Origin of the sequence: Vibrio hyugaensis, from assembly GCF_002906655.1 — a bacterium.
GTDB lineage: Bacteria > Pseudomonadota > Gammaproteobacteria > Enterobacterales > Vibrionaceae > Vibrio > Vibrio hyugaensis.
On sequence record NZ_CP025794.1, the window covers coordinates 2,360,887 to 2,418,557 of the forward strand.

A 57,671-nucleotide genomic window follows, 5' to 3' on the forward strand; every position below is an offset into this window, starting at 1 on the left:
TGAGCTTGAATTTGGTCAAGTTGAAAAACTTGATTAAAAAAACACCTTTTTAAGGGTTGTCTAAGGCGCGAATTATGACTATAATTTCGCGCCTTTTTACTTCTCATGAAGTAAAGAGTTTTTACGTAAACGGGGAGCTGGTCAGCAGACTAGCGTTAGAACCCAAACTTTAGGAAATATCATGGCTAAGAAAGTTGAAGCTTACATCAAGCTACAAGTTGCTGCTGGCGCTGCGAACCCAAGTCCACCAGTTGGTCCTGCTCTAGGTCAACACGGTGTGAACATCATGGAATTCTGTAAAGCGTTCAACGCAAAAACAGAATCTATTGAGAAAGGTCTACCAACTCCAGTAGTTATCACAGTATACAGCGACCGTTCTTTCACGTTCGTAACTAAGACTCCACCTGCTGCTGTTCTTCTTAAGAAAGCTGCTGGCGTTAAGTCTGGTTCTGGTCGTCCAAACACTGAAAAAGTGGGCACTGTAACTGACGCTCAAATCCAAGAAATCGCAGAAACTAAAGCTGCTGATATGACTGGTGCTGACATCGAAGCGATGAAGCGTTCTATCGCTGGTACTGCTCGTTCAATGGGCCTAGTGGTAGAGGGTTAATAAGATGGCAAAACTAACTAAGCGCATGCGCGTAATCCGCGAAAAAGTTGACGTAACTAAAGAATACGAAATCAACGAAGCTGTTGCTCTTCTTCAAGAACTAGCTACTGCTAAATTCGTTGAGTCTGTAGACGTTGCTGTTAACCTAGGCATCGATGCTCGTAAATCTGACCAGAACGTACGTGGTGCAACTGTACTACCTCACGGTACTGGCCGCGACATCCGCGTAGCAGTGTTCACTCAAGGTGCAAACGCTGAAGCAGCTAAAGAAGCTGGCGCAGACATCGTAGGTATGGAAGATCTAGCTGAGCTAGTGAAGAAAGGCGAAATGAACTTTGACGTAGTTGTTGCTTCTCCAGATGCAATGCGCGTTGTAGGTCAACTAGGTACTATCCTAGGTCCTCGCGGTCTTATGCCAAACCCTAAAGTTGGTACTGTAACTCCTAACGTTGCTGAAGCAGTTAAAAACGCTAAAGCTGGTCAGGTTCGTTACCGTAACGACAAAAACGGCATCATCCACACTACTATCGGTAAAGCAAACTTCTCTGCTGAGCAGATCAAAGAGAACCTAGAGTCACTTCTAGTTGCTCTGAAGAAAGCTAAGCCATCTTCAGCGAAAGGTACTTTCCTGAAGAAAGTAAGCATCTCTACTACGATGGGTGCTGGTGTTGCAGTTGATCAGGCTAGCCTGAACACTCAAGCATAATTTATTTGCTTAGGCGCAAAATTTGTGTATAATTTTGCGCCTAATATTTGTGGTTGGGGCTGAACTTTGGTTCTTTGAACTGTCTCCTAGTTCGAAATGAATTAAGACCCAGTCTCCGTCCAAGACCGTAGGTGTTTGTGTCAAAACAAGCTTAATTATCCTACGTAGATGGTGCCCGAACTGACAGAAAGCTCTATGTAAATAGTTAACTTTCTTCTGGGAAGCACCTAAATAGCTCTCACTGTCGTGATGATAGTGAGTGGTGTAACGACAACCAGGAGTAAATCCAAGATGGCTTTAAACCTTCAAGACAAAAAAGCAATTGTTGCTGAAGTCAACGAAGCTGCCAGTGGTGCACTTTCTGCAGTTGTAGCTGATTCTCGTGGCGTTCAAGTTGGCGCGATGACTTCTCTACGTAAACAAGCTCGCGAAGCTGGCGTTTACATGAGAGTTGTTCGTAACACTCTTGCTCGTCGTGCGGTAGAAGGTACTGAGTACGAGTGTCTAACTGACACTTTCACTGGTCCTACGCTAATCGCATTCTCTAATGAGCACCCAGGTGCTGCAGCGCGTCTTTTCAAAGACTTCGCTAAAGAGAACAAAGACTTCGAGATCAAAGCTGCTGCATTTGAAGGCGCTTTAACTGACGCTGAAGTACTAGCAACACTACCAACTTACGACGAAGCAATCGCACGCCTAATGATGTGCATGAAAGAAGCTTCTGCTGGCAAGCTGGTACGTACTATCGCTGCTATCCGCGATCAAAAAGAAGAAGCAGCGGCTTAAGCCTTGCTTTTTACTGGTTGCAAAATAAACTTATTGTTGACTTAAAAGAGAATTGTTATGTCTATTACTAACGAGCAAATCCTAGACGCAGTTGCAGAAATGTCTGTAATGCAAGTTGTTGAACTAATCGAAGCTATGGAAGAAAAATTCGGTGTAACTGCTGCTGCTGCAGTAGTTGCAGGTGGCGCAGCAGGCGGCGAAGCTGCAGCTGAGCAAACTGAATTTGACGTAATCCTAACTGCAGCTGGCGGCAACAAAGTTGCTGTTATCAAAGCAGTACGTGGCGCAACTGGCCTAGGTCTTAAAGAAGCTAAAGCTCTTGTAGACGGCGCTCCAGCACCTCTAAAAGAAGGCGTTGAGAAAGCTGAAGCTGAAGCTCTTAAAGCTCAGCTAGAAGAAGCAGGCGCTTCTGTTGAAGTTAAGTAATTATTACTTAATTTCATAGCCTAACGGCTAATGGCTGGTGGTTTTTTAACCACCGGCCTTTTTGCGCTGTAGGGCATGAGCGAATTTTCCCGCTGTTTAAGCGTCTCATGTCTATGCAAAAAACATTTCATTCCTACGCAATGAAATGTCACTACAGTAAACAGCTATTTAGTCACTGTCCCTTACCCCCCTTAAGTAACTAGGTGCGGGCGGACGGTTTGGGTCACTTATCAGCGAGCTGAGGAACCCCATGGTTTACTCTTATACCGAGAAAAAGCGCATCCGTAAGGACTTTGGTACTCGTCCACAAGTTTTGGACATTCCATACCTGCTATCGATCCAGCTCGATTCGTTCGACAAATTCATCGAACAGGATCCTGAAGGTCAATACGGTCTTGAAGCTGCTTTCCGTTCTGTATTTCCAATTCAGAGCTACAACGGCAATTCTGAGCTGCAATACGTTAGCTACCGTCTTGGTGAGCCAGTTTTTGACGTTAAAGAATGTCAAATCCGCGGTGTAACTTACTCAAAGCCACTACGCGTAAAACTACGTCTAGTAATCTTTGATAAAGACGCACCAGCAGGTACTGTAAAAGACATTAAAGAACAAGAAGTCTACATGGGCGAAATTCCGCTTATGACAGACAATGGTACCTTCGTAATTAACGGTACCGAGAGGGTTATCGTATCCCAGCTGCACCGAAGCCCAGGCGTGTTCTTCGACAGCGATAAGGGTAAGACCCACTCTTCAGGTAAAGTTCTATATAACGCACGTGTAATTCCTTACCGTGGCTCATGGTTAGACTTTGAGTTCGATCCTAAGGATAACTTATACGTACGTATTGACCGTCGTCGTAAGCTACCAGCTTCGATCATCCTTCGTGCACTTGGTAAAACGTCAGAAGAAATCCTAGATATCTTCTTCGAAAAAGTGAACTTCGAAGTGAAAGACCAAACTCTACTAATGGAGTTGGTTCCTGATCGTCTACGTGGTGAAACTGCGTCATTCGACATCGAAGCGAACGGTAAAACTTACGTTGAGCAAGGTCGTCGCGTAACAGCTCGTCATATCCGCCAACTAGAAAAAGATGGCGTTGATCACATCGAAGTACCAGTTGAGTACATCGTTGGTAAAGTTGCATCGAAAGATTACATCAACGAAGCAACAGGCGAGATCATTGTTAACGCTAACCAGGAAATTAGCCTGGAAGCACTAGCGAACCTATCTCAGGCTGGCCACAAATCACTAGAAACGTTGTTCACCAACGATCTAGACCACGGTCCATTCATGTCAGAAACACTACGTATCGACAGCACTGTTGATCGTATTTCTGCACTGGTAGAAATCTACCGCATGATGCGCCCTGGTGAGCCACCAACAAAAGAAGCTGCAGAAGCACTATTCGAAAGCCTATTCTTCTCTGAAGAGCGTTACGATCTATCGACTGTTGGTCGTATGAAGTTCAACAGCTCTATCGGCCGTGAAGATGCTCAAGAGCAAGGCACACTTGACGAGCTAGACATCGTTGAAGTGATGAAGAAGCTTATCGCGATCCGTAACGGTAAAGGTGAAGTGGACGATATCGACCACCTTGGCAACCGTCGTATCCGTTCTGTAGGCGAAATGGCTGAGAACCAGTTCCGTGTAGGTCTAGTACGTGTTGAGCGTGCAGTTAAAGAGCGTCTAAGCCTAGGCGATCTTGACGCAATCATGCCTCAAGACCTGATCAACGCGAAACCAATCTCTGCAGCTGTTAAAGAATTCTTTGGCTCTTCACAGCTTTCACAGTTCATGGACCAAAACAACCCGCTATCAGAAGTAACGCACAAGCGTCGTATTTCTGCATTGGGTCCTGGCGGTCTAACTCGTGAGCGTGCTGGCTTCGAAGTACGTGACGTACACGTAACTCACTACGGTCGTCTATGTCCTATCGAAACGCCGGAAGGTCCAAACATCGGTCTGATCAACTCTCTATCTGCGTTTGCGCGTTGTAACGAGTACGGTTTCCTAGAGACACCATACCGTCGCGTTGTAGATGGCGTTGTTACAGACGAAGTAGATTACCTATCTGCAATCGAAGAAGGCCAATTCGTTATCGCACAGGCTAACGCTGCGCTAACTGAAGAAGGCGGTTTTGCAGATGAGCTGATCACAGCTCGTCAAAAAGGTGAATCTGGTCTACACCCTCGTGAGCACGCTCAGTACATGGACGTTGCGACAAACCAGGTTGTATCTATCGCTGCATCGCTTATCCCGTTCCTAGAACACGATGATGCGAACCGTGCATTGATGGGTGCGAACATGCAACGTCAGGCAGTTCCAACACTGAAAGCTGACAAACCGCTTGTTGGTACTGGTATTGAACGTAACGTAGCAGTTGACTCAGGTGTAACTGCAGTTGCTAAACGTGGTGGTGTAATCCAGTCAGTAGATGCTTCTCGTATCGTTGTTAAAGTGAACGAAGAAGAGCTAGTACCAGGCGAAGCTGGTATCGACATCTACAACCTGACTAAATACACACGTTCTAACCAGAACACATGTATTAACCAGCGCCCATGTGTGATGCCAGGTGAACCTGTATCACGCGGTGACGTTCTTGCTGATGGTCCTTCAACAGACCTTGGTGAACTAGCGCTTGGTCAAAACATGCGTATCGCGTTCATGCCTTGGAACGGTTACAACTTCGAAGACTCGATCTTAGTATCTGAGCGCGTAGTTCAAGAAGACCGTTTCACGACTATCCACATCCAAGAACTTACTTGTGTGGCGCGTGATACTAAGCTTGGTTCTGAAGAGATCACAGCTGATATTCCAAACGTAGGTGAATCTGCTCTGTCTAAACTAGACGAGTCAGGTATCGTTTACATCGGTGCTGAAGTTAAGGGTGGCGACATCCTAGTTGGTAAAGTAACACCTAAAGGTGAAACTCAGCTAACGCCTGAAGAGAAGCTACTACGTGCAATCTTCGGTGAAAAAGCATCTGACGTTAAAGATACTTCACTACGTGTACCTAACTCTGTATCAGGTACGATTATCGACGTTCAAGTCTTCACTCGCGATGGCGTAGAGAAAGACAAGCGTGCGCTTGAAATCGAACAAATGCAGCTTAAAGAAGCGAAGAAAGACCTAACTGAAGAATTCCAGATTCTTGAGGGTGGCCTTCTAAACCGCGTTAAAGCTGTACTGATCGATGGTGGTTACTCTGAAGCGAAACTAGACACAACTGATCGTAAGAAGTGGCTAGAACTAACGCTAGAAGACGATGCACTACAATCACAGCTTGAGCAACTTGCTGAGCAGTGGGACGAGCTAAAAGCTGACTTCGATAAGAAATTCGAAACTAAGCGTCGCAAGATCACTCAAGGTGATGATCTAGCACCTGGCGTACTGAAGATCGTTAAGGTTTACCTAGCGGTTAAACGTCGTATCCAGCCTGGTGATAAGATGGCGGGTCGTCACGGTAACAAGGGTGTAATCTCTAAGATCAACCCTGTTGAAGACATGCCATACGATGAGAAAGGTCAGCCTGTAGACATCGTACTTAACCCACTGGGTGTACCTTCGCGTATGAACATCGGTCAGATCCTAGAAGTACACTTAGGTCTGGCAGCGAAAGGTATCGGTGACAAGATCAACCAGATGGTTAAAGAGCAGCAAGAACTAGCGAAATTCCGCGAGTTCCTACAAAAAGTTTACGACCTAGGCGAAACTCGCCAGAAAGTAGACATTGCTTCTCTATCTGATGACGAAGTTCGTACTCTGATCAAGAACCTACGTGGCGGTCTACCAATCGCGACTCCAGTATTTGACGGTGCACCAGAAGCGTCTATTAAAGCGCTACTGAAACTAGCAGACCTACCAGAATCCGGTCAGCTAAAACTGTTTGATGGTCGCACGGGTGACCAGTTTGAGCGTCCTGTAACGGTAGGTTACATGTACATGCTGAAACTGAACCACCTTGTTGATGACAAGATGCACGCTCGTTCAACTGGTTCGTACAGCCTAGTAACTCAGCAGCCACTTGGTGGTAAAGCTCAGTTCGGTGGTCAGCGTTTCGGTGAGATGGAAGTATGGGCACTAGAAGCATACGGTGCTGCTTACACTCTACAAGAAATGCTAACGGTTAAGTCGGATGACGTTAACGGCCGTACTAAGATGTACAAAAACATCGTAGACGGTAACCACAGCATGGAACCTGGTATGCCAGAATCGTTCAACGTACTGTTGAAAGAGATTCGCTCGCTAGGTATCAACATCGAGCTAGAAGACGAAGAGTAATCTCTTTTCTCTTGACCAAGGTTGAGAGAACCAAAAAGCGATTATTTGGTAGAAGGTGCTCACTTTAGCGAGTGAGCTCCTTTTAACTCCTTACAGGAGCTGATTGTGAAAGACTTATTAAACTTTCTAAAAGCACAGCATAAGACCGAAGAATTTGATGCTATCAAAATCGGTCTATCTTCTCCGGACATGATCCGTTCATGGTCTTTCGGTGAAGTTAAAAAACCTGAAACGATCAACTATCGTACGTTCAAACCTGAACGCGATGGTCTGTTCTGTGCGCGTATCTTTGGTCCAGTTAAAGACTACGAATGTCTTTGTGGTAAGTACAAGCGCCTGAAGCACCGTGGTGTTATCTGTGAGAAGTGTGGTGTAGAAGTTACACAAACTAAAGTTCGTCGTGACCGTATGGGCCACATCGAGCTAGCATCACCAGTAGCTCACATCTGGTTCCTAAAATCGCTACCGTCTCGTATCGGTCTACTAATGGATATCCCACTACGTGATATCGAGCGTGTTCTTTACTTCGAAATGTACGTAGTGACTGAACCAGGTATGACTGATCTAGAAAAATCTCAGATGCTTACTGAAGAAGAGTATCTGGATCGTCTAGAAGAGTGGGGCGACGAGTTCACTGCTAAGATGGGTGCAGAAGCTATCAAGGACCTACTAGGTTCTATGGATATGCACGCTGAAGCTGAACAAATGCGCGAAGAGCTAGAAACAACTAACTCTGAAACTAAGCGTAAGAAAGTCACTAAGCGTCTGAAACTGGTAGAAGCGTTTATTCAATCTGGCAACAACCCAGAGTGGATGATCCTGACTGTACTTCCAGTTCTTCCGCCAGATCTACGTCCTCTAGTACCACTAGATGGCGGTCGTTTTGCGACTTCAGATCTGAACGACCTATACCGTCGTGTGATCAACCGTAACAACCGTTTGAAGCGTCTTCTAGAGCTAGCTGCTCCGGACATCATCGTACGTAACGAAAAACGTATGCTGCAAGAGTCTGTTGATGCGCTACTAGATAACGGTCGTCGTGGTCGTGCGATCACAGGTTCTAACAAGCGTCCTCTGAAATCTCTTGCTGATATGATCAAGGGTAAGCAAGGTCGTTTCCGTCAGAACCTTCTAGGTAAACGTGTAGACTACTCTGGCCGTTCTGTAATCACAGTAGGTCCATACCTTCGTCTACACCAGTGTGGTCTTCCTAAGAAGATGGCACTTGAGCTATTCAAACCATTCATCTACAGCAAGCTAGAGACTCGTGGTCTTGCGACTACAATCAAAGCTGCTAAGAAAATGGTAGAGCGTGAAGAAGCAGTCGTTTGGGATATCCTAGACGAAGTAATCCGTGAACACCCAGTACTGTTGAACCGTGCACCTACACTTCACCGTCTAGGTATCCAGGCGTTCGAACCAGTACTAATCGAAGGTAAAGCGATTCAGCTACACCCACTAGTGTGTGCGGCATACAACGCGGACTTCGATGGTGACCAAATGGCGGTTCACGTGCCTCTAACTCTAGAAGCACAGCTTGAAGCTCGTACTCTGATGATGTCGACAAACAACATTCTGTCGCCAGCGTCAGGTGATCCGATCATCGTACCTTCTCAGGACGTTGTATTGGGTCTTTACTACATGACTCGTGACAAGATCAACGTGAAAGGTGAAGGCATGTACCTTTCTGGCCCTGCAGAGGCTGAGAAAGCATACCGCACTAAGACCGCTGAGCTACACGCACGCGTTAAAGTACGTATTACAGAAACAGTTGTAGACGAAGATGGCAACAGCACTACTGAGACTAAGATGGTTGATACAACTATCGGTCGTGCAATGCTATGGCAAATCGTGCCATCGGGCCTACCGTACAGCATCGTTAACCAAAAGCTAGGTAAGAAACAGATCTCTAACCTACTTAACGAGGCATACCGTAAGCTTGGTCTTAAAGATACAGTAATCTTCGCTGACCAAATCATGTACACCGGTTTCGCATACGCGGCACTATCTGGTGTATCTGTTGGTATCGACGACATGGTTGTACCGCCAGCTAAGTACACTGAAATCGCAGAAGCGGAAGAAGAAGTACGTGAAATCCAGGAACAATACCAATCTGGTCTTGTTACTGCGGGCGAGCGCTACAACAAAGTGATCGATATCTGGGCATCGACCAACGATCGCGTAGCAAAAGCGATGATGGCAAACCTTTCATCTGAAACGGTAGTTAACCGTGACGGTGAAGAAGAGCAACAAGAATCGTTTAACAGCATCTACATGATGGCTGACTCGGGCGCTCGTGGTTCTGCTGCACAGATTCGTCAGCTAGCGGGTATGCGTGGTCTGATGGCGCGTCCAGATGGTTCAATCATCGAAACGCCGATCACTGCGAACTTTAAAGAAGGTCTAAACGTACTTCAGTACTTTATCTCAACGCACGGTGCTCGTAAGGGTCTTGCGGATACGGCACTGAAAACAGCGAACTCGGGTTACCTAACTCGTCGTCTAGTAGACGTTGCTCAAGACGTTGTTGTAACTGAACATGACTGTGGCACTCACGAGGGTGTTGACATGATGCCTCACATCGAGGGTGGTGATGTTAAAGTTGCACTAACTGAGCTAGCGCTAGGTCGTGTAGTAGCTGAAGACGTTCTTAAGCCAGGTACAGAAGATGTTCTGATCCCACGTAACACTCTAATTGATGAGAAGTGGTGTCAGATCATGGAAGAGAACTCTGTAGACAGCATGCGCGTACGCTCTGTTGTTACCTGTGACTCTGACTTCGGTTGTTGTGCACAGTGTTACGGTCGTGACCTAGCACGTGGTCACCTAGTGAACCAAGGTGAAGCAGTAGGTGTTATCGCTGCTCAGTCTATCGGTGAACCGGGTACACAGCTTACGATGCGTACGTTCCACATCGGTGGTGCGGCATCTACTGCAGCAGCAGAGAACAGCATCCAAGCGAAGACAACTGGTACAGTTAAACTGCACAACGCTAAGTTCGTAATCAACAAAGATAAGAAGCTAGTAATCACGTCTCGTGCATCTGAGCTAACTATCATTGATGAGTTCGGTCGTACTAAAGAGAAGCACAAACTTCCTTACGGTTCGATGCTAAGCAAAGCGGACAACGATGCAGTAACAGCTGGTGAAGTTGTTGCTAACTGGGAAGCGCACACTATGCCAATCATCACTGAAGTGGCAGGTCGCATCCAGTTCGTAGACATGATCGACGGTGTTACAGTTTCTCGTCAGACAGATGACCTAACAGGTCTATCTTCAAGCGAAGTAACTGATCCAGCAGCTCGCCCAGCAGCAGGTAAAGATATGCGTCCAGCTATCAAACTTGTTGATGAGCAAGGTAACGACGTAATGATCCCTGGTACCGAAATGCCAGCTCACTACTTCCTACCTGGTAAAGCGATTGTAAACATCGAAGACGGCGCAGAAGTAGGTGTGGGTGATACACTTTCACGTATCCCTCAGAAATCTGGCGGTAACAAAGATATCACCGGTGGTCTACCACGCGTAGCTGACCTATTCGAAGCTCGTAAGCCTAAAGAGCCTGCGATTCTTGCTGAGCACACAGGTACTGTGAGCTTCGGTAAAGAGACGAAAGGTAAACGTCGTCTAGTAATCACTCGTGACGGCGGTGACGCTTACGAAGAGATGATTCCTAAGCATCGTCAGTTGAACGTATTTGAAGGTGAGCGTGTTGAACGTGGTGACGTGATCGCAGATGGTCCAGAGTCTCCACATGACATTCTACGTCTACGTGGCGTACACGCTGTAACTCAGTACATCGCTAACGAAGTACAAGAAGTTTACCGTCTACAAGGCGTTAAGATTAACGATAAGCACATCGAGACTATCGTTCGTCAAATGCTACGTAAGTGTACAATTACTCACGCAGGTGACTCTGAGTTCCTACCTGGCGAGCAAGTTGAATACTCACAAGTTAAGATTTCTAACCGTAACCTAGAAGCTGAAGGCAAAGAGCCAGCACGTTTCGAGCGTGAGCTACTAGGTATCACTAAGGCATCTCTAGCGACTGAGTCATTCATCTCTGCGGCATCGTTCCAGGAGACAACTCGCGTACTAACAGAAGCTGCGGTTTCTGGTAAGCGTGATGACCTACGTGGTCTGAAAGAGAACGTAATTGTTGGTCGTCTGATCCCAGCTGGTACTGGTTTCGCATACCACCAAGATCGTCAAGCTAAACGTGCTGAAGCGCAAGAAGGTCCATCTGCTGAACAAGCAACAGATAACCTAGCTGCACTTCTAAACGCAGGCTTCTCTTCTGACGAGTAATCGTTAAGAGCTTAAAAGAAAAGGCACCCTCGGGTGCCTTTTTTGTTCTTGGAAGTAGAGGTTAGAACGCTGCGCTTCGAGATGCGGGAATGCTTCGCTTACAAAATCGAGAACTGTGCCTTGGGAGAGTCGTGAAAATTATTTTGACTAAGAGGGCGTTGACAGGACTTGTTCCTAAAAAGACAAAATGAATCCCGAATCCCGAATCCCGAATCCCGAATCCGATCCCGAATCCCGAATCCCGAATCCCGAATCCCGAATCCCGAATCCCGAATCCGAATCCCGAATCCCGAATCCCGAATCCCGAATCCCGAATCCCGAATCCCGAATCCCGAATCCCGAATCCCGAATCCCGAATCCCGAATCCCGAATCCCGAATCCCGAATCCCGAATCCCGAATCCCGAATCCCGAATCCCGAATCCCGAATCCCGAATCCCGAATCCCGAATCCCGAATCCCGAATCCCGAATCCCGAATCCCGAATCCCGAATCCCGAATCCCGAATCCCGAATCCCGAATCCCGAATCAAAAATCTTCTCGCTATGCGCCAGGCGGCATAGCTAAACTGTCGGCAATCAACTGAATCAAGTGATCCTCTACCGCAAAGCGCGTTTCGATAATTTCTCCAATCAGAGACATATCTGAATCGAAATCGGCCAGTTCATCTTCGGCTGAAACATCAGAGTATTTATCGGTAAAGTTAAGAAGCGGTTCGGTAGTTAGAACTATCTTCGCGTAAGCCTGATTAATTTCATCAGTAGCGACAAAGCCAGTAGCTTTCCATTTATCCATGACCATGTCGTATATCTTGAAATGGCCTTCGGAGATATAGTCAACGAGATGTTGGCAGAAGTGCTGTAATTCGTCTGGAGAAGGAAGTTCAATAACGTTCGTTTTCGAACAAGGTTGCAGTGCTGCAAGCTTACAATATTCGACAATCAAAGACTGTCTTGTTTCCAGCCAATGATCAATGACCTCACTTGAGCCACCCCATTGGTCCTGTGTTTGTTTGAATTTTTTTAGCATGACCATGCCCTCATGATCTGATCGCCCATTGGCGAACGTATCCTTTGCAAAGCAAAGTTAGTAAAGTGATTACAAACTCTTGTCCTTACTAGAATTTATAGTTGCAAATCTCACGAACAACAAACTCTGGTATGAAATTAGATTGCCAGTAAAATGGATGAACTTCAAGCAAAGGGACGCTGTAATGTTAAGAAAAGATGAAGTTAACCGTACGAAAAACGCCTATTGGTGCGTTGTCTCAGGAAGTGATATCTGGCTGGTGGATGGTGCTATTCCATTTGGTAATGCAGAGCAGTTCTCACTGCCAGAGGCGAGTGCAAGGCAAATTGGTGAGTACCAAGGTGCCCCAGTCATATGGATAAACCTGTGTGATTTAGACCATGATTTAGAGCTTGTGTCTTTGCGTGATTGTCTCCATTTCCCAGAGGCGCTTTTCTTGCTGATTAGTAAAGCGATTCAATATGGCCACATGACACAAAGCCTGCGCTTTTGCCCTCAATGTGGCGGGCGTAACTTCCTCAACAACAATCAATTGGCAATGCAGTGTGGTGAGTGCCGTACCTTACACTATCCGCGTATCTTCCCGTGCATCATTGTTGCTGTGCGCAAAGGTAACCAGATCTTATTGGCTCAGCACCCTCGCCACAGAAACGGCATGTACACCGTCATTGCGGGCTTTTTAGAGGTGGGTGAAACCTTAGAAGAATGCGTGGCTCGTGAAGTGCACGAAGAAACGGGCGTACACGTAAAAAACATTCGTTATTTTGGCAGTCAACCTTGGGCATTTCCATCTAGCATGATGATGGCGTTCTTGGCCGATTACGATTCAGGTGAGTTAAACCCTGATTACACTGAACTGGCAGATGCGCAATGGTTTGGAACTGATGAGATGCCACCTGTTGCGCCAAAAGGGACGATCGCACGAGCATTAATTGAGCAAACAATTAGTGATATTCAGCAGGCTTGAGAGCCTACTCGTAAAGCGATGAAAGGGAAATGTAGAATCACTTTTGAGACAAAAGGGGTTGTTAGACTGACCTAGCACAGAATTCTGTAATGACACAATGATTAATAAAGGAGTATGTCTAATGAAATACAGATCAGCGTTATGGCTAGGTATTGCGTCTTTCTCTTTGGTGAGTGTTTCGGCACAGGCAAGTATTGAAGTTAAAGCGAAGCGCATGTTGACCGAAAAAACGATGACGGAAAACGTCGCAAAAGTACAAACCGCTTGTGGTAATGAAGTTCTAGAAACGAGCTTTGATTGGGCTGCGTGGGATGATTATGACTTTGCAGAAGCCCGTTTAGATGAAGTAAAAACCACAGGTTGGATTGGTAGCTTAATCAACAACATCTATGACGATATGGTTAAGCTATGTACGACGACTGAACACGCCGCGCTTTACAAAGAAGAATTCCAAAAAGTTCAGCAAATCCAATTTGTTGGTCAAGATTCAGTGGAGGCGCGTAAAGCGGGGTTCTCTCTTGATGATGGCGGCAGCGTTCTTAACGTTGCTTTGAACCCTAATGCGGCGTACGACTCTTCAACCCTGAAATACCTAAAGCAAGCGTGGAACTAAGGTAATGAACAAAATATTATTACCTTTGGTTGCCGTGGCATCGAGCTTTTCAGCTTATGCGGCTGAAGAACGTTACTCTATGGAGGATTTAGCGGCTCTTCATAAAGCGCAAAGTTGGAATGAGTTGCTCTATCATGCTAACGATATTCGTCCATCAAAGCGAGACGATGCATGGCAATCGCTTGTGGCAGATGCTGCGACCGGCGCTTTCAATAATTATGTCTCTTCTGGGGCGGCGGATAGCGCAATTGGTCTAGGTCAGCAGTTACTTGCTGAGTATGCGTTTCTGTCTGAATCCAATGACTTTACCCAAAGTTTCGTAAAAACCTTAGTTCCAGCAGCGCAATCTTGTATCAAGTATTCGATGGAAGGATGTGTCGAGAGCTACGGGCAGCTACTGGTTGAGCTTTCTCCAGCGGGCAATGTGAGCTTTGAAGAGGGTACGAAGGTTTTTCAGAATGTATCTAAGTCTCTGGCTGTTCCTTTTTATGCCGCTGCAATCAAGCAATCTCCAGAGTACTGTGAAAATGAAAAGGTTTCGAACGCGCTGCTGTATACGCTTGATAGACCAAGTAATTCTCAGTTTGCTTTGGCGAAAGAAGTGGCAACAGATGGTTGTGCTAACACGGTACTAACAAACTTTGAGAATTATATTATTGAATCTCAATCGGTCCGGGAGACATTGTGTCCGACCTACCTGTCTAAAGGATACGTAGAAGGGGTCATGAAAAAAGTTTGCCAATCATGATTGAGGGATACGAAGCCACCGCAAGGTGGCTTTTTAATTCATTGAAAAATAGATAAAAAAAACCCTCCGAGAGGGAGGGGGTAAGTAAGATGTCGTTATGAGATGCTGAGTACCGAGTACTCAGTTTATAATTGTAGTTTTCGCTAGCGAACAAATTTTTAACACTGATACCGACTGGGTGCAAATTAAGCACTGATTTAAAAGTTAATAACTTGATCCAGGTTGCAAAGCACACAGCTATTGGCCTTAAATCAGTGATAGAATACCCCCTTTCAAAGAAAGCCTAACAATTGGAATTACGGAATGACTGAATTAAAAAATGATCGTTATCTGCGTGCCCTTCTAAAAGAGCCAGTAGATTACACGCCAGTATGGATGATGCGTCAGGCAGGTCGTTACCTACCAGAGTACAAAGCAACTCGTGCGCAAGCGGGCGATTTCATGTCTTTGTGTAAAAACGCGGAGTTGGCGTCAGAAGTAACGCTTCAACCACTACGCCGTTTTCCTCTTGATGCAGCGATCTTGTTCTCTGACATCCTAACTATCCCAGATGCAATGGGCTTAGAACTTCGCTTTGCTGCGGGTGAAGGTCCGGTTTTCGATAAGCCTATCACTTGCAAAGCAGACGTAGAAAAGATCGGCCTGCCAGATCCAGAAGGTGAGCTGCAATACGTAATGAACGCAGTGCGTCAAATCCGCAAAGACTTGAACGGTGACGTTCCACTGATTGGCTTCTCTGGTAGCCCATGGACACTGGCGACTTACATGGTTGAAGGTGGTAGCTCTAAAGCGTTCACTAAGATCAAGAAGATGATGTACGCAGAACCACAAACTCTGCACCTACTTCTAGATAAGCTAGCAGACAGCGTTATCGAGTACCTAAACGCGCAAATTAAAGCGGGTGCACAGTCGGTGATGGTATTTGATACATGGGGTGGTGTACTGACTCCTCGTGACTACAACCTGTTCTCACTGCAATACATGCACAAGATTGTAGATGGTCTGATTCGTGAAAACGACGGTCGTCGCGTACCAGTAACGCTGTTCACTAAGAACGGTGGTATGTGGCTTGAGCAAATCGCAGCAACGGGCTGTGATGCGGTAGGTCTAGACTGGACAATCAACATTGCAGACGCGAAAGCGCGTATCGGCGATAAAGTGGCTCTACAAGGTAACATGGACCCATCAATGCTTTACGCTTCACCAGAGCGTATCCGTGAAGAAGTAGCGGGTATTCTAGAAGGCTTTGGCGATGCAGGTACTGGTCACGTGTTCAACTTAGGCCACGGTATCCATTTGGATGTGCCGCCAGAAAACGCGGGCGTATTTGTGGAAGCGGTACACGATCTATCTAAGCCGTACCACAAGTAAATTCGACTTTTTGAAATCAAATACCGGCAATCAGTGCCGGTATTTTTTTATCTGAAACTCAAGGCTGTACAGCTCTGTTAGTATTTGGTCTACCATGATCTAATTGCTATTTAAACTGTACGTTAGACATTAAAGTTTATTATAAACAACGGCTTATGATCATGGCTCTTGTGCGCTAATTTTCTTGTACAGATAAACAAGCAATTAGATCATGGGTAACCTAAAGCATCGAATGAACACGTTTTTTAAGGTATGGCACGACGTCAGATTCAAACCAAGGATTCTTCTTTAGCCATAATGTGTTGCGTGGAGAGGGGTGAGGAAGCGGGATAAAGTCCGGTTCCCAATCCTGCCATTGTTGAACGGTTTGCGTGAGTGTCTTTGGTTTGTTTGTGAGGTAGTACTGTTGTGAGTACTGACCAATCAGTAGCGTCAGCTCTATATTGGGCAACTGCTCAAGAATCTTTTTATGCCAAGCGGGCGCACACTCTTTGCGAGGAGGCAAATCGCCAGAGCTACCCTTGCCTGGATAGCAGAAGCCCATCGGGACAATGGCTATTTTGTTTGGATCGTAGAAAGTGTCTTTGTCGATATCGAGCCATTGACGTAACCGATCGCCGCTTGGATCGTTCCAAGGTATCGAGGTTTTGTGCACACGTGTCCCCGGCGCTTGTCCGATGATTAGGATGCGTGCGTCTTTTGCGGCTTGTACGACAGGGTTTGCGCCTAAAGGCAAATCATCCGCACAAATCTGGCAAGCTCGCACTTGTTGTAGCAATGTTTCTAAAGACATAAGGCGCTCAATACCCTTTATCGAAATCGACCTGATTATTAAGAGAGAAACCGTCTCGCCAACTCAAGTAGTTGTCTGCAAAAATGTCGACCACTTGCTCAGGAAAACTCAATGCTGCGATGTGGGGTGTGATGGTTACTTGCGGAAGTTTCCAAAACGGATGTTGCGGTGAAAGTGGCTCTTGTTCAAACACATCGAGAAAAGCATGTTCCACCCAACGATTTTTTAGTGCGAGCAACAGACCCGCATCATCAATCACATCGCCTCTTCCAACATTAAATAACAATGCCAGATTCAGATGGCTTAGCACCTGACTATTGAGCAAACGTTGCGTCTCTGGCGTGCTCGGGAGCGTATTCACCACGATATCCGCTTGGTGAAAGGCGCTAGCGAGTTCATTGATATGAAAAGTTTGATTGAATTCGCCGCCAGAAGTAGGGATACCAGTACGATTGATTCCTACGGTTTTCATGCCCATCAATTGTGCCGTTTTACCCAAATGACTGCCGATGCTGCCGGTGCCGAGAATCACCATGGTTTTGCTTTGTAGCGAGGTATACAGATGCGGCTGCCATTGCTTGCTCTGTTGCTGCTGGTGGTATTGCATGAAGTGACGGAAGTGAGCAATGCTATAGCCAATCACGTATTCGGCAATCAATGGCCCAAAAATACCGCGAACATTAGTCAGGGCATAATCCCGGCGCAGATTCGGCATCATCAGAGCATTCACCCCAGCAAATGTCGATTGCACCCACTCAAGCTGTGAAAACTCGTCTAACCTTTGTGATAGTAATGGTGGATCCGCCAGTACGATCTGAGCATCTTGAGGTTTGTTTGTGATGGCCAGATCGGGCAGATTTTTGTCCGCTAGTAATGTTTCGTAGGTGTCGCGATGCTCAGAGAGCAGGAAAATCTGATTTGGATGCTGCATTAACTTTTTTCCCTGTGATGAATCAAGTACACTTTCGCTGATTTTTTCTTCAATGATTGAGTGACTATGCTTAAGAATCCTCTTCAGGTTCGTTTGGAAAAACTAGAACCTTGGCAACAAATTACCTTCATGGCGTGTCTGTGTGAACGCATGTATCCAAACTATGCGATGTTTTGTGAGAATACAGAATTTGCTGAGCCACGTGCTTACCGAGCGATTCTTGATAGTGTATGGGAAATTCTGACGGTTAAGAACGCGAAAATTAACTTCGAACGTCAATTAGAGAAGTTAGAAGAGTTGTTTCCAAGTGCGGATGAATTCGATTTTTACGCTGTTTATCCAGCAATGGATGCATGTCAGAGCTTGTCGACATTGCTGCATGGTCTGTTGGATCGCGACTACCTTTTCGATTCAATGCTTAAAGTGAGCCAACAATCGGTACAAACTGTTGCTGATCTAGAGCAAGCGCAAGGTGCAGAGCCAATCACTAACGACAATCAGAAAGAAAACGAAGCCGTATGTGAAGAGTGGGATGTTCAGTGGGCCATCTTCCGTCCACTACGTGAAGCGGTAGAGCGCGATATCAGCTTGATTAAAGATTTGCGTGAAGAGTTACGTGAAGAAGCTGTGAGCAACATCGGCATCGCGCTTTAATTTGCGACTTTTCTTGCTCCGAAATACGTAAAAAAGGCATCCAGTTGGATGCCTTTTTGTTTGTGTTTCTGTCTAGTATTGACGATTAAGCGTCTTTAGAGTCTGGTTTGTTTGGCGTTTGAGTTTCAGATTCTTTCTCTGCTTTCTCCAGCTCTTCTTCCTCTTCATCGTCGTCACGGCTTTCAATCACGCCGTGCTTCTCTTTCCAGTTTTCCCAGCGTTGATAAGCTAGCTCCTGCATGTCTGTGCTCTTATCCGCTTCGTCGATGATCTCTTCACCCAATAGGTGCTCAAAGATATCTTCAAGTGTCACTAGACCTTGAATTGTGCCGTACTCATCGACAACTAAAGCCAGTTGTAGACGGTGGCTCATCATCTGGTCGAACACTTTAGGTAAAGTGGTATTGTTTAGTACGACTTGGATAGGACGCATAACGGCACCAAGTTGCTTTTCACCATTGCCAGATTGTTGCAGCTTGAACAGTTCTAAGCGGTGAACGAAGCCAACAATATTGTCCGTTTGTTCACTGTAAACCAGAGGGCGAGAGAACGGTGTTTCTTTGTGTTTATCAAGAAACTCATTAATCGACATCGTAGCATCCACACGGAACACGACTGGGCGAGGTGTCATGACTTGAGTCACGGGTACATCTTGAATACCAAGTAGGTTACTCAGAATTTTTGATTCGCCTTCTGCGAACTCGCCACTTTCTTTTGCAAGAATCGCCATTGCGGATAATTCATCACGCATCTTTGGTGCTTCGTGGTTGCGTGCTAAACGCTTTGTAATCTGCTCTGAGAACCACACGAATGGTGTCAGTGCCCAAACCATCCAACGTAGCGATACGGCTGCTGCTGGCGCTAATTGACGCCAGTAGGTTGCACCAATCGTTTTAGGTACGATTTCTGAAAGTACAAGAATTGCTAAAGTCAGGACCGCAGAGAAGATACCAAGCGCTTCGCTACCAAACACAACTGCCGCTTGTGCACCTGCCGTTGCTGCACCAATAGTATGAGCAATAGTGTTTAACGTCAGGATTGAAGCCAATGGACGGTCGATGTCCGACTTCAGTTTTTCTAGCTGAGCTGAAGCTGGGTGCCCCTGCTGTCTGAGCTGTGCAATGTAGCTCGGACTGATACTCAGTAGTACCGCCTCCAGTACCGAACAGATAAACGAAATGCCGATAGCAATAGAGATATAAATGGATAACAGCAGCATAGTTGCCCTTGAATGTAATGTGATAGTTGGTATTTGCAGCGATTATAACCGCAAAAGTGCCTTATAAATCGATCTTATTGCATTAGAAAGCAAGTGCTTTCATCGCGCAAGTAGTAACAAATTGTGAGTTATTACTCATATTATGGCTAAAACTACGTCAGAAAATCGAAAGATCGCTTACAAACCTTTGCCAGATGGGGCATTTATGTTTTAGAGTGAGTTGAATTCGATAACATATGAGAAGGGAAACCTAATGAACAAGACCCAATTAATCGACTTTATCGCAGAGAAAGCAGATCTATCTAAAGCACAAGCTAAAGCTGCTCTTGAAGCAACTCTTGAGGGTGTAACAGGCGCTCTTAAAGAGGGTGACCAAGTTCAACTAATTGGTTTTGGTACATTCAAAGTGAACCACCGCGCTGCACGTACTGGTCGTAACCCTAAGACTGGTGACGAGATTCAAATCGCAGCGGCTAACGTACCTGCATTCGTAGCAGGTAAAGCGCTGAAAGAATCAGTAAACTAAGTTAAAATGCACCGAGGTATTCTGCCTCGGTGCAATTTCATGAAAAAACATCTACTCACTTCACTCCTCTTATCTAGCCTGACTCTTTTTGGCTGTGCTTCTGTAGAAACCCCAAACCTTGAACAATTTACCCATTTCTCTGGCGGGAAAATCATGGGTGATGCCACCAGTTTATATTGGATGACAGAGCGTCTTACGCGCGTTAGTACTGCAGCTGACTACGTTACTATGGGTGACTATGGCTCTTATCAGAGTGATTATCGTTGGGATGACGGTGAGCTCAGAGAGTTGATTCGAAAAGGTGAGCAACTCGATGCCAAACAAGGATTGGTGCCTTTTCAAATCCACATTCGATTCAATAAAGATGGTGATGCGATTTATCAGCAATACCGTGTGAATGGGAAAGTGCTACCTTTACAGCGAGATCAACTCGAACGTTACAAGAAAGAAGCAAATGACATGGTGGCTTCGATTAAGAAACAATCCCGAGATGGTCAGAACCTAATCCAAGGTTATTGGGATGGGGAAACGTTCGAAACCTGCAAAGGGCGTGAGTTTGCTACATTGGAATTTAACCAGACCCTGCCTAAGTTTGTGATTGATAGGTTAGCGTCAGTGGACAGTTACATTGCATTCATCGGTAAGGAGTCCCGTAGTACGGCAACCGTCGACAAATTGCTGATGCTCAATGATGATGACTTTGATTGCGTACCACGACCAAAGTTGATTTCGGAATAAACGTAGCTTCGAACTCTCTCGATAAAAACATAATAAAAAAGGCGCTGAATGCGCCTTTTGTCTTTTTAGCCAACTGAAGTTGTTTTTATTTTTCTTGCTCACGTGCAATCGCACGGTAGCCGATATCGTTGCGATGGAATACGCCATCCCAACTGATTGGTTTAGCAAGCTCATAAGCGCGTTGTTGTGCTTCTGATACGCTGTTGCCAAGTGCGGTCGCACAAAGAACACGGCCACCGTTTGTCACGATGTCGCCATCTTTGTTACCCGTGCCTGCATGAAAGACTTTCTCGCCTTCAATTTCAACTTGAGGTAGACCAGAAATGATATCGCCTTTGTTGTAAGCCGCTGGGTAGCCGCCGGCCGCTAGCACGATACCGATAGAGGCGCGAGGATCCCAATTTGATTCTACTTGATCCAATTTTTCGTCGATTGCTGCAAGGCAAAGTTCAACAAGATCCGATTCCATACGCATCATGATTGGTTGCGTCTCAGGATCACCGAAGCGGCAGTTGTACTCGATCACTTTCGGAGTGCCATCTGCATCGATCATCAGACCCGCGTATAGGAAACCAGTGTAAGGGGTACCTTCAGAAGCCATACCACGTACCGTTGGGTAAATCACTTCTTCCATAATGCGGTTGTGGATTTCCTGTGTCACCACTGGAGCTGGAGAGTATGCACCCATGCCACCGGTGTTAGGACCAGTGTCTTTGTCGCCTACGCGTTTATGGTCTTGGCTGGTGGCCATTGGTAAGACGTTCTCACCATCGACCATAACGATGAAGCTTGCTTCTTCACCATCTAGGAATTCTTCGATAACCACGCGGCTGCCTGCATCACCAAATGCGTTGCCTGCTAGCATGTCTTTGATTGCGTCTTCAGCTTCTTCTAGTGTCATCGCTACAATCACGCCTTTACCAGCAGCAAGGCCGTCGGCCTTTACAACAATCGGCGCACCTTGTTCACGAACGTAAGCAAGTGCTGGTTCGATTTCAGTGAAGTTCGCGTATGCACCCGTTGGGATTTGGTGACGAGCAAGGAAATCTTTAGTAAACGCTTTAGATCCTTCAAGCTGCGCTGCTGCTTGTGTTGGGCCGAAGATTGGCAGGCCTGCTTCACGGAAAGCATCAACCACACCGATAACCAGTGGCGCTTCAGGACCAACAATGGTTAGCTCAATCGCTTTCTCTTTTGCAAAAGCAACCAACCCTGCGATGTCTTCTACTGCGATGTTTACGTTCTCTAGTTTAGGCTCTAGTGCTGTACCTGCGTTACCTGGAGCCACGAAGATAGTCTCAACATTTGGGTTTTGTGCCGCTTTCCAACCTAGTGCGTGTTCACGACCACCTGAACCAATGATAAGAATATTCATAATATTTCCTTTGATTTCGCTCCTCCCCTTATTAAGGGGAGGTTGGGAGGGGTAAGTCGTGTGCGTACAACAGACCCCCTCTAACTCCCCCTTATTAAGGGGGAGGACCAAAAACTAATTAGTGGCGGAAGTGACGCATGCCAGTAAAGATCATCGCCATGCCGTGTTCGTCTGCTGCTGCGATAACTTCGTCATCACGCATAGAGCCGCCTGGTTGGATAACACACTTGATGCCCGCTTCTGCAGCCGCGTCGATACCGTCACGGAATGGGAAGAATGCATCTGATGCCATTACACAACCTTCAACCTGTAGACCTTCGTCTGCAGCTTTGATGCCTGCGATTTTCGCAGAGTAAACACGGCTCATTTGGCCAGCGCCCACACCGATAGTCATGTCACCTTTCGAGTAAACGATCGCGTTAGATTTCACGTATTTCGCTACTTTCCAGCAGAACAGTGCATCTTTTAGCTCTTCAGCGGTTGGTTGGCGCTTAGAAACCACTTTAAGGTCATCTTCAGATACCATGCCTTGGTCGCGGTCTTGAACTAGCAAGCCACCGTTAACGCGTTTAACGTCAAAGCCTGTAGTTTTGGTTGTCCATTCGCCACACTCAAGTAGACGAAGGTTTTTCTTAGCCGCTACGATTTCTACTGCTTGTGCAGAAACAGAAGGTGCAATGATAACTTCAACAAATTGACGCTCAGTGATAGCGGTTGCTGTTGCAGCGTCTAGTTCGCGGTTGAATGCGATGATGCCGCCAAATGCAGACGTTGGGTCTGTTTTGAATGCACGGTCGTAAGCTTCTAGGATGTCTTTACCTAGCGCTACACCACATGGGTTAGCGTGCTTAACGATCACACATGCTGGCTCGTCGAACTCTTTCACACACTCAAGTGCTGCGTCAGTGTCAGCGATGTTGTTGTAAGAAAGCGCTTTACCTTGGATTTGGCGAGCAGTAGAAACAGACGCTTCTTCAGGGTTTGATTCAACGTAGAATGCTGCTGCTTGGTGGCTGTTCTCACCGTAGCGCATGTCTTGCTTCTTCTCGAATTGCTGGTTGAAAGTGCGTGGGAATTTAGACTCTTCGTCACCCTCTTTGTTCTCACCGTAAGATGGAACCATAGTGCCGAAGTAGTTTGCGATCATGCCATCGTAAGCCGCAGTGTGCTCAAATGCAGCGATAGCAAGGTCGAAGCGAGTTTCTAGAGTTAGAGATTTGTCGTTTGCGTCCATCTCTGCGATCACGCGGTCGTAATCACCTGCGTTAACTACGATAGTCACGTCTTTGTGGTTTTTCGCAGCAGAGCGAACCATAGTTGGACCGCCGATATCGATATTTTCAACCGCGTCAGCTAGCGTACAGCCTTCTTTTGCAACGGTTTCTGCGAATGGGTATAGGTTAACGACAACCATATCGATAGGGTTGATGCCGTGCTTTTCCATCACGTCATCATCTTGGCCACGACGACCCAGCACACCACCGTGAACTTTCGGGTGAAGCGTTTTAACGCGACCGTCCATCATTTCTGGGAAACCAGTGTAGTCAGAGACCTCGGTTACAGCGATGCCTTGCTCAGCAAGTAGGCGAGCAGTGCCACCAGTAGATAGGATATCGACACCGCGCTCAGCAAGAGCTTGTGCAAACTCAACAATACCTGTTTTGTCTGATACGCTGATAAGCGCACGGCGAATAGGGCGAGCGTTGTTCATGCTTCCATTTTCCTCAAATTCACGGAGTTAAAGATGTTTGCCAAAAATGAACTTGTTTTCACCTCTTAGGGTAAAATATTGGCCAGTTTTGGTAAAAACCTTTGCAGGGTGTTTTCTTATCAAGAAAACAGTCTCCACTATTTGATGGCGCGTATTCTAACCAATTTATTACAAAAAAGCTCGCGCAATCGTTTGGCATCTCAAAAATAATTGCAAAAAACTCGATCTTTAGCTTTAAAAGTAACGAGATAGTTAATAAGGAAAGTTATGTTTCAGATTGGTGAACTGGCAAAACGTTGTGGTGTGACTGCCGATACATTACGTTTCTACGAAAAAAACGCGTTGATTAAACCCGCAGGGCGAAGTGAATCGGGCTATCGCTTATATAATGAAGAGAACCAAAAACAGGTACGTTTCATTCTTAAAGCGAAAGAGCTTGGTTTAAGTTTGGAGGAAATCAAAGAGCTGCTAGGGATCAAATTAGAAGCGACAGAACACAGTTGTGCAGAGGTAAAAGCCATTACTTCTGCAAAGTTAACTTTAATTGATGAGAAGATTGCTGAACTCAGCAAAATCCGCACGGCTTTGAAGAAGATAAATGACGCTTGTTGCGGGCATAACAATGATGATGCCAGCCATTGCTCGATCTTGGCAGCCCTTGAATAGTCTCATTTTTGCGTCATTTAACTTAAGTTTGCATTTTTGGCGGCTTGCTTTTCTAGGTTCAAGCCGCTTTCCCACCTATAATCTCGCCTTTAGTCGACCGTAAGAATTGTAGTCCCCCTACTCCTAAAGCGACGCTGTCTATCAGATACGAGAGTTTTCATACATGGTTGGAGTCTATTTTCAAATCAATGATTGGGTTTTGAGCGTTGATGAAAATAAGCTGTATCGACAAGACAGGGAAGTTACCGTTGAACCACGCTTAATTAATCTGCTGCATTTCCTTGCTGAACACGCGAGTGAAGTTTTCAATCGCGAAGAGCTGATCCAATACGTTTGGGCTGGTGCGATTGTGACGGATCAAGTTGTCACTCAATCGATTTTTGAGTTGCGTAAGCTACTGCGTGATGGTCGTGAAGAAAACATCAGCTACGTGATCACCGTGCCTAAGCGTGGTTATAAGCTGGTGGCGAATGTGACACCGCTGTCGCATGATGAGTTTCTTGCTGCTCGCCATTGTGGCACTGATGAACTTCCTCCTGTCATTGACGATATGGAAGAAGAAGTATCTGAACTTCCCGCTCCGGCTATGACATTTCCAGCAGGTCCTTTAACTCGCGCTGTATGCGAGATGTCGAAAGAGAAAAAAGCACCGCGCAAACCCAACAAAATTAGCCCTTGGCGTTTAGGCTTCATGAACTTCATCTGGATCAGTATCTTGGTGGTCGTGATGGGGGTGTTTACTTATAAGCAATCGGAAGTGCGTATTACACAAGCCATTGATACCCACCTTATCGAGTTTAAGTTCCAAGATGATTTCAATAAAGGCGGGTTGAGTTACGATTTAGCCGACGGCTTTGCTCAGAAACTCATGGCAGATATCGCTCAGGTGAGTGATTACCGAGTGATGCTCAAGAAGGCGTCATTCACTAATGGTATTGTTCCGGGCAAATCGGTGGTGGTGCGAGTTCGAGAGAATGATGGTGGCAGCTTCTTAGAAGTTGAATACCGCAATAACTCTTCAGAAAAGGTGTTGTTCAGCCGTCAATATGCTTTAACTAGCAGCCATTTAAAAACCGTTTTGCAGCAAGCCTCTTTGGATTTGATGCGAGTGCTTAAAGTGCCTGATGCAAAACTCAAATCAAAAGTGCTGGTGGCAGGAATGCCAATAAACCCAGATGCGCTTGAGTTGTTCGTTCAAGCCAACCATTATTTGAATGTATCAGACTCCGACCAATTCCAGCACGGCATTGACCTTATGGAGAAGATTCTAGAGATTGAACCAGACAACGCTTATGTGCAGTCGGAATTGCTAATAGCCTACCATGTGCAAAAAGCGCTAGAACCTGCTTTGGAGTTAAGAAAGGGAAGAGTACAACAGTTAAGTGACAAGCTAGAAGTGAATGCGAAGACGATGGTCGGTCCAATTCAGCCTCGTATCTACGAAGCCTTGGCTTTGCATGAAACCATTATTGGGGATATTGAACTAGCGAAGCGTCATTTGAATCAAGCGCTAGAGGTGAGAGACTCGGTTTTGTCTTATGTGATTCGAGGCAAACATGCTGAATTAGATGGTGATTTGGATTGGGCAAGTGAGTCCTATAGTGAAGCCTTCTATATAGATACGTCTGTCGAAACCTATCTGTTGTGTGAGAACTTGGTTTTCCCAAGCAACATGAAAGCGATTGATTACGCCATGTATCGCGCAGTTCACCCTTCCGTAGTACGTATGTTGTAATAAACCAGTTCTTGATAAGTAAGATACTTAGCCCTTCATTTCGGTGTGGGGCTTTTTTGTATCTGCTTCTTGCGTATGTTTGTTAGCGTTATTCCTACTAATAACGTTTGTTATATAAGGGGAGAGGGCTTTTCATTCTCTATTCTCGCCAACTTGGCATCCTACTTCTTACCTAAGTGCAGCTTCGTATCGAACTTTGGGTTCCGACCTTGGTCTTGCGTACTTAAAACCAGTCACGAACATGCAGTTGTTTATGCGTAATGACGCTTGTACTTATGCATGGCTGAGTAAAATAGGGGAGGAAGCTTGATGTAAGTCAATTGACGAATAAAGGTAGGAAAAGCTTGCATCAACAGTTTGGGTAATCAGGATAGGGTTAGCTTAATATTGATAGCGGTTGATAAGGTTGATGGAAAATTTGCTGAGGTTGATGTTTTTATCTTTTTCTACAGAGTAATTTAGAGTTGGAGGTTAAGTTGCTGTATTTGATGGCTTTATGTTTTTTAGTTTATCAGGTTTATCTCAACTTTATACCGATGGGCTAATTGTTTTATTGATAACCCCAAGTTTATTTTTTTCCCAGTTTTTGGGCGTAGTCTTCACTTCGAAATTTAGCGAGGTCGAGCAGGTTCTTCCTCATAGCATCTCGCTAATAACCATTCAGTTTGAGTCATGTTGACTCGAGTAGAATAGATTTGGAGATGTTATGTCATCGAATGCGAAAAAAATCGGCCTTATTGCCTGTACGGGTGTCGTAGCCGGTAACATGATGGGTAGTGGTATCGCACTATTACCTTCTAGTCTTGCCTCTGTAGGCTCTGTTTCAATCTTCAGTTGGCTGATCTGTTTGGTCGGTGCACTGAGTCTGGCGTTCGTTTACGCTCGTCTGGCAACCAAAAACCCACAAGAAGGTGGTCCTATCGCTTATGCTGGCGAAGTGTCTCCGGTATTTGGTTTCCAAACGGGCGTTCTTTATTACCACGCGAACTGGATTGGTAACCTGGCTATTGCCATTACAGGTGTTTCTTACCTTTCAGTATTCTTCCCTGTGCTTAATAACCCAATCCCAGCAGGTATTGCGACGATTGCATCGGTATGGATCTTCACTTTCGTCAACCTACTTGGTGGTAGCTGGGTAAGCCGTCTATGTACGCTTGGTCTAGTACTTATCCTTATCCCTGTTGTTGGTACAGCTGCATTTGGTTGGACGCACTTCGATACTGCGCTTTACAGTCAAAACTGGAACGTATCTGCAGGCACTGACAGCCACGCGGTAGTAACAGCGGTTCTTATCTGTCTATGGTCATTCGTTGGTGTGGAATCAGCAGCGGTATCGACTGGTATGGTAGAAAACCCTAAACGCACAGTACCACTGGCAACTATGTTGGGTACTGGTATCGCAGGTGTGATTTACATCCTATCAACTCAAATGATCAGCGGTATGTTCCCAGCATCAGAAGTCGCAGCATCAGGTGCACCATTTGCACTAGCGACGACTGAGCTATTCGGTAGCTGGACAGCACCATTTGTATCAGCATTCACAGCGCTAGCATGTTTCACTTCGCTAGGTTCTTGGATGATGCTAGTAGGTGAAGCGGGTAAACGCGCTGCAAGCGATGGTAACTTCCCTAAAATCTACGGCGAAACTGACAAAAACGGTGTGCCTAAGAAAGGTCTAATCCTTGCGTCAATCAAGATGACTGCACTGATGGTTGTACTGATGTTCTTCAGCTCTAAAACAGCACACGCATCAGACCTATTCAACCAGTTAACGACTGACGCGGTTCTACTAACAATGCTGCCTTACTTCTACTCAAGCATTAACTTGATTCGCTTCGAAGGTATGACAACACGCAACGGCTTCGTAATGCTGTTCTCTGGTGTGGCTTGTCTGTTCTGCTTCATCGCACTAGCGGGTGCAGAGGGCGGTACGCTAACAGCAACCTTCATCGTGTCTCTTGTTATCTTGATGTTCTACAGCAAAAAAGCAGGTCTTGCTCAGTACGTGAAAATGCACGCTGACGACATGCCTGCCCAAGCAAGCAACTAATCCCCAAAACGCTGGCACTACGGTGCCAGCCCATAAAACCCAAATTCACGCGGCGCTCACCTTACTCATTGCCTGTAAATGGCAAAGAGCGCCCTCATTCGCCTTGGAGATGTCCAAATGAATATATTCGCTATCTTGAACCACATGGGTGTGTTCTTTAAAGAAGAGCCAGTTCGTCAACTTCACGCAGCTCTTGAGAAAGCGGGCTACGAAGTGGTTTACCCAGTAGATGATAAAGACTTGATCAAAATGATTGAGATGAACCCACGCATTTGCGGTGTGCTGTTCGACTGGGATAAATACTCACTAGAGCTATGTGAACGTATTAGCCAAATCAACGAAAAACTGCCTGTTCACGCATTCGCTAACGAACAGTCTACTCTAGATATTTCACTAACAGACCTACGTCTAAACGTGAGCTTCTTCGAGTACGCTTTAGGTATGGCTGACGACATCGCTATCAAAATCAACCAAGCGACTGAGGCATACAAAGATGCAATCATGCCTCCATTCACTAAAGCGCTATTCAAATACGTAGAAGAAGGTAAATACACCTTCTGTACTCCAGGCCACATGGGTGGTACTGCATTCCAGAAAAGCCCTGCTGGTAGCATCTTCTACGATTTTTACGGTCCAAACACATTTAAAGCGGACGTATCAATCTCAATGCCAGAGCTAGGTTCTCTGCTAGACCACTCTGGTCCACATAAAGATGCAGAAGAATACATCGCACGCACATTCAATGCAGATAGCTCGTACATTGTAACCAACGGTACGTCTACATCGAACAAAATCGTCGGTATGTACTCAGCACCTGCGGGTAGCACAGTACTGATTGACCGTAACTGTCACAAATCTCTGACTCACCTAATGATGATGAGCGACGTTACACCAATCTACTTCCGCCCAACTCGTAACGCATACGGCATCCTTGGTGGTATTCCACAAAGCGAATTCAGCCGCGATGTAATTGCAGAGAAAGTTGCGAAAACGCCAGGTGCAACAGCACCGACTTATGCAGTAGTGACTAACTCAACTTACGATGGCCTGTTGTACAACACGCAATTCATCAAAGAGTCGCTAGATTGTAAACACATCCACTTCGACAGTGCTTGGGTGCCTTACACTAACTTCAACCCAATTTACGAAGGTAAATGTGGTATGAGTGGTGAAGCGATGCCAGGTAAAGTGTTCTATGAAACACAATCAACACACAAACTGTTGGCAGCGTTCTCACAAGCTTCAATGATCCACGTGAAAGGTGACTTTGATAAAGAATCTTTCAACGAAGCATTCATGATGCACACATCAACTTCACCTCAGTACGGCATTGTTGCTTCTACTGAAACTGCAGCGGCAATGATGCGCGGCAACACTGGTAAGAAGTTGATGCAAGACTCTATCGATCGCGCAATCCGCTTCCGTAAAGAGATCAAACGCCTAGAAGCAGAAAGTGATAGCTGGTTCTTCGATGTATGGCAACCAGACAACATCGATACCACAGAATGTTGGAAACTAGACCCTAGCGACACATGGCACGGCTTCAAGAACATGGATGACAACCACATGTATCTTGACCCAATCAAAGTAACGCTACTGACTCCTGGGATGAATAAAGAAGGTGAACTAGAAGAATCAGGTATTCCTGCTTCGCTGGTGGCTAAATTCCTAGACGAGCGCGGCATCGTGGTAGAGAAAACAGGTCCATACAACTTGTTGTTCCTATTCTCAATCGGTATCGACAAATCAAAAGCAATGCAATTGCTACGCGGCCTAACTGAATTTAAACGTGGCTACGACTTGAACCTAACCATTAAGAGCTTCCTACCTTCGCTATACAACGAAGACCCAAGCTTCTATGAAGGCATGCGTGTTCAAGACCTCGCACAAGCAATTCATGACCTAACTAAGAAATACAACCTACCAGAGCTAATGTACAAAGCGTTCGATGTACTTCCAGAAATGAAAGTAACACCACACGCAGCATGGCAAGAAGAGCTTCGCGGTAACATCGAAGAAATCAAACTGGAAGAAATGGTTGGTCGTGTGAGTGCGAACATGATTCTGCCTTACCCTCCAGGTGTGCCACTAGTACTTCCTGGTGAAATGGTGACTCAAGAGTCGCGCCCTGTGTTGGACTTCCTAGAGATGCTTTGTGAGATCGGTGCGCATTACCCAGGTTTTGAAACCGACATTCACGGTCTATACCAACAAAAAGATGGTAGCTACACCGTAAAAGTATTGAAGAACTAAGTTCCTCTTTAAGGTGACGCCATTGGGAATGCAAGCATGCTCCACTCTTACGAGCTCAATGCGTCATCGAACAATAACGACATTTAGATATACCCTTAACTAATCTGTCGTAAAGAAAAGGGCAAGGATGCTCTGATCTTTTCTTCTATATAGAAGAAACACTTTTCCAAGACTTCACCTGAAGCACCCCAAGTAAAAAGCAAAGACCAAAGAGCAGTTCGTCATCGTTCTGCTCTTTTTTTCGTCTTTATATAGATAGAAAGAGAAAAAAGAACGAAGAGAGATAAGGTCAGCAACCGAAATCACTAATAAATCGGCGATCTTCTAATGCAGAAGTCAGGTGTTTCTTCATAAAAAGCTCCTCTACAACCCGAAAAATTAGATAAGATCGTTGAGTATCTATGCAGAATGCTCGTTATTTGTGCGGTTGAAAGTTTTTTTTGCAAAAAACGCTTGTGCTAATTTCTCAACCCCCTATACTGCGCATCCACCGACACGGAGTGAGACGAAAGTCACACAGCGAGTCGGGAAGAGAGAAAAAAGAATTTGAAAAAAATGCTTGACTCTCTCACGGTGTGAAGTAAGATACGCACCCCTAACGACGAGCAACTAAGTTGCTGAAAATGTTAGAAAAGCTCTTTAAAAATAAGAACCTATCAATCTGTGTGGGCACTCGTTGATGATAATCCAATTAGAAACTTCGGTTTCAAATTAGGTTTCAATGAACTGAGTGACCAATCAAGTCTTCGGACTTGGCACAGTCAATTCATTATCATTCTGTTGGAATGATAATAGCTTTAAAATTACTTCTTACTTTCGAGTAAGGATGAGTTTTGAAGTCAGTATTCGTTGAGCCGAACAAAATCTTAAATTGAAGAGTTTGATCATGGCTCAGATTGAACGCTGGCGGCAGGCCTAACACATGCAAGTCGAGCGGAAACGAGTTATCTGAACCTTCGGGGAACGATAACGGCGTCGAGCGGCGGACGGGTGAGTAATGCCTAGGAAATTGCCCTGATGTGGGGGATAACCATTGGAAACGATGGCTAATACCGCATGATGCCTACGGGCCAAAGAGGGGGACCTTAGGGCCTCTCGCGTCAGGATATGCCTAGGTGGGATTAGCTAGTTGGTGAGGTAATGGCTCACCAAGGCGACGATCCCTAGCTGGTCTGAGAGGATGATCAGCCACACTGGAACTGAGACACGGTCCAGACTCCTACGGGAGGCAGCAGTGGGGAATATTGCACAATGGGCGCAAGCCTGATGCAGCCATGCCGCGTGTGTGAAGAAGGCCTTCGGGTTGTAAAGCACTTTCAGTCGTGAGGAAGGTAGTGTAGTTAATAGCTGCATTATTTGACGTTAGCGACAGAAGAAGCACCGGCTAACTCCGTGCCAGCAGCCGCGGTAATACGGAGGGTGCGAGCGTTAATCGGAATTACTGGGCGTAAAGCGCATGCAGGTGGTTTGTTAAGTCAGATGTGAAAGCCCGGGGCTCAACCTCGGAATAGCATTTGAAACTGGCAGACTAGAGTACTGTAGAGGGGGGTAGAATTTCAGGTGTAGCGGTGAAATGCGTAGAGATCTGAAGGAATACCGGTGGCGAAGGCGGCCCCCTGGACAGATACTGACACTCAGATGCGAAAGCGTGGGGAGCAAACAGGATTAGATACCCTGGTAGTCCACGCCGTAAACGATGTCTACTTGGAGGTTGTGGCCTTGAGCCGTGGCTTTCGGAGCTAACGCGTTAAGTAGACCGCCTGGGGAGTACGGTCGCAAGATTAAAACTCAAATGAATTGACGGGGGCCCGCACAAGCGGTGGAGCATGTGGTTTAATTCGATGCAACGCGAAGAACCTTACCTACTCTTGACATCCAGAGAACTTTCCAGAGATGGATTGGTGCCTTCGGGAACTCTGAGACAGGTGCTGCATGGCTGTCGTCAGCTCGTGTTGTGAAATGTTGGGTTAAGTCCCGCAACGAGCGCAACCCTTATCCTTGTTTGCCAGCGAGTAATGTCGGGAACTCCAGGGAGACTGCCGGTGATAAACCGGAGGAAGGTGGGGACGACGTCAAGTCATCATGGCCCTTACGAGTAGGGCTACACACGTGCTACAATGGCGCATACAGAGGGCAGCAAGCTAGCGATAGTGAGCGAATCCCAAAAAGTGCGTCGTAGTCCGGATTGGAGTCTGCAACTCGACTCCATGAAGTCGGAATCGCTAGTAATCGTGGATCAGAATGCCACGGTGAATACGTTCCCGGGCCTTGTACACACCGCCCGTCACACCATGGGAGTGGGCTGCAAAAGAAGTAGGTAGTTTAACCTTCGGGAGGACGCTTACCACTTTGTGGTTCATGACTGGGGTGAAGTCGTAACAAGGTAGCGCTAGGGGAACCTGGCGCTGGATCACCTCCTTATACGATGATTACTCACGATGAGTGTCCACACAGATTGATAGTTCACAAGCGCAAGCTTGTAGCTAACATAGCTCTTTAACAATTTGGAAAGCTGACAAAGTAATCTTTAAGATTACTTGTAAAGTTCTCAATGTTTGTCTTTATGACAAACACCAAAAAACACATTCAAGTGTTCTTGGGAATATCACTTTTACTGTGATTATTCGAAATTGAGTCCGGCAAAATCGATATGTCTCTCGCTCATTCAAATAATGAGAGACAACTTTGGTGATTTGAACATCAACTCGAAACTCCTTCGGGTTGTATGGTTAAGTGACTAAGCGTACACGGTGGATGCCTTGGCAGTCAGAGGCGATGAAGGACGTATTAACTTGCGATAAGCCCAGATTAGGTAGTAAAAACCACTTGAGTCTGGGATTTCCGAATGGGGAAACCCACTAGCATAAGCTAGTATCGCTGCGTGAATACATAGCGCAGCGAGGCGAACCGGGGGAACTGAAACATCTAAGTACCCCGAGGAAAAGAAATCAACCGAGATTCCGAAAGTAGCGGCGAGCGAAATTGGACTAGCCCTTAAGCTTTATATGCGTTAGACGAACGGTCTGGAAAGTCCGGCAATAAAGGGTGATAGCCCCGTAGTTGACAACGCACATTCAGTGAAATCGAGTAGGGCGGGACACGTGATATCCTGTCTGAATATGGGGGGACCATCCTCCAAGGCTAAATACTACTGACTGACCGATAGTGAACCAGTACCGTGAGGGAAAGGCGAAAAGAACCCCTGTGAGGGGAGTGAAATAGAACCTGAAACCGTGTACGTACAAGCAGTAGGAGCACCTTCGTGGTGTGACTGCGTACCTTTTGTATAATGGGTCAGCGACTTATATTCAGTGGCAAGGTTAACCATCTAGGGGAGCCGTAGCGAAAGCGAGTGTTAACTGCGCGACTTAGTCGCTGGATATAGACCCGAAACCAGGTGATCTAGCCATGGGCAGGTTGAAGATTGAGTAACATCAATTGGAGGACCGAACCGACTAATGTTGAAAAATTAGCGGATGACTTGTGGCTAGGGGTGAAAGGCCAATCAAACCTGGAGATAGCTGGTTCTCCCCGAAAGCTATTTAGGTAGCGCCTCGGACGAATACTACTGGGGGTAGAGCACTGTTAAGGCTAGGGGGTCATCCCGACTTACCAACCCTTTGCAAACTCCGAATACCAGTAAGTACTATCCGGGAGACACACGGCGGGTGCTAACGTCCGTCGTGGAGAGGGAAACAACCCAGACCGCCAGCTAAGGTCCCAAATTATTACTAAGTGGGAAACGATGTGGGAAGGCTCAGACAGCCAGGATGTTGGCTTAGAAGCAGCCATCATTTAAAGAAAGCGTAATAGCTCACTGGTCGAGTCGGCCTGCGCGGAAGATGTAACGGGGCTAAGTAATAAACCGAAGCTGCGGCAATGAAGTTTACTTCATTGGGTAGGGGAGCGTTCTGTAAGCCGTTGAAGGTGTGTTGTAAAGCATGCTGGAGGTATCAGAAGTGCGAATGCTGACATGAGTAACGATAAAGGGGGTGAAAAACCTCCTCGCCGGAAGACCAAGGGTTCCTGTCCAACGTTAATCGGGGCAGGGTAAGTCGACCCCTAAGGCGAGGCCGAAAGGCGTAGTCGATGGGAAACGGGTTAATATTCCCGTACTTCTTACAATTGCGATGGGGGGACGGAGAAGGCTAGGTGGGCCTGGCGACGGTTGTCCAGGTTCAAGTGCGTAGGCTGAAGAGTTAGGTAAATCCGGCTCTTTTTAAGGCTGAGACACGACGTCGAGCTACTACGGTAGTGAAGTCATTGATGCCATGCTTCCAGGAAAAGCCTCTAAGCTTCAGATTGTAAGGAATCGTACCCCAAACCGACACAGGTGGTCGGGTAGAGAATACCAAGGCGCTTGAGAGAACTCGGGTGAAGGAACTAGGCAAAATGGTACCGTAACTTCGGGAGAAGGTACGCTCTTGATGGTGAAGTCCCTTGCGGATGGAGCTGACGAGAGTCGCAGATACCAGGTGGCTGCAACTGTTTATTAAAAACACAGCACTGTGCAAAATCGTAAGATGACGTATACGGTGTGACGCCTGCCCGGTGCCGGAAGGTTAATTGATGGGGTTAGACTTCGGTCGAAGCTCTTGATCGAAGCCCCGGTAAACGGCGGCCGTAACTATAACGGTCCTAAGGTAGCGAAATTCCTTGTCGGGTAAGTTCCGACCTGCACGAATGGCGTAATGATGGCCACGCTGTCTCCACCCGAGACTCAGTGAAATTGAAATCGCTGTGAAGATGCAGTGTACCCGCGGCTAGACGGAAAGACCCCGTGAACCTTTACTACAGCTTGGCACTGAACATTGACCCTACATGTGTAGGATAGGTGGGAGGCTTTGAAGCACAGTCGCTAGATTGTGTGGAGCCGTCCTTGAAATACCACCCTTGTAGTGTTGATGTTCTAACGTCGACCCCTAATCGGGGTTGCGGACAGTGCCTGGTGGGTAGTTTGACTGGGGCGGTCTCCTCCCAAAGAGTAACGGAGGAGCACGAAGGTGGGCTAATCACGGTTGGACATCGTGAGGTTAGTGCAATGGCATAAGCCCGCTTGACTGCGAGAATGACAATTCGAGCAGGTGCGAAAGCAGGTCATAGTGATCCGGTGGTTCTGTATGGAAGGGCCATCGCTCAACGGATAAAAGGTACTCCGGGGATAACAGGCTGATACCGCCCAAGAGTTCATATCGACGGCGGTGTTTGGCACCTCGATGTCGGCTCATCACATCCTGGGGCTGAAGTCGGTCCCAAGGGTATGGCTGTTCGCCATTTAAAGTGGTACGCGAGCTGGGTTTAGAACGTCGTGAGACAGTTCGGTCCCTATCTGCCGTGGGCGTTGGAAGATTGAAGGGGGCTGCTCCTAGTACGAGAGGACCGGAGTGGACGAACCTCTGGTGTTCGGGTTGTGTCGCCAGACGCATTGCCCGGTAGCTAAGTTCGGAATCGATAACCGCTGAAAGCATCTAAGCGGGAAGCGAGCCCTGAGATGAGTCTTCCCTGATACTTTAAGTATCCTAAAGGGTTGTTCGAGACTAGAACGTTGATAGGCAGGGTGTGTAAGCGTTGTGAGGCGTTGAGCTAACCTGTACTAATTGCCCGTGAGGCTTAACCATACAACACCCAAGGGGTTTTGATGGACTCAATGCAAGAACGATTGAATGTGTAAGAACTTAGAAACAGCTTTCCGAATTAAAGAATTTGCTTGGCGACCATAGCGATTTGGACCCACCTGACTTCCATTCCGAACTCAGAAGTGAAACGAATTAGCGTCGATGGTAGTGTGGGGTTTCCCCATGTGAGAGTAGAACATCGCCAGGCTTTATTTCGCACTTGCTTATTTAATAAGCAAGTCACCATAAAGTTCTAAATTATTTTAGAGTTTTATGTTGACTTTCAAAGTGAAAAGCGTATCATACGCACCTCGCTTAAGTGCTAAGGCACTGAAAGCCAAGCTCTTTAACAATATAGACCTATCAATCTGTGTGGGCACTCGTTGATGATAATCCAATTAGATACCTCGGTATCAAATTAGGTTTCAATGAACTGAGTGACCAATCAAGTCTTCGGACTTGGCACAGTCAATTCATTATCATTCTGTTGGAATGATAATAGCTTTAAAATTACTTCTTACTTTCGAGTAAGGATGAGTTTTGAAGTCAGTATTCGTTGAGCCGAACAAAATCTTAAATTGAAGAGTTTGATCATGGCTCAGATTGAACGCTGGCGGCAGGCCTAACACATGCAAGTCGAGCGGAAACGAGTTATCTGAACCTTCGGGGAACGATAACGGCGTCGAGCGGCGGACGGGTGAGTAATGCCTAGGAAATTGCCCTGATGTGGGGGATAACCATTGGAAACGATGGCTAATACCGCATGATGCCTACGGGCCAAAGAGGGGGACCTTCGGGCCTCTCGCGTCAGGATATGCCTAGGTGGGATTAGCTAGTTGGTGAGGTAATGGCTCACCAAGGCGACGATCCCTAGCTGGTCTGAGAGGATGATCAGCCACACTGGAACTGAGACACGGTCCAGACTCCTACGGGAGGCAGCAGTGGGGAATATTGCACAATGGGCGCAAGCCTGATGCAGCCATGCCGCGTGTGTGAAGAAGGCCTTCGGGTTGTAAAGCACTTTCAGTCGTGAGGAAGGTAGTGCAGTTAATAGCTGCATTATTTGACGTTAGCGACAGAAGAAGCACCGGCTAACTCCGTGCCAGCAGCCGCGGTAATACGGAGGGTGCGAGCGTTAATCGGAATTACTGGGCGTAAAGCGCATGCAGGTGGTTTGTTAAGTCAGATGTGAAAGCCCGGGGCTCAACCTCGGAATAGCATTTGAAACTGGCAGACTAGAGTACTGTAGAGGGGGGTAGAATTTCAGGTGTAGCGGTGAAATGCGTAGAGATCTGAAGGAATACCGGTGGCGAAGGCGGCCCCCTGGACAGATACTGACACTCAGATGCGAAAGCGTGGGGAGCAAACAGGATTAGATACCCTGGTAGTCCACGCCGTAAACGATGTCTACTTGGAGGTTGTGGCCTTGAGCCGTGGCTTTCGGAGCTAACGCGTTAAGTAGACCGCCTGGGGAGTACGGTCGCAAGATTAAAACTCAAATGAATTGACGGGGGCCCGCACAAGCGGTGGAGCATGTGGTTTAATTCGATGCAACGCGAAGAACCTTACCTACTCTTGACATCCAGAGAACTTTCCAGAGATGGATTGGTGCCTTCGGGAACTCTGAGACAGGTGCTGCATGGCTGTCGTCAGCTCGTGTTGTGAAATGTTGGGTTAAGTCCCGCAACGAGCGCAACCCTTATCCTTGTTTGCCAGCGAGTAATGTCGGGAACTCCAGGGAGACTGCCGGTGATAAACCGGAGGAAGGTGGGGACGACGTCAAGTCATCATGGCCCTTACGAGTAGGGCTACACACGTGCTACAATGGCGCATACAGAGGGCAGCAAGCTAGCGATAGTGAGCGAATCCCAAAAAGTGCGTCGTAGTCCGGATTGGAGTCTGCAACTCGACTCCATGAAGTCGGAATCGCTAGTAATCGTGGATCAGAATGCCACGGTGAATACGTTCCCGGGCCTTGTACACACCGCCCGTCACACCATGGGAGTGGGCTGCAAAAGAAGTAGGTAGTTTAACCTTCGGGAGGACGCTTACCACTTTGTGGTTCATGACTGGGGTGAAGTCGTAACAAGGTAGCGCTAGGGGAACCTGGCGCTGGATCACCTCCTTATACGATGATTACTCACGATGAGTGTCCACACAGATTGATACGGTTTATAAGTAAAAGAGACGAAGATATCCCAATATCTTCAATCCAGTGTCCCGTTCGTCTAGAGGCCTAGGACACCGCCCTTTCACGGCGGTAACAGGGGTTCGACTCCCCTACGGGATACCATTGGGTCGTTAGCTCAGTTGGTAGAGCAGTTGACTTTTAATCAATTGGTCGCAGGTTCGAATCCTGCACGACCCACCATTCTTCTCCACGAAGAATTAAAACTTATGTGGGCGATTAGCTCAGTTGGGAGAGCACCTGCCTTACAAGCAGGGGGTCACTGGTTCGAGCCCGGTATCGCCCACCATTCTCTAAGTATTTTTGGATAGGAATTCCAAACCACTTCAGTAAAACGTATGTGGTTAGAATCTTCGACTCTGAAAGTCTTTAGAAAATGACCTTCTTCGGAAGTGATTTGCTCTTTAACAATTTGGAAAGCTGACAAAGTAATCTTTAAGATTACTTGTAAAGTTCTCAATGTTTGTCTTTATGACAAACACCAAAAAACACATTCAAGTGTTCTTGGGAATATCACTTTTACAGTGATTATTCGAAATTGAGTCCGGCAAAATCGAAATATCTCTCGCTCATTCAAATAATGAGAGACAACTTTGGTGATTTGAACATCAACTCGAAACTCCTTCGGGTTGTATGGTTAAGTGACTAAGCGTACACGGTGGATGCCTTGGCAGTCAGAGGCGATGAAGGACGTATTAACTTGCGATAAGCCCAGATTAGGTAGTAAAAACCACTTGAGTCTGGGATTTCCGAATGGGGAAACCCACTAGCATAAGCTAGTATCGCTGCGTGAATACATAGCGCAGCGAGGCGAACCGGGGGAACTGAAACATCTAAGTACCCCGAGGAAAAGAAATCAACCGAGATTCCGAAAGTAGCGGCGAGCGAAATTGGACTAGCCCTTAAGCTTTATATGCGTTAGACGAACGGTCTGGAAAGTCCGGCAATAAAGGGTGATAGCCCCGTAGTTGACAACGCACATTCAGTGAAATCGAGTAGGGCGGGACACGTGATATCCTGTCTGAATATGGGGGGACCATCCTCCAAGGCTAAATACTACTGACTGACCGATAGTGAACCAGTACCGTGAGGGAAAGGCGAAAAGAACCCCTGTGAGGGGAGTGAAATAGAACCTGAAACCGTGTACGTACAAGCAGTAGGAGCACCTTCGTGGTGTGACTGCGTACCTTTTGTATAATGGGTCAGCGACTTATATTCAGTGGCAAGGTTAACCATCTAGGGGAGCCGTAGCGAAAGCGAGTGTTAACTGCGCGACTTAGTCGCTGGATATAGACCCGAAACCAGGTGATCTAGCCATGGGCAGGTTGAAGATTGAGTAACATCAATTGGAGGACCGAACCGACTAATGTTGAAAAATTAGCGGATGACTTGTGGCTAGGGGTGAAAGGCCAATCAAACCTGGAGATAGCTGGTTCTCCCCGAAAGCTATTTAGGTAGCGCCTCGGACGAATACTACTGGGGGTAGAGCACTGTTAAGGCTAGGGGGTCATCCCGACTTACCAACCCTTTGCAAACTCCGAATACCAGTAAGTACTATCCGGGAGACACACGGCGGGTGCTAACGTCCGTCGTGGAGAGGGAAACAACCCAGACCGCCAGCTAAGGTCCCAAATTATTACTAAGTGGGAAACGATGTGGGAAGGCTCAGACAGCCAGGATGTTGGCTTAGAAGCAGCCATCATTTAAAGAAAGCGTAATAGCTCACTGGTCGAGTCGGCCTGCGCGGAAGATGTAACGGGGCTAAGTAATAAACCGAAGCTGCGGCAATGAAGTTTACTTCATTGGGTAGGGGAGCGTTCTGTAAGCCGTTGAAGGTGTGTTGTAAAGCATGCTGGAGGTATCAGAAGTGCGAATGCTGACATGAGTAACGATAAAGGGGGTGAAAAACCTCCTCGCCGGAAGACCAAGGGTTCCTGTCCAACGTTAATCGGGGCAGGGTAAGTCGACCCCTAAGGCGAGGCCGAAAGGCGTAGTCGATGGGAAACGGGTTAATATTCCCGTACTTCTTACAATTGCGATGGGGGGACGGAGAAGGCTAGGTGGGCCTGGCGACGGTTGTCCAGGTTCAAGTGCGTAGGCTGAAGAGTTAGGTAAATCCGGCTCTTCTTAAGGCTGAGACACGACGTCGAGCTACTACGGTAGTGAAGTCATTGATGCCATGCTTCCAGGAAAAGCCTCTAAGCTTCAGATTGTAAGGAATCGTACCCCAAACCGACACAGGTGGTCGGGTAGAGAATACCAAGGCGCTTGAGAGAACTCGGGTGAAGGAACTAGGCAAAATGGTACCGTAACTTCGGGAGAAGGTACGCTCTTGATGGTGAAGTCCCTTGCGGATGGAGCTGACGAGAGTCGCAGATACCAGGTGGCTGCAACTGTTTATTAAAAACACAGCACTGTGCAAAATCGTAAGATGACGTATACGGTGTGACGCCTGCCCGGTGCCGGAAGGTTAATTGATGGGGTTAGACTTCGGTCGAAGCTCTTGATCGAAGCCCCGGTAAACGGCGGCCGTAACTATAACGGTCCTAAGGTAGCGAAATTCCTTGTCGGGTAAGTTCCGACCTGCACGAATGGCGTAATGATGGCCACGCTGTCTCCACCCGAGACTCAGTGAAATTGAAATCGCTGTGAAGATGCAGTGTACCCGCGGCTAGACGGAAAGACCCCGTGAACCTTTACTACAGCTTGGCACTGAACATTGACCCTACATGTGTAGGATAGGTGGGAGGCTTTGAAGCACAGTCGCTAGATTGTGTGGAGCCGTCCTTGAAATACCACCCTTGTAGTGTTGATGTTCTAACGTCGACCCCTAATCGGGGTTGCGGACAGTGCCTGGTGGGTAGTTTGACTGGGGCGGTCTCCTCCCAAAGAGTAACGGAGGAGCACGAAGGTGGGCTAATCACGGTTGGACATCGTGAGGTTAGTGCAATGGCATAAGCCCGCTTGACTGCGAGAATGACAATTCGAGCAGGTGCGAAAGCAGGTCATAGTGATCCGGTGGTTCTGTATGGAAGGGCCATCGCTCAACGGATAAAAGGTACTCCGGGGATAACAGGCTGATACCGCCCAAGAGTTCATATCGACGGCGGTGTTTGGCACCTCGATGTCGGCTCATCACATCCTGGGGCTGAAGTCGGTCCCAAGGGTATGGCTGTTCGCCATTTAAAGTGGTACGCGAGCTGGGTTTAGAACGTCGTGAGACAGTTCGGTCCCTATCTGCCGTGGGCGTTGGAAGATTGAAGGGGGCTGCTCCTAGTACGAGAGGACCGGAGTGGACGAACCTCTGGTGTTCGGGTTGTGTCGCCAGACGCATTGCCCGGTAGCTAAGTTCGGAATCGATAACCGCTGAAAGCATCTAAGCGGGAAGCGAGCCCTGAGATGAGTCTTCCCTGATACTTTAAGTATCCTAAAGGGTTGTTCGAGACTAGAACGTTGATAGGCAGGGTGTGTAAGCGTTGTGAGGCGTTGAGCTAACCTGTACTAATTGCCCGTGAGGCTTAACCATACAACACCCAAGGGGTTTTGATGGACTCAATGCAAGAACGATTGAATGTGTAAGAACTTAGAAACAGCTTTCCGAATTAAAGAATTTGCTTGGCGACCATAGCGATTTGGACCCACCTGACTTCCATTCCGAACTCAGAAGTGAAACGAATTAGCGTCGATGGTAGTGTGGGGTTTCCCCATGTGAGAGTAGAACATCGCCAGGCTTTATTTCGCACTTGCTTATTTAATAAGCAAGTCACCATAAAGTTCTAAATTATTTTAGAGTTTTATGTTGACTTTCAAAGTGAAAAGCGTATCATACGCACCTCGCTTAAGTGCTAAGGCACTGAAAGCCAAGCTCTTTAACAATATAGACCTATCAATCTGTGTGGGCACTCGTTGATGATAATCCAATTAGAAACTTCGGTTTCAAATTAGGTTTCAATGAACTGAGTGACCAATCAAGTCTTCGGACTTGGCACAGTCAATTCATTATCATTCTGTTGGAATGATAATAGCTTTAAAATTACTTCTTACTTTCGAGTAAGGATGAGTTTTGAAGTCAGTATTCGTTGAGCCGAACAAAATCTTAAATTGAAGAGTTTGATCATGGCTCAGATTGAACGCTGGCGGCAGGCCTAACACATGCAAGTCGAGCGGAAACGAGTTATCTGAACCTTCGGGGAACGATAACGGCGTCGAGCGGCGGACGGGTGAGTAATGCCTAGGAAATTGCCCTGATGTGGGGGATAACCATTGGAAACGATGGCTAATACCGCATGATGCCTACGGGCCAAAGAGGGGGACCTTCGGGCCTCTCGCGTCAGGATATGCCTAGGTGGGATTAGCTAGTTGGTGAGGTAATGGCTCACCAAGGCGACGATCCCTAGCTGGTCTGAGAGGATGATCAGCCACACTGGAACTGAGACACGGTCCAGACTCCTACGGGAGGCAGCAGTGGGGAATATTGCACAATGGGCGCAAGCCTGATGCAGCCATGCCGCGTGTGTGAAGAAGGCCTTCGGGTTGTAAAGCACTTTCAGTCGTGAGGAAGGTAGTGTAGTTAATAGCTGCATTATTTGACGTTAGCGACAGAAGAAGCACCGGCTAACTCCGTGCCAGCAGCCGCGGTAATACGGAGGGTGCGAGCGTTAATCGGAATTACTGGGCGTAAAGCGCATGCAGGTGGTTTGTTAAGTCAGATGTGAAAGCCCGGGGCTCAACCTCGGAATAGCATTTGAAACTGGCAGACTAGAGTACTGTAGAGGGGGGTAGAATTTCAGGTGTAGCGGTGAAATGCGTAGAGATCTGAAGGAATACCGGTGGCGAAGGCGGCCCCCTGGACAGATACTGACACTCAGATGCGAAAGCGTGGGGAGCAAACAGGATTAGATACCCTGGTAGTCCACGCCGTAAACGATGTCTACTTGGAGGTTGTGGCCTTGAGCCGTGGCTTTCGGAGCTAACGCGTTAAGTAGACCGCCTGGGGAGTACGGTCGCAAGATTAAAACTCAAATGAATTGACGGGGGCCCGCACAAGCGGTGGAGCATGTGGTTTAATTCGATGCAACGCGAAGAACCTTACCTACTCTTGACATCCAGAGAACTTTCCAGAGATGGATTGGTGCCTTCGGGAACTCTGAGACAGGTGCTGCATGGCTGTCGTCAGCTCGTGTTGTGAAATGTTGGGTTAAGTCCCGCAACGAGCGCAACCCTTATCCTTGTTTGCCAGCGAGTAATGTCGGGAACTCCAGGGAGACTGCCGGTGATAAACCGGAGGAAGGTGGGGACGACGTCAAGTCATCATGGCCCTTACGAGTAGGGCTACACACGTGCTACAATGGCGCATACAGAGGGCAGCAAGCTAGCGATAGTGAGCGAATCCCAAAAAGTGCGTCGTAGTCCGGATTGGAGTCTGCAACTCGACTCCATGAAGTCGGAATCGCTAGTAATCGTGGATCAGAATGCCACGGTGAATACGTTCCCGGGCCTTGTACACACCGCCCGTCACACCATGGGAGTGGGCTGCAAAAGAAGTAGGTAGTTTAACCTTCGGGAGGACGCTTACCACTTTGTGGTTCATGACTGGGGTGAAGTCGTAACAAGGTAGCGCTAGGGGAACCTGGCGCTGGATCACCTCCTTATACGATGATTACTCACGATGAGTGTCCACACAGATTGATACGGTTTATAAGTAAAAGAGACGAAGATATCCCAATATCTTCAATCCAGTGTCCCGTTCGTCTAGAGGCCTAGGACACCGCCCTTTCACGGCGGTAACAGGGGTTCGACTCCCCTACGGGATACCATTGGGTCGTTAGCTCAGTTGGTAGAGCAGTTGACTTTTAATCAATTGGTCGCAGGTTCGAATCCTGCACGACCCACCATTCTTTAAGAATGACTCTCAAGATGGGGCTATAGCTCAGCTGGGAGAGCGCCTGCCTTGCACGCAGGAGGTCTGCGGTTCGATCCCGCATAGCTCCACCATTCTTGACGTCTACCACAAGACGAAAAACTTATGTGGGCGATTAGCTCAGTTGGGAGAGCACCTGCCTTACAAGCAGGGGGTCACTGGTTCGAGCCCGGTATCGCCCACCATCTTTAAGCATATTTTCTTTAAATAGAAAGACGAGTGTGTTTAAAAATGGTTACTTCATAAGAAGTGATTAGCTCTTTAACAATTTGGAAAGCTGACAAAGTAATCTTTAAGATTACTTGTAAAGTTCTCAATGTTTGTCTTTATGACAAACACCAAAAAACACATTCAAGTGTTCTTGGGAATATCACTTTTAAGTGATTATTCGAAATTGAGTCCGGCAAAATCGATATGTCTCTCGCTCATTCAAATAATGAGAGACAACTTTGGTGATTTGAACATCAACTCGAAACTCCTTCGGGTTGTATGGTTAAGTGACTAAGCGTACACGGTGGATGCCTTGGCAGTCAGAGGCGATGAAGGACGTATTAACTTGCGATAAGCCCAGATTAGGTAGTAAAAACCACTTGAGTCTGGGATTTCCGAATGGGGAAACCCACTAGCATAAGCTAGTATCGCTGCGTGAATACATAGCGCAGCGAGGCGAACCGGGGGAACTGAAACATCTAAGTACCCCGAGGAAAAGAAATCAACCGAGATTCCGAAAGTAGCGGCGAGCGAAATTGGACTAGCCCTTAAGCTTTATATGCGTTAGACGAACGGTCTGGAAAGTCCGGCAATAAAGGGTGATAGCCCCGTAGTTGACAACGCACATTCAGTGAAATCGAGTAGGGCGGGACACGTGATATCCTGTCTGAATATGGGGGGACCATCCTCCAAGGCTAAATACTACTGACTGACCGATAGTGAACCAGTACCGTGAGGGAAAGGCGAAAAGAACCCCTGTGAGGGGAGTGAAATAGAACCTGAAACCGTGTACGTACAAGCAGTAGGAGCACCTTCGTGGTGTGACTGCGTACCTTTTGTATAATGGGTCAGCGACTTATATTCAGTGGCAAGGTTAACCATCTAGGGGAGCCGTAGCGAAAGCGAGTGTTAACTGCGCGACTTAGTCGCTGGATATAGACCCGAAACCAGGTGATCTAGCCATGGGCAGGTTGAAGATTGAGTAACATCAATTGGAGGACCGAACCGACTAATGTTGAAAAATTAGCGGATGACTTGTGGCTAGGGGTGAAAGGCCAATCAAACCTGGAGATAGCTGGTTCTCCCCGAAAGCTATTTAGGTAGCGCCTCGGACGAATACTACTGGGGGTAGAGCACTGTTAAGGCTAGGGGGTCATCCCGACTTACCAACCCTTTGCAAACTCCGAATACCAGTAAGTACTATCCGGGAGACACACGGCGGGTGCTAACGTCCGTCGTGGAGAGGGAAACAACCCAGACCGCCAGCTAAGGTCCCAAATTATTACTAAGTGGGAAACGATGTGGGAAGGCTCAGACAGCCAGGATGTTGGCTTAGAAGCAGCCATCATTTAAAGAAAGCGTAATAGCTCACTGGTCGAGTCGGCCTGCGCGGAAGATGTAACGGGGCTAAGTAATAAACCGAAGCTGCGGCAATGAAGTTTACTTCATTGGGTAGGGGAGCGTTCTGTAAGCCGTTGAAGGTGTGTTGTAAAGCATGCTGGAGGTATCAGAAGTGCGAATGCTGACATGAGTAACGATAAAGGGGGTGAAAAACCTCCTCGCCGGAAGACCAAGGGTTCCTGTCCAACGTTAATCGGGGCAGGGTAAGTCGACCCCTAAGGCGAGGCCGAAAGGCGTAGTCGATGGGAAACGGGTTAATATTCCCGTACTTCTTACAATTGCGATGGGGGGACGGAGAAGGCTAGGTGGGCCTGGCGACGGTTGTCCAGGTTCAAGTGCGTAGGCTGAAGAGTTAGGTAAATCCGGCTCTTCTTAAGGCTGAGACACGACGTCGAGCTACTACGGTAGTGAAGTCATTGATGCCATGCTTCCAGGAAAAGCCTCTAAGCTTCAGATTGTAAGGAATCGTACCCCAAACCGACACAGGTGGTCGGGTAGAGAATACCAAGGCGCTTGAGAGAACTCGGGTGAAGGAACTAGGCAAAATGGTACCGTAACTTCGGGAGAAGGTACGCTCTTGATGGTGAAGTCCCTTGCGGATGGAGCTGACGAGAGTCGCAGATACCAGGTGGCTGCAACTGTTTATTAAAAACACAGCACTGTGCAAAATCGTAAGATGACGTATACGGTGTGACGCCTGCCCGGTGCCGGAAGGTTAATTGATGGGGTTAGACTTCGGTCGAAGCTCTTGATCGAAGCCCCGGTAAACGGCGGCCGTAACTATAACGGTCCTAAGGTAGCGAAATTCCTTGTCGGGTAAGTTCCGACCTGCACGAATGGCGTAATGATGGCCACGCTGTCTCCACCCGAGACTCAGTGAAATTGAAATCGCTGTGAAGATGCAGTGTACCCGCGGCTAGACGGAAAGACCCCGTGAACCTTTACTACAGCTTGGCACTGAACATTGACCCTACATGTGTAGGATAGGTGGGAGGCTTTGAAGCACAGTCGCTAGATTGTGTGGAGCCGTCCTTGAAATACCACCCTTGTAGTGTTGATGTTCTAACGTCGACCCCTAATCGGGGTTGCGGACAGTGCCTGGTGGGTAGTTTGACTGGGGCGGTCTCCTCCCAAAGAGTAACGGAGGAGCACGAAGGTGGGCTAATCACGGTTGGACATCGTGAGGTTAGTGCAATGGCATAAGCCCGCTTGACTGCGAGAATGACAATTCGAGCAGGTGCGAAAGCAGGTCATAGTGATCCGGTGGTTCTGTATGGAAGGGCCATCGCTCAACGGATAAAAGGTACTCCGGGGATAACAGGCTGATACCGCCCAAGAGTTCATATCGACGGCGGTGTTTGGCACCTCGATGTCGGCTCATCACATCCTGGGGCTGAAGTCGGTCCCAAGGGTATGGCTGTTCGCCATTTAAAGTGGTACGCGAGCTGGGTTTAGAACGTCGTGAGACAGTTCGGTCCCTATCTGCCGTGGGCGTTGGAAGATTGAAGGGGGCTGCTCCTAGTACGAGAGGACCGGAGTGGACGAACCTCTGGTGTTCGGGTTGTGTCGCCAGACGCATTGCCCGGTAGCTAAGTTCGGAATCGATAACCGCTGAAAGCATCTAAGCGGGAAGCGAGCCCTGAGATGAGTCTTCCCTGATACTTTAAGTATCCTAAAGGGTTGTTCGAGACTAGAACGTTGATAGGCAGGGTGTGTAAGCGTTGTGAGGCGTTGAGCTAACCTGTACTAATTGCCCGTGAGGCTTAACCATACAACACCCAAGGGGTTTTGATGGACTCAATACAAGAACGATTGAATGTGTAAGTAGAACTTAAAACAGCTTTCCGGATTAAAGAATTTGCTTGGCGACCATAGCGATTTGGACCCACCTGACTTCCATTCCGAACTCAGAAGTGAAACGAATTAGCGCCGATGGTAGTGTGGGGTTTCCCCATGTGAGAGTAGGACATCGCCAGGCTTTAAATTTAGACTTAAATGTCTAACCAGTGCGGAGCGGTAGTTCAGTTGGTTAGAATACCGGCCTGTCACGCCGGGGGTCGCGGGTTCGAGTCCCGTCCGCTCCGCCACTTATTTAGAAAGCCTTGCTAGAAATAGCAAGGCTTTCGTCGTTTCTAGAGCCATAAATCTCCTACCTGTTTTATACCAATCTGGAAAATTAACTGGTCAGGTTAATCCATTCTCTTCTGCACATATCTGTCACCCTATCAGTACTTTCCAAGAATCGATCCCATGCGCTGCACACCTTGTCTACAATATCGTTGTAGTTCGTAAAGGTCTGGTTCGCTAAATAGTGTTGTCGTAGCCAACTCCATACTTGTTCTATTGGGTTCAACTCTGGTGAATAGGGTGGGAGCTTGATGATACTCAAATTGCTGTTGCTTCACCGCTCGGGGTCTTGTGCCACGCTCCGCCCATAAGCGAGTCGTGGTATTTTGTTGTCCAAATCTCGCTTCGTCTTGAAACCAGATATCGACCGCCTCAAGGCTTATGTGACCTGAGATCTTGAGGATCGTTTCAGTTTTGAATTTTTTTTAAAATCGTCTTGGAGCTGTTGAGATTGAGAAGGGTGTTTGGAGCGTGACGTTATCCAAGAAAAGCCCATACGATTGAGCAAGTAATAGATAGAATCTGGGTCGTAATGCTTGCCAAACTCTTTGATGATGTAGGCGTGAATGTCACTACCACTACCACTACCACTACCACTACCACTACCACTACCACTACCAGTTAATCTTCCTCCAGAAGGTTCGGAAGCTCGCCTCTTAATATATTGGCTTAACTGTTCACGTTGTTTTGGGGTAAGAAACGTAGGTCTTCCTGTTCTTGGTTTTTCTTGTAAGCCTTCAAGTCCTTCCTCCAGAAAGGTCTGAACCCATTTATTTACGCTAGTGCGACTTACCTTTAAGTGCTTGGCAATCTGTGTTCGAGATTGTCCTTCTTTAAAGTGTGCTAGAGCGAGTAGACGCATCTTCATCTGAATAGACTTTTGCTGGCTAGCGAGCTTTTTAAAGTTGATGTTACTGAAGCTATCCCTAGTATTCTCGAACAAGAAGTTATAAAGCTAATTAGATCATATTCTTACTTAGATTGGTATTACTCCCTAAACCCTCTATATCTTTCCTTTTTACTAAATTGATCATTAGATAGTGCTAACGCACTATCGGTCTGTCACAATGCCACCACTTCTCACGCCTCTAGAACAGCCTTAAACTCGTTGTTAAAACATATCGAGCTTGTGTCTAGTCCCATACTAAATTAGGCATAAGAACTGCGTGTGAGCGTTTTGAGGGAGATGTAGATAAGTTGGTGTAAAGTAAGCAGAGGGGTTAAGAAACCTTTTGGATTCTTAAATTGGTAGAGTGCTGCAGTTTGACGTCAGGAATGTTGCCATGATACAGAGTGACTTGATTACGTCCGGAGTGCTTTGAGTAATACATGGCTTTATCTGCGTTAACCATTAACTCTTTTGCGCTAAATACTTGCCCGTCATATTCTGCGACACCAATGCTAACCGTTGTGCTGATCTCGATACCATCAACTTTACACGGTGCGTTTTGAATCGCATCTCTGATCCTCTCTGCTACCTCATAGGCTTGTATTGCGCTAGTGTGAGCTAAGATCACGGCAAACTCTTCTCCCCCTAAACGACCAATAAAATCAGTACCACGAATTACTCCTTGGCAGCTCTTTGCTACGTGATGGATCACTTGATCTCCAGAGAAGTGACCAACTTGATCATTTATCTCTTTAAAGTGGTCAATATCGATCATTACGCACGATAGGGTTTGACTGTCCCTTGAGTGCGAGCTCAGAGCTTTATCTAGGCTGGTTAAGAATGCTCGACGATTCAACACACCAGTTAATTCATCGGTCTCTGAGAGCGTTTTAAGGCGTTTCTCAAGTAGATGTGTTTTGGTGACATCACGAACGGACCAAATCACCCATTTCTCGTCACCTTGGAAGCTTTCTATGGGTTTGATGATTGCTTCAAACCAAGTTTCCTCCGGATTCTCTAATGCTTCTAGTTCTTCTATGGGCATTAACAAGTGGTCTTGTAGAGCGATACTATATTTGATGGCTTTTGGCTCGTTAGAGCGAATCACATCACTAATATAGCTGCTCAACTCAGCAGCTTTGCTTGCCGACAAAACATCGTTCAATGTTAGATTAGTATAGCTTTTTGCGTTGAAGTGTTTTGAATAGTAAGTGCCACCGAAACTTTCGATATAGCGGCCTTGTTCATTAAGGATAAAGACATGATCAGGGAGGGTATTCAAAATGGCATTAAGCCAATTGTCCCTTTCTTTGTAAATCATGAGGTTAGTTCCTTTATCCAATGTAAGCCGTTGATTATATCTGGTTATATTGAGTTCACAATCAATACTGATCACAGTTCAATGTATCAGGGTTGACTAATGTTTGTACAAAGGAACAGAAGAAATGCGTAGAGGTGTTGAGTTGTGAGGATGTTTGAAGACAATAAAAAAGGCTTAGCCATTGCTGACTAAGCCTTTTTTACAAAATTACTGTATGAACTGATATTAGTTCATGCCGTACTTTTTAAGTTTCTTGCGAAGAGTACCGCGGTTGATACCCATCATAGTTGCTGCGCGAGTTTGATTACCGCGAGTGTACTGCATGATGGTATCTAGTAGTGGCTGTTCAACTTCAGCTAGAACTAATTCGTATAGTTCTGTTACTTCCTGGCCGTTTAGTTGAGCTAGGTAGTTTTTAAGAGACGCTTTAACAGAGTCACGTAAAGGCTTTTGAGTAATCTGGTCTTGTGACGTTACTGTAGTTACTGTTAATGCTTCTGAAGTCAGATTTTGTTCGAACATATTCGGTCTAGCTCTTCTCTTAATTATGATGCAACGTTATCAAAATAACCTTCTAACGCCTCAAGTTGCAGCTGAGCTGCATCGATAGCGTTGAAGGTACGACGAAACTCACTTGCTCGTTCATGCTCTTTTAGATACCAGCCAACGTGCTTACGCGCGATTCGTGGACCTAAGAACTCTCCATAAAAATCATGAAGAGCATTCACATGACCAAGCATAATGGTTTTCACTTCCTCGCTTGGAAGCTCATCCATTGTGGCGCCGTTTTCCAAATAGTGATGGATTTCCTGAAAAATCCAAGGACGACCCTGGGCAGGGCGTCCAATCATTAAAGCGTCTGCACCGGTGTACTCCAGTACAAACTTGGCCTTCTCCGGGCTATCGATATCACCGTTTGCGATAACCGGAATAGATATGGCCTGTTTAACCGCTTTAATGCTGTCGTATTCGGCCTCACCTTTGTACATACACGCTTTTGTTCTACCATGCAGAGCGAGAGCTTGTATGCCGCAGTCTTCGGCTAATTTAGCGATTTGGACACAGTTTTTATTGTCTGTGTCCCAGCCAGTTCGGGTCTTCAACGTTACAGGAACGTCTACTGCATTCACTACCGCAGTCAAAATCTCTTTGATGATGTCTGGGTGCTGAAGCAGTGCAGAACCCGCCAGCTTCTTATTCACTTTCTTTGCTGGGCAGCCCATATTGATATCGATGATTTGCGCACCGTTTTCAACACTGAATTGAGCCGCATCGGCCATAAGCTGTGGATCGGAACCCGCAATCTGTACAGAACGAATGCCCGATTCGCCTTCATGTACCATGCGCTGTTTCGACTTTGACGTTCCCCATAGTTTCGGGTTAGCAGACATCATTTCACTGACGGCCATTCCCGCACCATAGCGAAGACACAACTCGCGAAACGGTCTATCCGTTACACCAGCCATAGGGGCTACGATTAGATTGTTCTTAAGTTGATAGTTTCCGATTTTCAAAACGTCATCACAGTTCTGTACCAGCAAGGGCGCGCATTTTACGCATTTTTTCACTGCGTGAAAAGACTAATATTTGAGCATTTACAAATTGTTTTTGTAATTTGTATGAAATTCAAACAATTAGCCCTGAAAACCTTGTCTAGCCTTGCTTACGACCAGAGATACGACACCATTCGCTTTGCTCTGCGATAGGGTCAATGTGAAGCTCGTCACGGTAATAGTTCGCAACATCTTCTGCTTGAGTGTCTAAAACACCCGACATCGCGAGGTCACCATTTGGTTTAACCAAACCTTTGATGATAGGTGCAAGTTCACGTAGTGGACCAGCAAGAATGTTAGCAACAACCACATCGGCGATCAGGCCCTCAGGTTGGTTTTGAGGAAGGTATACTTCTAATTGGTCAGCAACACCATTGCGCTCTGCGTTGTCGCGAGAAGCTTGAAGAGCTTGAGGATCAATGTCGATTCCGATCACTTTACCCGCACCAAGTTTGATCGCTGCGATCGCTAAAATGCCAGAGCCACAACCAAAGTCGATGACGGTTTTACCAGACAAGTCTAGGCTTTCTAGCCATTCAAGACACAATGCTGTGGTTGGGTGGGTACCAGTACCGAACGCCAGGCCAGGATCCAGCATGACGTTAACCGCGTCTGGTTCTGGAACTTCACGCCAGCTTGGACAAATCCATAGGCGCTCGCCAAACTTCATTGGGTGGAAGTTTTCCATCCATTCGCGTTCCCAGTCTTTGTCTTCTAGTTGTTCTACTTTGTAAGCAAAATCGTCTGCTAGCATACCGCTTGCTTTGATTTGAGTGATGATGAAGTTTGTATCTGCTTCTGCATCGTACAGTGCCAGAATGTCAGTATCGCCCCATAAGCGAGTCTCGCCAGGTAGAGGTTCGAATACGGGCGTATCCTGCGCGTCTAGGAATGTTACAGACAGCGCACCAGTCTCTTCCATTAGCATGTCGCCGATTTGCTCAGCGTTTTCATTGGTCGCATTGAGTTTGATTTGAATCCAAGGCATTTGTTTTTGCTCTTAAAGTGAATGAAGTGGCGCAGAGTTTACCAGAACTCTACGATTTGTTTGAGTATAGACTTTATACAAAACAAAAATGCCCACAGATGTGGGCATTTATTATGAGGTTAGCGAAGGCTTACTGTAGGCCTAGCTTCTTCTCTAGGTAGTGAATGTTCGCACCACCGTGTTGGAAGTTCTCATCATTCATGATTGACTCTTGTAGAGTAACGTTAGTCTTGATGCCTTCAATGATCATCTCGCCTAGTGCGTTTTTCATACGTGCAATCGCTACATCACGGTTCTCACCGTAAGTGATCAGTTTACCAATCATTGAATCGTAATGAGGTGGTACTGTGTAGCCTGTGTAGATGTGAGATTCCCAGCGAACACCCATGCCGCCAGGCGCGTGGAAGCGTTCAATCTTACCTGGTGAAGGTAGGAAGCGCTCTGGGTCTTCTGCGTTGATACGACACTCAATCGCATGGCCGCGGATCTTGATGTCATCCTGAGTGAATGACAGTGGCTGACCTGCTGCTACGCGTAGCTGTTCTTTAATTAGGTCAACACCAGTAACCATTTCTGTCACTGGGTGCTCAACCTGAATGCGAGTGTTCATTTCGATGAAATAGAACTCACCGTTCTCGTATAGGAATTCGAACGTACCTGCACCACGGTAACCGATTTCTAGACATGCACGAGTACAACGTTCACCGATGTACTTACGCATCTCTTCTGTGATACCTGGTGCTGGAGCTTCTTCAACAACCTTCTGGTGACGACGTTGCATAGAACAATCACGCTCACCTAGGTGGATAGCGCCACCTTGGCCGTCAGCAATAACCTGAACTTCAACGTGACGTGGGTTTTCTAGGAATTTCTCCATGTAAACCATGTCGTTATTGAATGCCGCTTTTGCTTCTGCGCGGGTCATTGCGATAGCTTCGATAAGATCGCCTTCTGAGCGAACAACGCGCATACCACGGCCACCGCCACCACCAGAAGCTTTGATGATTACCGGGTAGCCGATACGCTTAGCGTGGGCTTTATTTTTGTCTTCGTCGTTATCTAGTGGACCGTCAGAACCTGGTACACAAGGAACGCCTGCTTTTTTCATTGCGTTGATTGCTGACACTTTGTCACCCATTATGCGGATGGTGTCTGCTTTAGGACCAACGAAGATGAAACCGCTGCGCTCTACTTGTTCAGCAAAGTCTGCGTTCTCAGATAGGAAACCGTAACCTGGGTGAATCGCAATCGCACCGGTCACTTCTGCTGCAGAAATGATGCGAGGGATGTTCAGGTAGCTGTCGATACCACGAGCTGGACCGATACATACTGTTTCGTCTGCGAGTAGTACGTGCTTAAGATCGCGGTCAGCAGTCGAGTGTACTGCCACAGTCTTAATGCCTAATTCTTTACAAGCGCGAAGGATACGAAGTGCAATTTCACCTCGGTTCGCGATGACTACTTTATCTAGCATAAGGCAAGCCCCGCTTATTCGATTACAACTAGTGGTTGGTCGAATTCAACTGGCTGGCCGTCTTCAACTAGGATTGCAGTTACAACACCTGATTTGTCCGCTTCAATTTGGTTCATCATTTTCATCGCTTCAACGATACATAGTGTATCGCCAGCATTTACGCTCTGACCAACTTCAACGAATGACTTTGAATCTGGACTTGGAGAACGGTAGAAAGTACCAACCATTGGAGAAAGAACTTGGTGACCTGCAGGAACTGCTGCTGGTGCCTCTGCTGCCATTGCTGGAGCGTCAGCTACCGGTGCTGCCACTGGAGCAGGTGCTGCTACTGGAGCTGCTGCGTAATGAACTGGTGCTGGAGCAGCGGGTGCGCCGTGACGACTGATTCGTACCGACTCTTCACCTTCAGAAATCTCTAGCTCAGCAATGCCAGACTCTTCAACTAACTCAATTAGCTTTTTGATTTTACGAATATCCATCTTTTCTTTCTCTTTTATCTTGTGATTAAGACAACCCTAACGGGCTGCAGAGTGTTTGGTCTACTTTGCCTGCAATTTCGCAATTGCTGCAGACAGAGCAAATTCATAACCTTGCGCACCTAAACCGCAAATTACCCCTTCCGCTTTATCAGAGAGGTAAGAATGGTGACGGAACGGCTCACGGGCATGAACGTTCGATAGGTGCACCTCGATAAATGGGATGGCTACGCCAAGTAGTGCATCTCGCAGCGCAACACTGGTATGAGTGAAGGCTGCTGGATTGATAATGATGAAGTCCACCTTGCCGTACGCGGCATGAATCGCTTCAATCAGCTCGTACTCACGATTAGATTGCAGGTGTTCAAGTTCCACCCCAGACTTGTGAGCCTGTTCAGCTAAAGCGTCAACAATCTGTGCTAGGGTGTTGTTACCATAGTGTGTCGGTTCACGCAGGCCTAGTAGATTAAGATTTGGCCCATTTAGAACAAGAATCCGTGACTTTGCAGACATTGTGTTGCTATCTTCCTTTATCGTGAGCAGAACGTTTATATTCCCAAATATACGATAAATCAGCACGATTTTTTTGTTAAAACCGCGCAAATTTTAAAAAATCGACCAAGATTATAGCTAATTCACAGCAATTAGCAGCAATTTACTGGTCTAATCTCCCAATAGCCCCCGCCATTTCTGTAACCCAGTTAACAAAAACAACATAATTGCCACGTTTCTTTTGTGGTTTATTTTGCATCTACGCACAAAAAAGCCGCCATATGCAATGGCGGCTTTTAAGGCTAGCGTTTAAAACAGGGCTGGGTGTTATGCCAGTTCTGCTTTTTCTGCGATCAGCTTGTCTACTACGCTTGGATCGGCCAGTGTAGAAGTGTCTCCTAAGTTACTGGTATCACCCGTTGCAATCTTACGCAAGATACGACGCATGATCTTACCGGAGCGAGTTTTTGGTAGAGAGTCCGTCCAGTGCAGTACATCCGGTGTTGCGATTGGACCAATCTCTTTGCGCACCCAGTTCTTTACTTCTTTATGTAATTCCGCTGATGGGAACTCACCATCATTAAGCGTGACATAAGCGTAAATTGCCTGACCTTTGATGTCATGAGGAATACCGACAATCGCCGCTTCTGCAATCTTATTGTGTGCAACCAGTGCTGATTCAATCTCTGCAGTACCCATGCGGTGACCCGACACATTCAATACGTCATCTACACGACCTGTAATCCAGTAATAGCCGTCTTCGTCACGACGAGCACCATCACTAGTGAAGTACATGCCTTTGAAGGTCGAGAAGTAGGTTTGCTCAAAGCGCTCATGGTCGCCGTAAACAGTACGCATCTGACCTGGCCATGAATCAAGGATCACCAAGTTACCTTCTGCAGCGGTTTCTTCGATGATGTTACCCATGTTGTCCACTAACGCAGGTTGTACGCCGAAGAATGGGCGAGTTGCAGAGCCTGGTTTCAGGTCTGTGGCACCCGGTAGTGGCGCAATCAAGATACCGCCTGTTTCTGTTTGCCACCAAGTATCAACGATCGGTGAGTTCTCATTACCAATGGTTTTGTAGTACCACTCCCATGCTTCTGGGTTGATAGGTTCACCTACTGAACCCATTACACGCAAGCTTGAACGAGATGTTCCGGCTACCGCTTCGTTACCTTTTGCCATTAGTGCACGAATCGCTGTTGGCGCAGTGTAGAGAATGTTCACTTGATGTTTATCAACCACTTCGCTCATGCGAGCCGTGCTTGGGTAGTTTGGTACACCTTCGAACAGAATGGTTTTCGCTCCATTCGCCAGTGGACCGTAAATAAGGTAAGTGTGACCCGTAATCCACCCCACATCTGCCGTACACCAGAACGTTTCGCCTTCTTGGTAATCGAACACGTATTTGAAAGTCATGGTCGCGTACACTAGATAGCCGCCCGTGGTGTGCAGCACACCTTTTGGCTTACCAGTGGAGCCTGAAGTGTAAAGAATGAATAGAGGGTCTTCCGCTTTCATCTCTTCAGGTGGGCATACATCAGAAACGATGGCTGTTGCTTCGTGCCACCAAACATCACGATGCTCGTGCCAATCAATGTCGCCACCTGTGCGTTTTAGTACGACAACTTTGTCGATGGTCTTCACTTCTGGGTTTGTCAGTGCTTCATCAACGTTTTTCTTCAGTGGTACTGCGCGACCACCACGAACGCCTTCGTCAGCAGTGATCACGATTTTCGCATCTGAGTCGATGATACGACCGGATAATGCTTCTGGTGAGAAACCACCAAATACCACGGTATGAACGGCACCAATACGCGTACATGCCAGCATTGCGATAGCCGCTTCTGGCACCATTGGCATGTAAAGACAAACCACGTCGCCTTTGTGCACACCTTGCTCTTTTAGTGCGTTAGAGAACTTACACACTTCTTTGTGTAGTTCGTTGAATGTAAGGGTTTTGTCATCAGCAGGATCATCGCCTTCCCAGATGATAGCGACTTCGTCACCACGCTCGGCAAGGTGGCGATCAATACAGTTTGCAGATACGTTCAGCGTGCCGTCTTCGAACCAACGAATGTCGACGTGACCAGTATCGAAAGAGGTGTTTTTAACTTGAGTGAATGGCTTAATCCAATCGACAACTTTACCGTGTTCGCTCCAGAAGCCTTCAGGGTCGCTTACCGACTGCTGATACATGGCTAGGTAAGTGTCATTATCCGCATGCGTATGGTTTTTAATATTTTCTTTTACCGGATAAACGTGGGCTTCGCTCATGGCTTCTCTCCTTGTGCCTTTAATTCTCGACCTTCGTCTTTTGTAGGGCTATTTCCGTTCTTTAGTCTGTGATTCATCAAGAACGTTGCTGTGCATATAACTGTCAGTCACAGCGCGTATTTCCACAATTAGACTTTAGGATGAGAGTGAGGAATGCGCCGCGATATTGCTGAAATTAAAGCGAATGTGGGAGGTGGATCGAAAGCTGAGTATTGAACCTATTGGGTATAAGGCACGCTTAGGTTT

The 57,671-nt window shown here is 46.9% G+C and carries 33 protein-coding genes, 8 tRNA genes, 9 rRNA genes and 1 pseudogene (2 of these 51 only partly in view); 35 read left to right on the forward strand and 16 right to left on the reverse strand.

All coding sequences use genetic code 11. The features are described from left to right. From nusG to rpoC, 7 genes are all read left to right on the forward strand, one after another. Positions 1–37: the 3' portion of a transcription termination/antitermination protein NusG gene (gene nusG / locus C1S74_RS11675; protein ID WP_005440551.1), read on the forward strand. The gene continues 512 nt to the left of window position 1, outside the view; 37 of the gene's 549 nt are visible here — the last part of the coding sequence; the start codon falls outside the window, past its left edge; it ends in the stop codon at positions 35–37. A 144-nt stretch (positions 38–181) separates the two neighbouring features. Then, a complete protein-coding gene (rplK, locus tag C1S74_RS11680; RefSeq protein WP_005440554.1) occupies positions 182–610 on the forward strand; it encodes a 50S ribosomal protein L11 in 429 nt (142 codons plus the stop codon). Positions 611–614: 4 nt separating this feature from the next. Next, on the forward strand, positions 615–1,316 hold the full coding sequence (gene rplA / locus C1S74_RS11685) for a 50S ribosomal protein L1 (protein WP_038873427.1): 702 nt from the start codon (positions 615–617) through the stop codon (positions 1,314–1,316). A gap of 291 nt (positions 1,317–1,607) precedes the next feature. Then, positions 1,608–2,102 (forward strand): 50S ribosomal protein L10, encoded by a 495-nt coding sequence (rplJ, locus tag C1S74_RS11690; protein WP_005440560.1) that lies wholly within the window; start codon positions 1,608–1,610, stop codon positions 2,100–2,102. 57 nt (positions 2,103–2,159) lie between these two features. Further along, the gene (rplL, locus tag C1S74_RS11695) at positions 2,160–2,528 is read left to right on the forward strand and encodes a 50S ribosomal protein L7/L12 (RefSeq protein ID WP_005440561.1); all 369 of its coding nucleotides are present in this window, start codon (positions 2,160–2,162) and stop codon (positions 2,526–2,528) included. 250 nt (positions 2,529–2,778) lie between these two features. After that, entirely contained in the window at positions 2,779–6,807 is a 4,029-nt protein-coding gene (gene rpoB, locus C1S74_RS11700; protein WP_009705466.1) for a DNA-directed RNA polymerase subunit beta, read from the forward strand. A 105-nt stretch (positions 6,808–6,912) separates the two neighbouring features. After that, the gene (rpoC, locus tag C1S74_RS11705) at positions 6,913–11,115 is read left to right on the forward strand and encodes a DNA-directed RNA polymerase subunit beta' (RefSeq protein WP_045399193.1); all 4,203 of its coding nucleotides are present in this window, start codon (positions 6,913–6,915) and stop codon (positions 11,113–11,115) included. Positions 11,116–11,655: 540 nt separating this feature from the next. Here the strand turns inward: rpoC and C1S74_RS11710 are convergent. Continuing rightward, positions 11,656–12,147 (reverse strand): Rsd/AlgQ family anti-sigma factor, encoded by a 492-nt coding sequence (locus C1S74_RS11710; RefSeq protein ID WP_038873422.1) that lies wholly within the window; start codon positions 12,145–12,147, stop codon positions 11,656–11,658. Positions 12,148–12,325: 178 nt separating this feature from the next. Here C1S74_RS11710 and nudC point away from each other — a divergent pair, with 178 nt between their 5' ends. The 4 genes from nudC (at position 12,326) to hemE (ending at position 15,840) form a co-directional block, all read left to right on the forward strand. Beyond that, positions 12,326–13,108 carry an NAD(+) diphosphatase gene (nudC, locus tag C1S74_RS11715; protein WP_045399196.1) on the forward strand — a complete coding sequence of 261 codons (783 nt, stop codon included), beginning with the start codon at positions 12,326–12,328 and terminating at the stop codon, positions 13,106–13,108. A gap of 121 nt (positions 13,109–13,229) precedes the next feature. Beyond that, a complete protein-coding gene (locus tag C1S74_RS11720; protein WP_045399197.1) occupies positions 13,230–13,721 on the forward strand; it encodes a hypothetical protein in 492 nt (163 codons plus the stop codon). Positions 13,722–13,725: 4 nt separating this feature from the next. After that, a complete protein-coding gene (locus C1S74_RS11725) occupies positions 13,726–14,469 on the forward strand; it encodes a hypothetical protein (RefSeq protein ID WP_045399199.1) in 744 nt (247 codons plus the stop codon). 303 nt (positions 14,470–14,772) lie between these two features. Further along, a complete protein-coding gene (gene hemE / locus C1S74_RS11730) occupies positions 14,773–15,840 on the forward strand; it encodes a uroporphyrinogen decarboxylase (protein WP_045399200.1) in 1,068 nt (355 codons plus the stop codon). A 220-nt stretch (positions 15,841–16,060) separates the two neighbouring features. On the opposite strand, the gene C1S74_RS11735 is transcribed toward hemE, so the two are convergent. Both C1S74_RS11735 and C1S74_RS11740 read right to left on the reverse strand, forming a co-directional pair. Beyond that, on the reverse strand, positions 16,061–16,633 hold the full coding sequence (locus tag C1S74_RS11735; RefSeq protein ID WP_045399203.1) for a uracil-DNA glycosylase family protein: 573 nt from the start codon (positions 16,631–16,633) through the stop codon (positions 16,061–16,063). Positions 16,634–16,640: 7 nt separating this feature from the next. Beyond that, entirely contained in the window at positions 16,641–17,564 is a 924-nt protein-coding gene (locus C1S74_RS11740; RefSeq protein WP_045399205.1) for a D-2-hydroxyacid dehydrogenase, read from the reverse strand. Between the two features lie 66 nt (positions 17,565–17,630). On the opposite strand from C1S74_RS11740, the gene C1S74_RS11745 reads away from it, so the two are divergent. Next, positions 17,631–18,218, forward strand: coding sequence for a YjaG family protein (locus C1S74_RS11745; RefSeq protein WP_045399206.1), 588 nt, complete (start codon positions 17,631–17,633; stop codon positions 18,216–18,218). An 85-nt stretch (positions 18,219–18,303) separates the two neighbouring features. On the opposite strand, the gene C1S74_RS11750 is transcribed toward C1S74_RS11745, so the two are convergent. Beyond that, positions 18,304–19,437 (reverse strand): CNNM domain-containing protein, encoded by a 1,134-nt coding sequence (locus C1S74_RS11750; RefSeq protein ID WP_045399208.1) that lies wholly within the window; start codon positions 19,435–19,437, stop codon positions 18,304–18,306. Between the two features lie 253 nt (positions 19,438–19,690). On the opposite strand from C1S74_RS11750, the gene hupA reads away from it, so the two are divergent. Continuing rightward, positions 19,691–19,963 (forward strand): nucleoid-associated protein HU-alpha, encoded by a 273-nt coding sequence (gene hupA / locus C1S74_RS11755; protein ID WP_005433627.1) that lies wholly within the window; start codon positions 19,691–19,693, stop codon positions 19,961–19,963. A 39-nt stretch (positions 19,964–20,002) separates the two neighbouring features. Beyond that, complete coding sequence (locus C1S74_RS11760) at positions 20,003–20,701, forward strand: DUF1481 domain-containing protein (RefSeq protein WP_045399209.1); 699 nt, start codon at positions 20,003–20,005, stop codon at positions 20,699–20,701. A gap of 85 nt (positions 20,702–20,786) precedes the next feature. On the opposite strand, the gene purD is transcribed toward C1S74_RS11760, so the two are convergent. Together purD and purH are read right to left on the reverse strand one after the other, a co-directional pair. Then, entirely contained in the window at positions 20,787–22,076 is a 1,290-nt protein-coding gene (purD, locus tag C1S74_RS11765) for a phosphoribosylamine--glycine ligase (protein WP_045399211.1), read from the reverse strand. A 118-nt stretch (positions 22,077–22,194) separates the two neighbouring features. Further along, complete coding sequence (purH, locus tag C1S74_RS11770) at positions 22,195–23,787, reverse strand: bifunctional phosphoribosylaminoimidazolecarboxamide formyltransferase/IMP cyclohydrolase (RefSeq protein ID WP_045399214.1); 1,593 nt, start codon at positions 23,785–23,787, stop codon at positions 22,195–22,197. A 267-nt stretch (positions 23,788–24,054) separates the two neighbouring features. Here purH and zntR point away from each other — a divergent pair, with 267 nt between their 5' ends. The 21 genes from zntR to C1S74_RS11890 all read left to right on the forward strand — a co-directional run bounded on the left by zntR (position 24,055) and on the right by C1S74_RS11890 (position 47,912). Continuing rightward, positions 24,055–24,453 (forward strand): Zn(2+)-responsive transcriptional regulator, encoded by a 399-nt coding sequence (gene zntR / locus C1S74_RS11775; protein ID WP_038873397.1) that lies wholly within the window; start codon positions 24,055–24,057, stop codon positions 24,451–24,453. 163 nt (positions 24,454–24,616) lie between these two features. Then, positions 24,617–26,188, forward strand: coding sequence for a lysine decarboxylation/transport transcriptional activator CadC (cadC, locus tag C1S74_RS11780; protein WP_045399217.1), 1,572 nt, complete (start codon positions 24,617–24,619; stop codon positions 26,186–26,188). A 706-nt stretch (positions 26,189–26,894) separates the two neighbouring features. Beyond that, positions 26,895–28,238: a cadaverine/lysine antiporter gene (cadB, locus tag C1S74_RS11790; RefSeq protein ID WP_017821792.1), complete on the forward strand. Its 1,344-nt coding sequence runs from the start codon at positions 26,895–26,897 to the stop codon at positions 28,236–28,238. 117 nt (positions 28,239–28,355) lie between these two features. Beyond that, on the forward strand, positions 28,356–30,491 hold the full coding sequence (locus C1S74_RS11795) for a lysine decarboxylase CadA (protein ID WP_045399221.1): 2,136 nt from the start codon (positions 28,356–28,358) through the stop codon (positions 30,489–30,491). 868 nt (positions 30,492–31,359) lie between these two features. Then, positions 31,360–32,912: ribosomal RNA gene (locus tag C1S74_RS11805) — 16S ribosomal RNA — on the forward strand. Between the two features lie 306 nt (positions 32,913–33,218). Then, positions 33,219–36,109, forward strand: a 23S ribosomal RNA gene (locus C1S74_RS11810). A gap of 88 nt (positions 36,110–36,197) precedes the next feature. Next, positions 36,198–36,314: ribosomal RNA gene (gene rrf / locus C1S74_RS11815) — 5S ribosomal RNA — on the forward strand. A gap of 367 nt (positions 36,315–36,681) precedes the next feature. Next, a 16S ribosomal RNA gene (locus tag C1S74_RS11825) occupies positions 36,682–38,234 on the forward strand. A gap of 89 nt (positions 38,235–38,323) precedes the next feature. Beyond that, positions 38,324–38,399: transfer RNA gene (locus C1S74_RS11830), tRNA-Glu, on the forward strand. Positions 38,400–38,401: 2 nt separating this feature from the next. Then, positions 38,402–38,477: transfer RNA gene (locus C1S74_RS11835), tRNA-Lys, on the forward strand. Positions 38,478–38,507: 30 nt separating this feature from the next. After that, positions 38,508–38,583: transfer RNA gene (locus C1S74_RS11840), tRNA-Val, on the forward strand. Positions 38,584–38,929: 346 nt separating this feature from the next. After that, a 23S ribosomal RNA gene (locus C1S74_RS11845) occupies positions 38,930–41,820 on the forward strand. Positions 41,821–41,908: 88 nt separating this feature from the next. After that, positions 41,909–42,025, forward strand: a 5S ribosomal RNA gene (rrf, locus tag C1S74_RS11850). 367 nt (positions 42,026–42,392) lie between these two features. Continuing rightward, positions 42,393–43,945: ribosomal RNA gene (locus C1S74_RS11855) — 16S ribosomal RNA — on the forward strand. Between the two features lie 89 nt (positions 43,946–44,034). Further along, a tRNA-Glu gene (locus C1S74_RS11860) sits at positions 44,035–44,110 on the forward strand. Positions 44,111–44,112: 2 nt separating this feature from the next. Further along, positions 44,113–44,188: transfer RNA gene (locus C1S74_RS11865), tRNA-Lys, on the forward strand. Between the two features lie 24 nt (positions 44,189–44,212). Continuing rightward, a tRNA-Ala gene (locus C1S74_RS11870) sits at positions 44,213–44,288 on the forward strand. A 35-nt stretch (positions 44,289–44,323) separates the two neighbouring features. Next, positions 44,324–44,399, forward strand: a tRNA-Val gene (locus C1S74_RS11875). A 306-nt stretch (positions 44,400–44,705) separates the two neighbouring features. Then, positions 44,706–47,596: ribosomal RNA gene (locus C1S74_RS11880) — 23S ribosomal RNA — on the forward strand. Positions 47,597–47,686: 90 nt separating this feature from the next. Continuing rightward, positions 47,687–47,803: ribosomal RNA gene (rrf, locus tag C1S74_RS11885) — 5S ribosomal RNA — on the forward strand. Together the 16S, 23S and 5S rRNA genes with 8 tRNA genes alongside form the textbook arrangement of a ribosomal RNA operon. Before the next feature lie 32 nt (positions 47,804–47,835). After that, positions 47,836–47,912, forward strand: a tRNA-Asp gene (locus tag C1S74_RS11890). Positions 47,913–48,001: 89 nt separating this feature from the next. Here C1S74_RS11890 and C1S74_RS26525 read toward each other — a convergent pair. The 10 genes and pseudogenes from C1S74_RS26525 to C1S74_RS11950 form a co-directional block, all read right to left on the reverse strand. Then, positions 48,002–48,820, reverse strand: a pseudogene (locus tag C1S74_RS26525) (IS630 family transposase). 352 nt (positions 48,821–49,172) lie between these two features. Next, positions 49,173–50,162: a sensor domain-containing diguanylate cyclase gene (locus C1S74_RS11905; RefSeq protein WP_045399590.1), complete on the reverse strand. Its 990-nt coding sequence runs from the start codon at positions 50,160–50,162 to the stop codon at positions 49,173–49,175. A gap of 225 nt (positions 50,163–50,387) precedes the next feature. After that, positions 50,388–50,684: a DNA-binding transcriptional regulator Fis gene (gene fis, locus C1S74_RS11910; protein ID WP_000462885.1), complete on the reverse strand. Its 297-nt coding sequence runs from the start codon at positions 50,682–50,684 to the stop codon at positions 50,388–50,390. A 23-nt stretch (positions 50,685–50,707) separates the two neighbouring features. Next, entirely contained in the window at positions 50,708–51,676 is a 969-nt protein-coding gene (gene dusB, locus C1S74_RS11915; protein ID WP_045399670.1) for a tRNA dihydrouridine synthase DusB, read from the reverse strand. A 139-nt stretch (positions 51,677–51,815) separates the two neighbouring features. Next, the gene (gene prmA, locus C1S74_RS11920; protein ID WP_045399593.1) at positions 51,816–52,703 is read right to left on the reverse strand and encodes a 50S ribosomal protein L11 methyltransferase; all 888 of its coding nucleotides are present in this window, start codon (positions 52,701–52,703) and stop codon (positions 51,816–51,818) included. Positions 52,704–52,833: 130 nt separating this feature from the next. Beyond that, on the reverse strand, positions 52,834–54,177 hold the full coding sequence (gene accC / locus C1S74_RS11930) for an acetyl-CoA carboxylase biotin carboxylase subunit (RefSeq protein ID WP_038870929.1): 1,344 nt from the start codon (positions 54,175–54,177) through the stop codon (positions 52,834–52,836). A gap of 14 nt (positions 54,178–54,191) precedes the next feature. After that, positions 54,192–54,656, reverse strand: coding sequence for an acetyl-CoA carboxylase biotin carboxyl carrier protein (gene accB / locus C1S74_RS11935; protein ID WP_039974237.1), 465 nt, complete (start codon positions 54,654–54,656; stop codon positions 54,192–54,194). Positions 54,657–54,716: 60 nt separating this feature from the next. Next, on the reverse strand, positions 54,717–55,166 hold the full coding sequence (gene aroQ, locus C1S74_RS11940) for a type II 3-dehydroquinate dehydratase (protein ID WP_038870935.1): 450 nt from the start codon (positions 55,164–55,166) through the stop codon (positions 54,717–54,719). A gap of 306 nt (positions 55,167–55,472) precedes the next feature. Continuing rightward, a complete protein-coding gene (acs, locus tag C1S74_RS11945; RefSeq protein ID WP_045399595.1) occupies positions 55,473–57,425 on the reverse strand; it encodes an acetate--CoA ligase in 1,953 nt (650 codons plus the stop codon). 218 nt (positions 57,426–57,643) lie between these two features. Then, positions 57,644–57,671, reverse strand: partial view of a 3'-5' exonuclease gene (locus C1S74_RS11950; RefSeq protein ID WP_005440406.1) — the 3' end only. The gene runs 605 nt beyond the window's last position; only the last 28 of its 633 coding nucleotides appear in the window; the start codon falls outside the window, past its right edge; the stop codon is at positions 57,644–57,646.

Coding starts and splice junctions, on each gene's coding strand:
- rplK (WP_005440554.1), top strand. CDS start 182: ATGGCTAAGAAAGTTGAAGCTTACATCAAGCTACAAGTTGCTGCTGGC.
- rplA (WP_038873427.1), top strand. CDS start 615: ATGGCAAAACTAACTAAGCGCATGCGCGTAATCCGCGAAAAAGTTGAC.
- rplJ (WP_005440560.1), top strand. CDS start 1,608: ATGGCTTTAAACCTTCAAGACAAAAAAGCAATTGTTGCTGAAGTCAAC.
- rplL (WP_005440561.1), top strand. CDS start 2,160: ATGTCTATTACTAACGAGCAAATCCTAGACGCAGTTGCAGAAATGTCT.
- rpoB (WP_009705466.1), top strand. CDS start 2,779: ATGGTTTACTCTTATACCGAGAAAAAGCGCATCCGTAAGGACTTTGGT.
- C1S74_RS11710 (WP_038873422.1), bottom strand. CDS start 12,147: ATGGTCATGCTAAAAAAATTCAAACAAACACAGGACCAATGGGGTGGC.
- nudC (WP_045399196.1), top strand. CDS start 12,326: ATGTTAAGAAAAGATGAAGTTAACCGTACGAAAAACGCCTATTGGTGC.
- C1S74_RS11720 (WP_045399197.1), top strand. CDS start 13,230: ATGAAATACAGATCAGCGTTATGGCTAGGTATTGCGTCTTTCTCTTTG.
- C1S74_RS11725 (WP_045399199.1), top strand. CDS start 13,726: ATGAACAAAATATTATTACCTTTGGTTGCCGTGGCATCGAGCTTTTCA.
- hemE (WP_045399200.1), top strand. CDS start 14,773: ATGACTGAATTAAAAAATGATCGTTATCTGCGTGCCCTTCTAAAAGAG.
- C1S74_RS11735 (WP_045399203.1), bottom strand. CDS start 16,633: ATGTCTTTAGAAACATTGCTACAACAAGTGCGAGCTTGCCAGATTTGT.
- C1S74_RS11740 (WP_045399205.1), bottom strand. CDS start 17,564: ATGCAGCATCCAAATCAGATTTTCCTGCTCTCTGAGCATCGCGACACC.
- C1S74_RS11745 (WP_045399206.1), top strand. CDS start 17,631: ATGCTTAAGAATCCTCTTCAGGTTCGTTTGGAAAAACTAGAACCTTGG.
- C1S74_RS11750 (WP_045399208.1), bottom strand. CDS start 19,437: ATGCTGCTGTTATCCATTTATATCTCTATTGCTATCGGCATTTCGTTT.
- hupA (WP_005433627.1), top strand. CDS start 19,691: ATGAACAAGACCCAATTAATCGACTTTATCGCAGAGAAAGCAGATCTA.
- C1S74_RS11760 (WP_045399209.1), top strand. CDS start 20,003: ATGAAAAAACATCTACTCACTTCACTCCTCTTATCTAGCCTGACTCTT.
- purD (WP_045399211.1), bottom strand. CDS start 22,076: ATGAATATTCTTATCATTGGTTCAGGTGGTCGTGAACACGCACTAGGT.
- purH (WP_045399214.1), bottom strand. CDS start 23,787: ATGAACAACGCTCGCCCTATTCGCCGTGCGCTTATCAGCGTATCAGAC.
- zntR (WP_038873397.1), top strand. CDS start 24,055: ATGTTTCAGATTGGTGAACTGGCAAAACGTTGTGGTGTGACTGCCGAT.
- cadC (WP_045399217.1), top strand. CDS start 24,617: ATGGTTGGAGTCTATTTTCAAATCAATGATTGGGTTTTGAGCGTTGAT.
- cadB (WP_017821792.1), top strand. CDS start 26,895: ATGTCATCGAATGCGAAAAAAATCGGCCTTATTGCCTGTACGGGTGTC.
- C1S74_RS11795 (WP_045399221.1), top strand. CDS start 28,356: ATGAATATATTCGCTATCTTGAACCACATGGGTGTGTTCTTTAAAGAA.
- C1S74_RS11905 (WP_045399590.1), bottom strand. CDS start 50,162: ATGATTTACAAAGAAAGGGACAATTGGCTTAATGCCATTTTGAATACC.
- fis (WP_000462885.1), bottom strand. CDS start 50,684: ATGTTCGAACAAAATCTGACTTCAGAAGCATTAACAGTAACTACAGTA.
- prmA (WP_045399593.1), bottom strand. CDS start 52,703: ATGCCTTGGATTCAAATCAAACTCAATGCGACCAATGAAAACGCTGAG.
- accC (WP_038870929.1), bottom strand. CDS start 54,177: ATGCTAGATAAAGTAGTCATCGCGAACCGAGGTGAAATTGCACTTCGT.
- accB (WP_039974237.1), bottom strand. CDS start 54,656: ATGGATATTCGTAAAATCAAAAAGCTAATTGAGTTAGTTGAAGAGTCT.
- aroQ (WP_038870935.1), bottom strand. CDS start 55,166: ATGTCTGCAAAGTCACGGATTCTTGTTCTAAATGGGCCAAATCTTAAT.
- acs (WP_045399595.1), bottom strand. CDS start 57,425: ATGAGCGAAGCCCACGTTTATCCGGTAAAAGAAAATATTAAAAACCAT.